Annotated in this window: 53 protein-coding genes, 3 tRNA genes and 3 rRNA genes (2 of these 59 cut by a window edge); 11 read left to right on the top strand and 48 right to left on the bottom strand. The window is 47.1% G+C overall.

Annotation, left to right across the window (positions count from 1 at the left end):
• The 3 genes in view from V4210_RS00900 to V4210_RS00890 are tightly spaced (at most 37 nt apart) and all read right to left on the bottom strand, a layout consistent with a single transcriptional unit that may run on beyond the window.
• Window positions 1-132: the start of a hypothetical protein gene (locus V4210_RS00900; RefSeq protein WP_338520972.1), read on the bottom strand. Its footprint begins 567 nt before the window's first position; the window shows 132 of its 699 coding nt (coding positions 1-132); the start codon lies at window positions 130-132; its stop codon lies beyond the left edge, outside the window.
• Window positions 133-169: 37 nt separating this feature from the next.
• On the bottom strand, window positions 170-832 hold the full coding sequence (locus V4210_RS00895; protein WP_338520971.1) for a uracil-DNA glycosylase: 663 nt from the start codon (window positions 830-832) through the stop codon (window positions 170-172).
• Between the two features lie 4 nt (window positions 833-836).
• On the bottom strand, window positions 837-1,964 hold the full coding sequence (locus V4210_RS00890; RefSeq protein ID WP_338520970.1) for a hypothetical protein: 1,128 nt from the start codon (window positions 1,962-1,964) through the stop codon (window positions 837-839).
• Between the two features lie 76 nt (window positions 1,965-2,040).
• Between V4210_RS00890 and prfA the strand changes: the two genes are divergently transcribed.
• Window positions 2,041-3,111 (top strand): peptide chain release factor 1, encoded by a 1,071-nt coding sequence (gene prfA / locus V4210_RS00885; protein WP_338520969.1) that lies wholly within the window; start codon window positions 2,041-2,043, stop codon window positions 3,109-3,111.
• A gap of 8 nt (window positions 3,112-3,119) precedes the next feature.
• Here the strand turns inward: prfA and V4210_RS00880 are convergent, their stop codons facing one another.
• Entirely contained in the window at window positions 3,120-4,211 is a 1,092-nt protein-coding gene (locus V4210_RS00880; RefSeq protein WP_338520968.1) for a hypothetical protein, read from the bottom strand.
• An 80-nt stretch (window positions 4,212-4,291) separates the two neighbouring features.
• Here V4210_RS00880 and prmC point away from each other — a divergent pair, with 80 nt between their 5' ends.
• Window positions 4,292-5,134, top strand: coding sequence for a peptide chain release factor N(5)-glutamine methyltransferase (gene prmC / locus V4210_RS00875; protein ID WP_338520967.1), 843 nt, complete (start codon window positions 4,292-4,294; stop codon window positions 5,132-5,134).
• Here the strand turns inward: prmC and V4210_RS00870 are convergent.
• Together V4210_RS00870 and V4210_RS00865 are read right to left on the bottom strand one after the other, a co-directional pair.
• A complete protein-coding gene (locus V4210_RS00870; protein ID WP_338520966.1) occupies window positions 5,108-6,274 on the bottom strand; it encodes a S1C family serine protease in 1,167 nt (388 codons plus the stop codon). The genes prmC and V4210_RS00870 overlap by 27 nt on opposite strands.
• Before the next feature lie 3 nt (window positions 6,275-6,277).
• Complete coding sequence (locus tag V4210_RS00865) at window positions 6,278-7,051, bottom strand: hypothetical protein (protein ID WP_338520965.1); 774 nt, start codon at window positions 7,049-7,051, stop codon at window positions 6,278-6,280.
• A gap of 42 nt (window positions 7,052-7,093) precedes the next feature.
• Here V4210_RS00865 and lepB point away from each other — a divergent pair, with 42 nt between their 5' ends.
• Entirely contained in the window at window positions 7,094-7,699 is a 606-nt protein-coding gene (gene lepB, locus V4210_RS00860) for a signal peptidase I (protein ID WP_338520964.1), read from the top strand.
• Here the strand turns inward: lepB and V4210_RS00855 are convergent, their stop codons facing one another.
• The 14 genes from V4210_RS00855 to ftsA all read right to left on the bottom strand — a co-directional run bounded on the left by V4210_RS00855 (window position 7,700) and on the right by ftsA (window position 21,712).
• The gene (locus tag V4210_RS00855) at window positions 7,700-8,575 is read right to left on the bottom strand and encodes a ParB/RepB/Spo0J family partition protein (protein ID WP_338520963.1); all 876 of its coding nucleotides are present in this window, start codon (window positions 8,573-8,575) and stop codon (window positions 7,700-7,702) included. It abuts the gene before it with no gap.
• The gene (locus V4210_RS00850) at window positions 8,575-9,339 is read right to left on the bottom strand and encodes a ParA family protein (RefSeq protein ID WP_338520962.1); all 765 of its coding nucleotides are present in this window, start codon (window positions 9,337-9,339) and stop codon (window positions 8,575-8,577) included. The genes V4210_RS00855 and V4210_RS00850 overlap by 1 nt, the downstream gene beginning before the upstream one ends.
• 95 nt (window positions 9,340-9,434) lie before the next feature.
• Entirely contained in the window at window positions 9,435-9,740 is a 306-nt protein-coding gene (gene rplU, locus V4210_RS00845; RefSeq protein ID WP_338520961.1) for a 50S ribosomal protein L21, read from the bottom strand.
• A 73-nt stretch (window positions 9,741-9,813) separates the two neighbouring features.
• Window positions 9,814-10,632 (bottom strand): sugar phosphate nucleotidyltransferase, encoded by an 819-nt coding sequence (locus V4210_RS00840; RefSeq protein ID WP_338520960.1) that lies wholly within the window; start codon window positions 10,630-10,632, stop codon window positions 9,814-9,816.
• A 9-nt stretch (window positions 10,633-10,641) separates the two neighbouring features.
• The gene (locus tag V4210_RS00835) at window positions 10,642-11,970 is read right to left on the bottom strand and encodes a TIM44-like domain-containing protein (RefSeq protein ID WP_338520959.1); all 1,329 of its coding nucleotides are present in this window, start codon (window positions 11,968-11,970) and stop codon (window positions 10,642-10,644) included.
• A gap of 38 nt (window positions 11,971-12,008) precedes the next feature.
• Window positions 12,009-12,212, bottom strand: coding sequence for a hypothetical protein (locus V4210_RS00830; RefSeq protein ID WP_138078549.1), 204 nt, complete (start codon window positions 12,210-12,212; stop codon window positions 12,009-12,011).
• 84 nt (window positions 12,213-12,296) lie between these two features.
• Window positions 12,297-16,208 carry a class I tRNA ligase family protein gene (locus tag V4210_RS00825; RefSeq protein WP_338520958.1) on the bottom strand — a complete coding sequence of 1,304 codons (3,912 nt, stop codon included), beginning with the start codon at window positions 16,206-16,208 and terminating at the stop codon, window positions 12,297-12,299.
• Window positions 16,205-16,858, bottom strand: coding sequence for a DUF4145 domain-containing protein (locus V4210_RS00820; protein WP_338520957.1), 654 nt, complete (start codon window positions 16,856-16,858; stop codon window positions 16,205-16,207). Before V4210_RS00820 ends, V4210_RS00825 begins: the two co-directional genes overlap by 4 nt.
• Before the next feature lie 294 nt (window positions 16,859-17,152).
• Window positions 17,153-17,836, bottom strand: coding sequence for a LiaI-LiaF-like domain-containing protein (locus V4210_RS00815; RefSeq protein WP_338520956.1), 684 nt, complete (start codon window positions 17,834-17,836; stop codon window positions 17,153-17,155).
• 80 nt (window positions 17,837-17,916) lie between these two features.
• A complete protein-coding gene (locus tag V4210_RS00810) occupies window positions 17,917-18,525 on the bottom strand; it encodes a vitamin K epoxide reductase family protein (RefSeq protein WP_338520955.1) in 609 nt (202 codons plus the stop codon).
• On the bottom strand, window positions 18,518-18,760 hold the full coding sequence (locus V4210_RS00805) for a hypothetical protein (RefSeq protein ID WP_338520954.1): 243 nt from the start codon (window positions 18,758-18,760) through the stop codon (window positions 18,518-18,520). The genes V4210_RS00810 and V4210_RS00805 overlap by 8 nt, the downstream gene beginning before the upstream one ends.
• 17 nt (window positions 18,761-18,777) lie before the next feature.
• Window positions 18,778-19,227, bottom strand: a complete 450-nt coding sequence (nrdR, locus tag V4210_RS00800; RefSeq protein WP_138078535.1) for a transcriptional regulator NrdR — start codon at window positions 19,225-19,227, stop codon at window positions 18,778-18,780.
• Window positions 19,228-19,230: 3 nt separating this feature from the next.
• Window positions 19,231-20,421, bottom strand: coding sequence for a cell division protein FtsZ (gene ftsZ, locus V4210_RS00795; protein WP_138078533.1), 1,191 nt, complete (start codon window positions 20,419-20,421; stop codon window positions 19,231-19,233).
• A 61-nt stretch (window positions 20,422-20,482) separates the two neighbouring features.
• A complete protein-coding gene (gene ftsA, locus V4210_RS00790; RefSeq protein WP_338520953.1) occupies window positions 20,483-21,712 on the bottom strand; it encodes a cell division protein FtsA in 1,230 nt (409 codons plus the stop codon).
• A 74-nt stretch (window positions 21,713-21,786) separates the two neighbouring features.
• Between ftsA and V4210_RS00785 the strand changes: the two genes are divergently transcribed.
• Window positions 21,787-22,407 (top strand): type II secretion system protein, encoded by a 621-nt coding sequence (locus V4210_RS00785; protein WP_338520952.1) that lies wholly within the window; start codon window positions 21,787-21,789, stop codon window positions 22,405-22,407.
• Window positions 22,408-22,414: 7 nt separating this feature from the next.
• Here the strand turns inward: V4210_RS00785 and map are convergent, their stop codons facing one another.
• The 8 genes from map to V4210_RS00745 all read right to left on the bottom strand — a co-directional run bounded on the left by map (window position 22,415) and on the right by V4210_RS00745 (window position 28,381).
• Complete coding sequence (map, locus tag V4210_RS00780; RefSeq protein WP_338520951.1) at window positions 22,415-23,182, bottom strand: type I methionyl aminopeptidase; 768 nt, start codon at window positions 23,180-23,182, stop codon at window positions 22,415-22,417.
• Complete coding sequence (locus V4210_RS00775; RefSeq protein ID WP_138078525.1) at window positions 23,179-23,736, bottom strand: adenylate kinase family protein; 558 nt, start codon at window positions 23,734-23,736, stop codon at window positions 23,179-23,181. The genes map and V4210_RS00775 overlap by 4 nt, the downstream gene beginning before the upstream one ends.
• An 8-nt stretch (window positions 23,737-23,744) precedes the next feature.
• Complete coding sequence (locus tag V4210_RS00770; RefSeq protein WP_338520950.1) at window positions 23,745-24,203, bottom strand: GatB/YqeY domain-containing protein; 459 nt, start codon at window positions 24,201-24,203, stop codon at window positions 23,745-23,747.
• Window positions 24,203-24,418 (bottom strand): 30S ribosomal protein S21, encoded by a 216-nt coding sequence (locus tag V4210_RS00765; protein WP_138078521.1) that lies wholly within the window; start codon window positions 24,416-24,418, stop codon window positions 24,203-24,205. The genes V4210_RS00770 and V4210_RS00765 overlap by 1 nt, the downstream gene beginning before the upstream one ends.
• Window positions 24,419-24,460: 42 nt before the next feature.
• Window positions 24,461-25,525, bottom strand: a complete 1,065-nt coding sequence (locus V4210_RS00760; RefSeq protein WP_338520949.1) for a hypothetical protein — start codon at window positions 25,523-25,525, stop codon at window positions 24,461-24,463.
• Between the two features lie 179 nt (window positions 25,526-25,704).
• Window positions 25,705-27,342 carry a single-stranded-DNA-specific exonuclease RecJ gene (gene recJ, locus V4210_RS00755; RefSeq protein ID WP_338520948.1) on the bottom strand — a complete coding sequence of 546 codons (1,638 nt, stop codon included), beginning with the start codon at window positions 27,340-27,342 and terminating at the stop codon, window positions 25,705-25,707.
• Window positions 27,342-27,644 (bottom strand): ArsR family transcriptional regulator, encoded by a 303-nt coding sequence (locus V4210_RS00750; RefSeq protein ID WP_138078515.1) that lies wholly within the window; start codon window positions 27,642-27,644, stop codon window positions 27,342-27,344. Before V4210_RS00750 ends, recJ begins: the two co-directional genes overlap by 1 nt.
• A 77-nt stretch (window positions 27,645-27,721) precedes the next feature.
• The gene (locus tag V4210_RS00745) at window positions 27,722-28,381 is read right to left on the bottom strand and encodes a phosphoribosyltransferase (RefSeq protein ID WP_338520947.1); all 660 of its coding nucleotides are present in this window, start codon (window positions 28,379-28,381) and stop codon (window positions 27,722-27,724) included.
• A 40-nt stretch (window positions 28,382-28,421) separates the two neighbouring features.
• Between V4210_RS00745 and priA the strand changes: the two genes are divergently transcribed.
• From priA to V4210_RS00730, 3 genes are read left to right on the top strand one after another with little or no spacing between them, the layout of a single operon-like run.
• Window positions 28,422-30,362, top strand: a complete 1,941-nt coding sequence (priA, locus tag V4210_RS00740; protein ID WP_338520946.1) for a replication restart helicase PriA — start codon at window positions 28,422-28,424, stop codon at window positions 30,360-30,362.
• 12 nt (window positions 30,363-30,374) lie between these two features.
• Window positions 30,375-30,950, top strand: coding sequence for a peptide deformylase (gene def, locus V4210_RS00735; RefSeq protein WP_138078509.1), 576 nt, complete (start codon window positions 30,375-30,377; stop codon window positions 30,948-30,950).
• Between the two features lie 2 nt (window positions 30,951-30,952).
• Window positions 30,953-31,831, top strand: coding sequence for a methionyl-tRNA formyltransferase (locus tag V4210_RS00730; protein ID WP_338520945.1), 879 nt, complete (start codon window positions 30,953-30,955; stop codon window positions 31,829-31,831).
• A gap of 9 nt (window positions 31,832-31,840) precedes the next feature.
• On the opposite strand, the gene V4210_RS00725 is transcribed toward V4210_RS00730, so the two are convergent.
• The 6 genes from V4210_RS00725 to V4210_RS00700 all read right to left on the bottom strand — a co-directional run bounded on the left by V4210_RS00725 (window position 31,841) and on the right by V4210_RS00700 (window position 38,124).
• The gene (locus V4210_RS00725) at window positions 31,841-32,287 is read right to left on the bottom strand and encodes a DUF5663 domain-containing protein (RefSeq protein ID WP_338520944.1); all 447 of its coding nucleotides are present in this window, start codon (window positions 32,285-32,287) and stop codon (window positions 31,841-31,843) included.
• Between the two features lie 84 nt (window positions 32,288-32,371).
• Window positions 32,372-32,686 carry a DUF5663 domain-containing protein gene (locus V4210_RS00720; RefSeq protein ID WP_138078503.1) on the bottom strand — a complete coding sequence of 105 codons (315 nt, stop codon included), beginning with the start codon at window positions 32,684-32,686 and terminating at the stop codon, window positions 32,372-32,374.
• A 48-nt stretch (window positions 32,687-32,734) separates the two neighbouring features.
• Entirely contained in the window at window positions 32,735-34,510 is a 1,776-nt protein-coding gene (locus V4210_RS00715; RefSeq protein WP_338520943.1) for a hypothetical protein, read from the bottom strand.
• A 110-nt stretch (window positions 34,511-34,620) separates the two neighbouring features.
• Window positions 34,621-36,393: a translation initiation factor IF-2 gene (infB, locus tag V4210_RS00710; RefSeq protein ID WP_338520942.1), complete on the bottom strand. Its 1,773-nt coding sequence runs from the start codon at window positions 36,391-36,393 to the stop codon at window positions 34,621-34,623.
• A 54-nt stretch (window positions 36,394-36,447) separates the two neighbouring features.
• Window positions 36,448-37,521 (bottom strand): 30S ribosomal protein S1, encoded by a 1,074-nt coding sequence (locus tag V4210_RS00705; protein WP_338520941.1) that lies wholly within the window; start codon window positions 37,519-37,521, stop codon window positions 36,448-36,450.
• 111 nt (window positions 37,522-37,632) lie between these two features.
• Window positions 37,633-38,124 (bottom strand): hypothetical protein, encoded by a 492-nt coding sequence (locus tag V4210_RS00700; protein ID WP_338520940.1) that lies wholly within the window; start codon window positions 38,122-38,124, stop codon window positions 37,633-37,635.
• A 92-nt stretch (window positions 38,125-38,216) separates the two neighbouring features.
• Between V4210_RS00700 and V4210_RS00695 the strand changes: the two genes are divergently transcribed.
• Complete coding sequence (locus tag V4210_RS00695) at window positions 38,217-38,675, top strand: hypothetical protein (protein ID WP_338520939.1); 459 nt, start codon at window positions 38,217-38,219, stop codon at window positions 38,673-38,675.
• Between the two features lie 49 nt (window positions 38,676-38,724).
• Here V4210_RS00695 and V4210_RS00690 read toward each other — a convergent pair whose 3' ends face one another.
• From V4210_RS00690 to V4210_RS00655, 8 genes are all read right to left on the bottom strand, one after another.
• The gene (locus V4210_RS00690; protein ID WP_338520938.1) at window positions 38,725-38,931 is read right to left on the bottom strand and encodes a general stress protein; all 207 of its coding nucleotides are present in this window, start codon (window positions 38,929-38,931) and stop codon (window positions 38,725-38,727) included.
• Between the two features lie 336 nt (window positions 38,932-39,267).
• Window positions 39,268-39,376 (bottom strand): 5S ribosomal RNA (gene rrf / locus V4210_RS00685).
• A gap of 179 nt (window positions 39,377-39,555) precedes the next feature.
• Window positions 39,556-42,675, bottom strand: a 23S ribosomal RNA gene (locus tag V4210_RS00680).
• Between the two features lie 266 nt (window positions 42,676-42,941).
• Window positions 42,942-44,081 (bottom strand): dihydroorotate dehydrogenase (quinone), encoded by a 1,140-nt coding sequence (gene pyrD / locus V4210_RS00675; protein ID WP_338520937.1) that lies wholly within the window; start codon window positions 44,079-44,081, stop codon window positions 42,942-42,944.
• Window positions 44,082-44,193: 112 nt separating this feature from the next.
• Entirely contained in the window at window positions 44,194-44,358 is a 165-nt protein-coding gene (locus tag V4210_RS00670; RefSeq protein WP_338520936.1) for a hypothetical protein, read from the bottom strand.
• Window positions 44,359-44,811: 453 nt separating this feature from the next.
• A tRNA-Val gene (locus tag V4210_RS00665) sits at window positions 44,812-44,888 on the bottom strand.
• Window positions 44,889-44,914: 26 nt separating this feature from the next.
• Window positions 44,915-44,991 (bottom strand) — tRNA-Ile (locus V4210_RS00660).
• Between the two features lie 14 nt (window positions 44,992-45,005).
• Window positions 45,006-45,082, bottom strand: a tRNA-Ala gene (locus V4210_RS00655).
• 64 nt (window positions 45,083-45,146) lie between these two features.
• On the opposite strand from V4210_RS00655, the gene V4210_RS00650 reads away from it, so the two are divergent.
• Complete coding sequence (locus V4210_RS00650; protein ID WP_338520935.1) at window positions 45,147-45,377, top strand: hypothetical protein; 231 nt, start codon at window positions 45,147-45,149, stop codon at window positions 45,375-45,377.
• 213 nt (window positions 45,378-45,590) lie between these two features.
• Here V4210_RS00650 and V4210_RS00645 read toward each other — a convergent pair.
• The 4 genes from V4210_RS00645 to gyrB all read right to left on the bottom strand — a co-directional run bounded on the left by V4210_RS00645 (window position 45,591) and on the right by gyrB (window position 52,213).
• Window positions 45,591-47,066 (bottom strand): 16S ribosomal RNA (locus tag V4210_RS00645).
• Between the two features lie 214 nt (window positions 47,067-47,280).
• Complete coding sequence (locus V4210_RS00640; RefSeq protein ID WP_338520934.1) at window positions 47,281-47,712, bottom strand: divergent PAP2 family protein; 432 nt, start codon at window positions 47,710-47,712, stop codon at window positions 47,281-47,283.
• Window positions 47,709-50,234, bottom strand: coding sequence for a DNA gyrase subunit A (gene gyrA / locus V4210_RS00635; RefSeq protein ID WP_338520933.1), 2,526 nt, complete (start codon window positions 50,232-50,234; stop codon window positions 47,709-47,711). The genes V4210_RS00640 and gyrA overlap by 4 nt, the downstream gene beginning before the upstream one ends.
• 2 nt (window positions 50,235-50,236) lie before the next feature.
• Window positions 50,237-52,213: a DNA topoisomerase (ATP-hydrolyzing) subunit B gene (gyrB, locus tag V4210_RS00630; RefSeq protein WP_338520932.1), complete on the bottom strand. Its 1,977-nt coding sequence runs from the start codon at window positions 52,211-52,213 to the stop codon at window positions 50,237-50,239.
• Between the two features lie 164 nt (window positions 52,214-52,377).
• On the opposite strand from gyrB, the gene V4210_RS00625 reads away from it, so the two are divergent.
• Window positions 52,378-53,982 (top strand): hypothetical protein, encoded by a 1,605-nt coding sequence (locus V4210_RS00625; RefSeq protein WP_338520931.1) that lies wholly within the window; start codon window positions 52,378-52,380, stop codon window positions 53,980-53,982.
• 22 nt (window positions 53,983-54,004) lie between these two features.
• A complete protein-coding gene (locus V4210_RS00620) occupies window positions 54,005-54,583 on the top strand; it encodes a hypothetical protein (RefSeq protein ID WP_338520930.1) in 579 nt (192 codons plus the stop codon).
• A 34-nt stretch (window positions 54,584-54,617) separates the two neighbouring features.
• On the opposite strand, the gene V4210_RS00615 is transcribed toward V4210_RS00620, so the two are convergent.
• On the bottom strand, window positions 54,618-57,440 hold the full coding sequence (locus V4210_RS00615) for a type IV secretory system conjugative DNA transfer family protein (protein WP_338520929.1): 2,823 nt from the start codon (window positions 57,438-57,440) through the stop codon (window positions 54,618-54,620).
• 96 nt (window positions 57,441-57,536) lie between these two features.
• Window positions 57,537-57,671 carry the final stretch of a hypothetical protein gene (locus V4210_RS00610; RefSeq protein WP_338520928.1) on the bottom strand. The gene runs 294 nt beyond the window's last position, so only the last 135 of its 429 coding nucleotides appear in the window; its start codon lies off the right edge, out of view — the gene reads right to left on this strand; it ends in the stop codon at window positions 57,537-57,539.

The raw sequence follows: 57,671 nt of genomic DNA, 5'->3' as shown, positions 1-57,671 counted from the left end.
TATAAACCCTTTCACTTTGACCGATTCATCTGGTCCGAGCGACATCCCCTCGGGCAATCTGTACGTTTTGGTAACAGATGGCAACGGCAACGTATCTGGTTTTTGTTTAATAGTATCAATTGAATGTTCCATAGTTCATATTATACCACATAAAGTTACTATTTGTCAATCAAGGTAACTGCCAGTCAATCGCCCCGCAGCCATTCCGTACCAGAAAATCATTGGCACGCGAAAATGGCTTACTACCAAAGAATCCCCGATTGGCAGAAAACGGTGACGGATGAGCACTACAAATCTTCAAATGGCGACTGTCTGTGATCGCCTGACCAACCTTTTGGGCGTGCGCTCCCCACAGTATAAATACCAGCGACCGGTCATAATCATTTAACATTGCCAGTAATCGCTGGGAGAACTCCATCCAGCCATAGTTTGCATGACTACCAGCCTGACCTCGCCTAACACTCCAGCTAGTATTCATCAGCAATACGCCTTGTTTACCCCATGGCTCCAAAAAACCACTAGTCGGCATATCCACCCCAAGATCGTCAACCAGTTCCTTAAAGATATTCTGCAAACTTGGCGGTAATTTAACTCCTGGTTTAACCGAAAAACTCATGCCATGTGCCTGACCTGGACCGTGATAGGGATCTTGCCCAATAATTACCACTTTAACCGCCTCCAGTGGACAAGCTGCAAAACAAGAAAACATATCTTGCCGTGCTGGGTATACCTCGTACTGATCGCGCTCAGCGTCCACCCGATTCATCAACACCCGAAAATACGGCTGCTGAGCCTCAGCTTCAACAAACTCGCGCCATGTTGAAAATGCCATATATCTATTTAATCACGTTTGAGTCACGTGACCTAGCGTACTGTAAACGCTGGCGAAAGGTCGTCTGATAGTCGTCTCGGTGATATGGTCGCGCAACTTGCACGCCTGGTGGCATCGTATCCTCTGTTCCAAGTAGAGAACTAATATCAAACGCCAACGAGTAGTCTGACGAATGTGACCCTGCAATATACGTACTAAAAAGCTCGGATGAACTATTTGCCGAGTAGTAGGAGCGAACTGGCACATACTGCCCCCCATTCATACGGAAGCCCACTTTCAACCTTTCTTCATTGGCAATCGCTAGTTGAACTTCTATATGGTCCCTCAAGTCCGGATGTCGCCTCAAGAAACACTGTTGCTGTTCCGCGATTTCTATACCACTACTTGTCCAGTCGTCCAGCATGATGATATCAACATTTTCTTTAGGCAAGTTCACCAATTCCCCCTCATCGATGAGCAGCCTATCAGCATATTGGGTCAACTCATCATCAGAAAACTCCCTCATGATCAACTCCATGAAATATTCGTCACTTTTTATTTTTCCTTCTGGGGCGGCATAGTCAGCACGTTCCATGTTACCAATTTCGCCCAGCATCACAAACAATGCTTTATCAAGATGCGTATCCAACCGATGCTTCCAATATGTCGCGATTCCGTGCGCCGCCTCCATGAGCTCCGGCTCACCAACATAGTTGAGATGATTCCGGATTTTAGACAATCGTGAGGTACGCGCCAAATCATCACTTCGCGCACACAACCCAGAAAACAATGCCGAAATTGTCTGTTGCTCCGTTTGCACTGAAAAATCTGCTCGGGTCAAGGCATCAACCTCACGCGAAAGCAAAGCCCGCCTACCGATCACACTATGCACATCGTTTTCCCTGCCATGCTCCCTATCGCTCATCAGCTCCGCCAACGTAGGTGCTCGCTTCACACAGTGATCTATTTCCATCCGATGCGATATATCTTCTGAAGACACCTCTTCAAACGGCTCGAGTGGATGAACGGCAACGGAACCCTTCTCATACAGATTGTACATCACCTGGTTTTGGTCATATACAGGCTCTCTGCCCGGACTGGCTTGCCCGACTCTGCGCAGTCGCGCGGGGATTATGTTTTTAAGCTTAACCATGTTGAGCATATTATACATACAAATGCCTAAAATGTCAATATACGGCGCCCGTCTTCTGTGCTATAATACAATTCATATGGCACAAATTGCACTACACTTAGACGACTTGATTGCCGAGAGACAAATCTTGGCAGATTTTTTAGCACAACCAACTGCATATAGCGACCCAGAGTTTACCACGAAGAATAAACGTTTTTCAGAACTGGAAACCTTGATAGCAAAAGCCAAGGAACGCCAGCAACTGACAAAAAACTTGGAAGAAGCACGACAGCTGGCGACTGGCGGTGACGAAATTGCGGAACTAGCAAAAGCTGAAATCACTGAAACTGAAGCGCGTCTGGCAGAGCTGGAGGAAGAATTATTCATCCTACTGACGCCAAAAGATCCAAACGACGAGAAAAACATCATCATAGAGATCCGTGCTGGTGCTGGCGGCGACGAAGCATCGCTATTTGCAGCGGAACTGTACCGCATGTATTTACGTTGGTGTGAAGCAAATGGCTACAGAACTGAGCTCGTCAGTGAATCTGCCAACGACTCAGGCGGCTACAAAGAGGTCATATTCATGGTCAAAGGCGACGCACCATACGCCAAATTGAAATTTGAAGGCGGCGTCCACCGCGTCCAGCGCGTCCCAGTCACCGAAAGCCAAGGTCGCGTCCACACCTCCACCGTCACCGTAGCGGTGTTGCCAGAGGCCGAAGAAACTGACGTCGAGCTAGATGCAAATGACCTCCGCGTTGACGTATTCCGCTCGGGCGGACATGGTGGCCAAAGCGTCAACACCACCGACTCAGCAGTGCGTATCACTCACCTACCAACTGGCATCGTCGTCACTAACCAAGACGAAAAATCACAGATCAAGAACCGCGAAAAAGCCATGAGTGTGCTGCGTTCGCGCTTACTACAGATGAAAATTGACGAGGAAAACGCCAAGTTAAGCGCCGAACGACGCTCACTCGTTGGTACTGGTGACCGCTCCGAAAAAATCCGCACCTACAACTTCCCGCAAGACCGCATCACCGACCACCGCATACACTACAGCCGCAGCAATATCCCCGCTGCGATGAACGGGGACATTGACGATTTGATTGAGCAACTGCAGCGGTATGAGCGAGAGCTAAAAGCAAAGAATGCTGAAGCTTAACAAAAACTCTATTCCGTGATATCGCGCTTGATGTCATCGTATCGTTTGCTATATTCTCCCATGTTGACACGATGTGTAGAATCAGGCAGTACAGCAACCATTGCACCGCCACCTTTAGTAGCTACCTCTGCACGATCCATGAAATCATCAGCTATTTCGCTAATCTTAAACTCTCTAAGTCCTCTTTTACTGATTATCCCTTGTTCGGCTAATCGTTTATACTCAACATACTCTCGCTCAGCCTCTTTAATGGCAAGCAGTTTAACCTCCTCTGGATCTGTCGTTGCATAATACGACAGACCAAGTTGGCCAGCGGCTTGCTCCCTGGCGCGCACTTCATCATCATTTTTTGCTATATATACCGAGGTCCAAGGATGAGACGCAAATGATGACGCCAATTCGTCAACAGGCATAGTATCAATACGCCTCGTGAACACATGTGGTAACCATTTACCATGTTCCGCAGCCTTACGAGCGCGCTTTTCTCCTGGATCATGATAATACCCTTTCAGGTGTGCTCCCAATAATGCCGCAGCCACGGTATTATTTGCAACCAACGCAGAGAGCACACTATTTTTCATCTCTTCAGAGTTAAAATACATACCGCACGCATAAGCAAGAGCGCCCAAAGCATGAATTATAATGGCCTGCTTACGTAATCGTTCTTTAGATATTGAACTTCCCAGTGTGTATAACAAATTTTTCTTCTGGAAGTCAATTTCCCCATCTATCGCATCCTTGACGTGGCACAGCTCATGCCGTAGCGTAGCCTCAGAGTCAGAGTCGTAATCAATCCCGATAACAGCATCAAGTCCTCCCTCGCCATCATCACTTACATACCCTAATTCATCACTCCCCAGATACGAAGAATTTTCTGCACCAGTGATGATTAGTGACAAATCGCCCCAACGCTGCTCCGGTATTTCAGCATACTCAAGATATTTTTTTAGTCGTTCTTCAGAAAGGTCAACAACTTCACCAGGCACTAGCTCAGCACCTAGCTTACGATCAAGCTGAATCTTTGGAAAATCATGATCAACGGTCACAATACCCTCACAAGAAGGAAAATCTACTTTCAATTTGTTCACGCGCTTATTCATACATGCCAACTCTTCCCGTGCCGTCTAGTAGCCACGTTGATTATGAAATTTCTCTTCAATGGTGTATAATTTAGCATATAATGCAAGAAAAGTCAACCATAACATCCTGGTTAGCAACCGCCACCAATACATTAAAGCAAGCCGATATCGCATCAGCCCGATTAGACGCGGAGCTCATTTTAGCTAATACTTTGCGCAAAAACCGAACATACCTTCACGCGCACCCGGACGAAGAGATTGATCCGCGGCGTATTGATATCGTCGAAGCACGACTTAGCCTGCGTCTCGACCGAGTACCGCTGGCGTATATTTTGGGCGAAAAAGAGTTTTATGGACGGAATTTTAGTGTATCGCCCAGCGTACTAGTACCGCGTCCCGAATCAGAAGAAATGATCAATCTACTACTAAAGCTAGCGCCACAAGACGACCAACCAAGGACGCTCATCGACATAGGAACTGGCTCTGGATGCTTGGGGATCACTGCGGCGCTCGAGTTGCCAGACAACTGGCATGTTGTTTTGTCAGATATTAGCCCTAAAGCACTCCTAGTGGCAGAAAAGAATGCCAAGAAATTGGGTGCTAAAATCTTTACGCAAAAACAATCCTTACTACTCGGCCAATTTGAAAAGCTCGACTGCATCTTAGCGAATTTACCATATGTCGACAAGGATTGGAAGAACACCTCCCCAGAGCTCCGTCACGAGCCGTCAGAAGCCCTGTATGCCAGCGAAGGAGGACTTAAGCTAATCCGAGAGCTCATTCAGCAAGCACCCAAGCATATGACCGACCAAGGACTGCTATTCATCGAGGCAGACGAGGAACAACACCAGACGATCGTAGCCTTTGGTAATCAAAATGGCTTTTTACACTTGGAGACCAGCGGGCTAATCGTGGCTCTACGATTTGTAGGCACCGAGCGTTAGTCTCAGCTTCTGCTCTCTGTTATCTCTGATAACCGTCAGCTCGATAGTTTCGCCTGGCAGATATTCGCCAATCAAGCTTGTCAAACCACCATGTTCGCCAATGGTTTTATCATTAACCTTGGTGATGATGTCGCCAGATTTGATGCCCGCTTTGTCTGCTGGACCGCCCTGCTGCACCAATTGCCCAGAAACACCACCGACAAAAGCACCATGTTTGACTGATAGTTTATTTGCAGCCCGCGTTTCTGGCGTCACTTCCAAATAACGTATACCGATGTATGATTTATTGATCTCACCTTTTTCTAGAACACTCCGGATCAGTCCTTTGGCTGCACCTATCGGGATAGCAAAGCCAATATTCTGGGCATCCTCGACGATGGCGGTATTAATGCCGATAACTTGACCAGCCATATTTAACAGCGGACCACCCGAGTTGCCTGGATTGATAGCAGCATCGGTCTGCAAAAGGTCTGTCAATGACTCAGGCTTCTGGTCTTGATCGTCGTCGCTATCTGACGAAGCCTGCAATGGACGGCCCTTACCTGAGATAATACCGCTCGTGACAGTGTTCTGGAATTTACCAAGCGAATTACCGATGGCAATGACTTTCTGACCAACACGGACAGTGCTTGAGTCACCAATAGTCGCTGGCGACAGATTATCAACACGGTTAATCTTCAAAAACGCAATGTCATTTAGTGGATCAACTCCCACTAGTTTGACATTGGTGTGGCGGTCGCCCGAGCCAGTGATGATTTGGAAGGATCGCCCACCATTTACTACGTGCTTATTCGTCAAAATATAGCCGTCTTTACTGATGATTACGCCAGTTCCAGCGTTCTCTTGTGATCTGAAGCCATTACTTTTTACAGTGATAATCGATACGACGCTAGGGGATACCTGATTGACGATTTTTGAGACATTCGATTCTTCGGCGGTAACAGTCAGATTACCGTCAACCGTTGGGCCATGCGTACTGGCGAGCTTTGGACGCAACACCATCATGAGTAGCACGCTACCGATCATAATTATCAACAAAAATAGCGCTGCTATGGCAACCCAGATAGCCATCATCCGTCGCCGCGACAGTGTGATTACCCGCGCACTGTTATTTGGTTGATCTAGTCCCACCTCCGTCATCTATCAAATCCTCGTTACTGTGTTGAAAAATAGTAATATAACGCCTATCACTGCTACAGAAAACAAGACTGGCGGCATGATCTCGCTCCGTACGACCGCACCGTTTTTCTTCCATGATCGATAGACCCGCTCACCCAAGAAAGATATCAACAGCAAAATAATAGTCACCTGCGGAAGTTTGATCATGGTGAGTCCTGGTATAGCATAGGCAAAGGTCCAATAGTACGCCAGCCAGCCAATCTCCGCAAACATAATTCCCCAGATAGAGCTCAGCAGAACTATTTGATCTTCTTTATAGCTAACCAAAAAATGCCGAGCGGCACTGTAGCCAATGACCATTGAGCCAGCAACAACTGCAATATCTGGCAACAAATAACCAATGGAGAATAACGCTACCGTACCAAATAAGATAGCGATGGCCGACTGCAACATCATTTGCCAGCGCTTTGACATTGGTTTGATGATCACCAGCCAAATGATATAAAAGGCAGTGAAAGCAATTTGCACGGCGATATTCCCCACAGACAGGTACAGCAATGCCACCACGCTCAATCCAACGATCAAGTCCACCAAGTTAGACTGAATATTCGTCCACCAAAAACGTGGCCTCACCGCCAAGACACGCCACTTACTCAAAATAACCAATACTACCGCAGCTACTGGCGATTGGACCATGAGCGTAATACCAAATAATACCAAAGCTAAGCTGATGTTCAACAGATGATACACCACCTCACTAAAAAATGATTTGCGTTTAACGGTTCGCAGTAGCTCCATATCTCTTGATTATATCACACTATACAGGCTATACTAAATAGGATGGATGCAACTTTTCTTGATAGACACCCAAAGATTCGTGACAGTTTGGGGCTCATCGTTTTTGTTGTTGGCGTGGTGGTCGGCACTCTGCTGATTAACACCTTTATTTTTCGTAATTTTACTGTTCAAGGCGCCAGTATGGAACCGACCATGCACACAGGTGATCGTTTGATTGTTAATCGACTACCAGTGACAGCGGCACAAATCAAAAACAAGCGATACGTCCCTGAGCGGGGTCAAACCATTGTCTTTAAAAACCCAAATTTTAACTCTTCAACAAATAAAGATGAGTACATCGTGAAGCGAGTTATCGCCTTTGCTGGTGAGCGTGTTACGGTTAAGGATGGCGTCGTTACGGTGTATAATAGCGCTCATATTCATGGGTTTAATCCTGATACCACAGTGAATAAAAATGAGCCTGGGCAGCCAACCTCTGGCGATGTTGACACTACCGTACCAGAGGGGACTATTTTTGTCATGGGCGACCACCGACAAGAAAACTATTCGTGTGATTCCCGAAACTGCATGGGGCCAATACCACTATACGACATCGTCGGACCAGTCTCCATGAGGATTTGGCCAATCACTAAAATCCGTGGATTTTAACTACTTTTTCAGCAGTTGATGAATACGCTCAAAATCAACAGCATTTTTGAATGGTATGATGATTTGCCCAGCGCCGCGCGTATTGGTGCGAATTTTAATCTTTGAATTCAGTTTTTTGGTCAAATTTTGAACGACTTCTTCATGAGGAATCTCGACCGGACGTCGCTTTTCAAATGGATTGTTTTTAGACTCTTTCCAAAGGACTATCGCCTGCTCAATGCGGCGAGCAGACCACCCTTCAGTAATGATTTTCTCCAGCAGCTCTTCTGCCACTTCTTTGGGCACATTGATCAATGGTCGAGCCTGACCTTCAGTGATTTTATAGCTAAAAACAGCTTCCTGGACCGCCTTTGGCAGTTTCAGAAGACGCATAGTGTTAGAGATGGCGCTAACCGATTTGCCGCCAACTCGCTGCCCTATTTCATCCAGTGTCAGGTTGAACTGATCGCGCAATTTCGCGTATGCTGTAGCAGTTTCCAAAGGATTGAGATCGCGGCGCTGCAGGTTTTCAATCAGAGACAGTTCCAAACGATGCTGACCAGTCAGCGTTCGCACCAGTGCCGGTACCTCGGTCAGCCCAGCTCTCTGAGCAGCACGCCAACGACGTTCACCTGCAACGATCACATAAGCACCTGCTTTGCCTGTCACTACCAGCGGCTGTAAAATACCATGAATCTTTATCGACTCAGACAGCTCATCAAGCGCCTCTTCGTCAAACATCCGACGTGGCTGATCTGGATCGGCCATGACTTGCTCAATCGGTAATTGTTTGAGCTGGCTAAGTCTGCCGTCTTGCTTGGCAGTCGGATCAAATGACTCATCGATCAGATTTGTTGGAATAAGTGAATCAAAGCTACGACCCAATCCTTTTTTCATCAGCCAATCCTCCCTATGATCTCCTTGGTCAGCGCCTTGTATGCTCGTGCACCCTTGGAGAAGCGGTCATACGCGCCAACTGGCAGTCCATGGCTTGGCGCTTCAGCTAAGCGAATATTTCGTGGAATAGTCGTTTGGAAAACCCGATCTGGAAAATGCTTTTTGATTTCATCGTGAACCTGTGTCGACAGTGTCGTGCGGCTGTCCATCATGGTTGGCAACACACCCAGCAAGTCCAGTTGTGGATTGAGTCCCTTGCGTATCAATTTCATGGTTTCCAGTAATTGACCCAGCCCCTCCAGTGCGTAAAACTCTGCCTGCACTGGCAATAAGATATAGTTTGCCGCAATCAAACCATTAACCGTCAGCAGGCTCAAACTTGGCGGACTATCGATGATGATGTAGTCATAATACCCCTGTAGATTGTTGATTGCGCGCCGTAGCCTGATGAACCGACCCTCAGCCTGCGCCAACTCGACCTCAGTATTTGCCAAATGCGGCGTAGATGGAGCCAACGCTAAATTTTTATATTCTGTTTGAATGATGGCGCTTTGTAGTGTCGCCTGACCGGTGATCACCTCGGTCATCGTGCGCGATAGATTGGACTTATCAATCCCCAGACCACTGGTCGCGTTGCCCTGAGGGTCAAAATCTATCAGCAATGTTTTCTTACCACTTTTTGCCAAATAATACGCAACATTAACACTTGTCGTTGTCTTGCCAACGCCGCCTTTTTGATTTGTCACCGCAATGATTTTTGTCATTCGTTCCCCTTCTTACCTGCCTTAATTATAGCATGAGCAAAACAGAAATAACAGACATCAAAAAACCGCTTCTCTGATGGAAGCGGCTCTTTCAATTATTTGATTGACGTAATCTGAATCTTGGTGTATTTCTGGCGATGACCAGTTTCTTTGTGAACGCGTTTTTTGCTTTTGTAGCGGATGACGCGGATTTTATCGCCCTTGACTTCTGCTTCAGCAACTTTTGCCTTCACTACCACACCTTTTACGGTTGGTGTGCCAACTTTTGTTTTATCACCATCAATCACTAAAAGTGCGTCGAGAGTGAGTTCTTTTGTGCCTTCAGGGAGGAGATCCACCAAGAGGGACTCTTTTTCGCTGACAATGTATTGCTTGCCAGAGATTTTTACGACTGCTTTCATTTCGTTCCTTGCAATATATTTACTATCAGTGACCAATTATAACAGAGACGGGCGATACATGCAACTAGTTTTTCTATAGCTCGGCCATAGCATTATTTGCCCGCAGCCAGCCACTTGGCGAGCCGCACTCCATGTAGTCGCCCTTGGCCTCGCCAACCGCGATAATACCGCCGCCCGCGATGTACGCGTTGATAGCGTCGGTCAGCTCAAATTCACCGCGTTGCGGATTGGCGGGTAATGTCCGTGCTAACTCGAAAATTTCTTTGTTGAGAATGTAAAAGCTTGAATTATTGAGGTTGCTCGGCGCTTCTTCTAGCTTCGGTTTTTCAATGATGCGGACAAAATTACCCTGCTGGTCGGTTTCGATGATACCGGTGTGTGGGATAAACGACTCCTCAACAGAATTACCTAATAAACCAGCCGACAAGCCACGCGCCTCCACCAACTCTGCCAAATCAGCGGCATTTGAACCGCCATCGCTACGCCAGAAAAATTGATCGCCCATCACCACAAAGGCCGATTCGCCCGGTTCGATAAATTCGCTCGCCAAGCCCACTGGGATACTCGTGCCATAACCACCAGTGCTTGGCTGAGTTAAAAAATGTATTCGCACGTCGCGTAGCGGCGCTACTAGAGGTAATTTATCTTCTTTACCGGCACGTCGCAGATAATCGTTCAGCTGAATATTTGACCGATAATAGCTTTGCACCTGAGTACTCTGCTCGCCCACCACGAAATAAATATCCTCCACACCAGCCCGAACAATATCCTGCACGATATAATCAACCACTGGCCGCGTCCCCACCGGCAGCATACACTTTTCGATTGATTTGGTAATCGGTAACATCCGCGTACCCCAACCAGCAACTGGAATGATAGCTTTAGTGATCATGATTTCTCCTTACATCTTTAGTTCTTTGTGGCTTCGCTTCAAAATTTCCAACATTGCCTCGTAGCGCTGCTCATTGGCGCTTAGTTTTGCGTAGAGATACACAACATCGTCAACCACTTCAATGTTCACTTTGATATCTTGGTCGTATAACCACGCCATAAAAGATGGATTGAGCAGCTCAAAACTTGTCACTTGATTTTCGTCAGTCGCATACACTTGATAGCGTTTATTGAAATCGCCCCATTCCAAAGACACTTTGTTATATCCACGTGGAGCTTTCAGACGCGACAGGAGTTTACCGCGCCTCTCCACTAAAATTCCACCATATGATTTTGGCAGATTGATTTGCCCGACCACGTATTGGTCGCCTGACTCGTCTTCTTTGGTGCGATAGGTATATAACTGGACCAACAAATCACCTGTCCAGAAGCCAATGATATGGTTGTTAATGTCTGCATTCTTAAACCCAGCCTTAAACAACTGACCTCTGGTTGGCAGCAGTAGATTACCCCAGTCTGGGCTAAAGTACATCCTGTTATCAACAGCAAATTGCCTCAAAGACCGCACTAGCATGCTTTCCTCTTCCGTCGCTTGATCGATGCTGTCTAGTAGCCAAGTGTTTTCATGGCGCACAAAGTTCCATTGTTCGCCAAACTCCTCTGTCGTCGCAGTCAAAACATCACCACTTGCTGTATCGATCAATTGATCATTTGCCTGAGCCAAAATACCAAAACTAACACGGTCTTGCTGGTCATTGGCATCGTCATGAGCAGACGTGATGATAACTTCCTTGATGCGAATGTTACTCATGCGATTTGTGCGGCCCATTTGCTGCAAGGCGTACAACATCAGACTGATGTGATTTGCGTATCGCTGTGTGGTGTAAGTCCGAATTGACGCTACGTCCATCTGCTGCCAGTCGTGCTGGAACTTGCCAAAAATTGATACTGCGTATTCCGTTAACCGCTCTGGGCTCCACACCGCGTCCGAAGCCGCCGCTTGCTGCACGGACCGTTGCGCTGCCGCACTGCCTTTCCGGAAACGACCTAGTTTATCAGCCCACGCCCCACCAAAGGCACCGATGACAGTAGATATCATCGCCACGATGAAAGCGAATGTACCGCCCCAAAGATACAACAAACTAACCACGGTTCCAGCCGCCATACCCACTGCCACGCCAGCAGCCTTGGAACCTGTTTTTGAGCGAATAAAACCAGCTACGCCAGCAGCTACAACTGCAGGTAGCGCAAAAATTCCGCCACCACCAGAGCCGCCGCCAGAACTACTTCCGCCACCACCTGCTCGTGCCAATAGCGACATCACTTCGATTGCAAACATGTACCAATTATAGCACTAACGGTTACTACTGACGTGAGTTATTCAGAAAATTCTACTGAGTTGCCTCTGTGGAGGTCTTCTTCAACATCAGTCCAAAAGCGTTGGATATCAGTAATATCTGATTGATCCAAGCGAATAGCCTGAGGTTCTTGCTGTTCACGCGCAATTTCCTCCCCCAAGCCATCAGCCAATGGATCAATCGGTTCAAACTGAATGCGTGGATGAAAAAATGTAACTTTCATATGTTTGTTTTATCAATCTACCTAAAATATGATAGCACATTATTATCAATACGTCAATACCAGCCACATTATTTAGCAGATGAATTACTGGCGCTGAAGCGTAATCTGCAGCTCTGCACCTTCTATCACAACCGTGGTTGAATACGCGTCGCTTTGCCCAAAGGTTGCCAATGTCTCAGCAGCAATCACCTCCGCATGCTCATCAATCGCTTGACGGAGCTGCTCGTCATCCGTCATCAGCTGCAGCATAATCCGATCATCCACCTGTAGCCCCGCTTTTTTACGCGCACTCTGGACGTGGCGAATGACTTCACGCATCAGACCCTCGCGTTTGAGTTCGGGCGTTAAGTGCTTACTAATTTCTACCCAGCTCTCTGGCTTGATCACGCCCTCAGTCACATCATAGTCCGCCAGATGCTCGTCTAGACTCTCAATCCAGCGAATTTCCTTAACATTTAGCTCCTCGGCCATGATCTGTTCGTAGTACTCAGCCAGCTTTGCACCCGCATATGCCGCACATTGCAGCGGCTGGCGAACCTTGATCGACACCTGATGCTCATCCTGCTTCATACGCAAACTAAGGCCGTTGTTGATCAATTCGCGTGTCCGGTACATATCGGCCAACACCTGATCATTGACTTCACCCGCCGGCAACCAATCCTTCAAGTGAATCGATTCATTATCGCCCGTCAAATTGCGATACAACTCCTCAGCCAAAAACGGCGTAAATGGCGCCAAGATGTAGCTCAGACGCACCAGCACATAATGTAGCGTGCGGTACGCATCGTTCTTATCGCCATCATCCTCAGATTTCCAGAAGCGGCGACGGCTACGGCGAACATACCAGTTAGACGCGTCGTCCAGGAACGGCAATATCGGGCTCAGCGCGTCAGGGATATTGTAGGTATCCATGTGACGCTCAACTTCTGCTACCAGCTGATGCAGACGACTAACAATCCAGACATCCAGCGGATTCGTCAACTCGCCAAGCGGATCTTTCAGCTCACCACTAAATTCCCAGCCATCGACTTCCGCATACATGGTAAAGAAATCATACATATTCCAAATCATACTGAGCTTACGCGCCACGTCACCAACGTCCTTATCGTGCAAGGCAAAGTCCTCGCCGTTCAGCAGCGGACTGCTCAGCAGCAAGAAGCGTAAACTATCGGCACTAAACTTATCCATCAGCTCGTTCGGGTCGGTAAAGTTACCTAAGGACTTACTCATCTTGCGGCCGTCATTGCCCGCCACCACACCAGTGGTAATGACGTTGCTGTAGGCGTTTTTGTGCTGGGCGCCGGCCTGACCAAAGGCACCAATTTCCGCCAAGGCGGCGTTGACGGCATGCACGTAGTAGAACCATGCCCTCACCTGGCCGATGTACTCAACGATGAAGTCCGCTGGGTAATTCTGCTCAAACTTGGCCTGGTTTTCAAACGGATAGTGCAGCTGCGCAAACGGCATAGAACCTGACTCAAACCAACAGTCCAGTACCTTGTCAATGCGCGTAAATTTCTCGCCGTCAATTTCAAAGGTGATATCATCCACCCACGGGCGGTGGTAATCATCCAGCTCCACGCCGCTCAGCTCCTTGAGCTCCGCATACGAGCCGACCACCTTAACGGTGCCGCGGTCACCCTTCCACACCGGCATGGCCGTCGCCCAGAAGCGGTCGCGGCTCAGGTTCCAGTCCGGCGCTTGCTCGATGTTCTTGGCAAAGCGGCCGTGCTTCAGATGGCCTGGAAACCAATTGATATGCTCGTTCTGCTCCAGCATCAGCGGCTTTTGCCCCTGAATGTCAAAGAACCAACTGGGGATAGCCCGGTACATGATGCGCTGCTTGCTACGCGGGTTAAACGGATATTCGTGGCGAATATACTCAATCTTCCACACCGCGCCCTTTTCCTTCAGATCTTTGGCGATGAATTTGTTGTTGTCCCACACCTCCAGGCCCTTATAATTACCATCGGTGTAGTAGCCATTATCATCGATGACATGGAAAGCACTGACACCATAGCGTTTGGCGAGCTCAAAATCGTCCTCACCATAAGCCGGCGCAATGTGCACGATGCCCGTACCCGACTCGTGCGAGACGAAATCCGCCGCGTAAATGGTGTGGATCTTGTCATTTTCTGGCCAAGTCGAGCCCGTATCGAGCGGCTGGTATTTCTTGCCGACCAATTCACTGCCGGGGAATGTGCGCAATACTTTGTAATCTAGTGGATGGTGCTTTTCGTCCTGCAGGGTGCGTCCCAACGCTTCCTCAGCGATGATTAGCTTCTCACCCCCCACCAGCACTTCGCAGTACGTCATCTCCGGATTAACCGCCAGCATCAGGTTGGCTGGGAGCGTCCACGGGGTAGTGGTCCAGGCCAGGACAGATACAGAATCTTGAGCTTCAACAAACGCTTCAATCGCCTGCTGAGTCACGGCTGTCACAGGGCGGCTCAGCAGCTCTTCTGGCGTACCCATAGCAAATCCTGCACCCTCATGTAATTCTAGCTTCTCAGCATCAACACCAGTCACAATATAGATGGAACATGCAACATTTGTTCCATTTTCGTGCTTGACAGTTTGCAGCAAAAGATTATTCGAGCTTACTTCAAGCTCAAGCTCCTCCTGAAGCTCACGGCGTAGCGTCTCAATTGGCGACTCGCCCTCGTGGCTCGTCCCACCAAAGAGGCTCACCATGCCTGGGTTTGTGATTTCTGACTTATCGTCTCGTTGTTGTGCAATGAGTTTGCCATTTGTATCCACCAACAAAGCGCCAACATAACTCCTCTCGCATTCGTCAAAGCCTGCTGGCTTTTGTGCATCATCAACTATTTCACCGTTCAAAAGTTGCTTTACTCGCTGCTCAATTTCATCACGCGCTATCCGATTTTTTTCTACACTCTCGTTACGTGGATCAGCCACATCCCACCAAATAATATTATCACCCCTGAGCCAGTCCGGTGTCTGGGATTTCTCCGCTAGATTAACGATCAAATCATAATCACCCAGCTTATCGGCGGTAAGCAGCTGCCGCTTATGTCCAGTGATGTCAATACCCACTTCTTGCATCGTCTCACTACTTCTGGCTGGCTTGCGGCTCATAGTTTCAAAATCACTCAATGTTGGAGCTTCGCCCCATTTTTTCTCTGGGTTCAACCCAGCAGAATCGGCATTTTGAGAGCCAGAATAGTGGTTATAAAATCCCTGCGCCATCTGCGAGCGAGCAGCATTTGCATTACATACAAACAAGACTTTTGAGTGTTCACTTAATACTATTTTGTGGCTCGTCTTACCATCTTTTAACTTAAACTTCACATACACACTCGGGTCGGTCACCGTCTGGTAGGCGTCGTTGTCCATGGTTACTTCGGCCTTGCTGACAGGGGTGGCGAACTTGGTGTCATACATCAGCACCTTTTCGCCTTCGTAGATTTTGCCAGCCTCATACAGCTGTTTAAAGGCCCACCAAACGCTCTCCATAAAGTCCTTATCCATGGTGCGGTAAGCGCCCGTAAAGTCCACCCAGCGGCCAATCCGGTCGATCACACCCTGCCACGTCTCGCTATTCGCCACCATGCTTTCGCGCGCCTTGGTGATGTATTTTTCCAGGCTGATGGTCGGCAGTGGCTGACCGTCTTTATCCAGCGGTGCCGGCTGGCCCGGGCACATCACAATCTGCCGCCGGTCGGTAATATTCAGCTGCTTTTCGACGAAATTCTCCGCCGGTAGACCATGGCAATCCCAGCCCCAACGGCGCTCCACGCGCTTACCCTTCATTGTCCAATAGCGTGGCACGGCGTCCTTCACAATACTGCTGAGCAGCGTTCCGTGATGTGGCACACCGGTGATAAACGGCGGCCCATCATAAAAGACATACGCATTATCCGCCGGCCGCTGCGCCACCGACTTTTGGAACGTCCGGTCGTCCTTCCAGCGCTGCACCCAATCCTTTTCATATTCTGCTGCTCGGCGGCGTACGCCGTGTTTGAATTTCATCATGATCTCTCCTTGTCCTTATTTTTACTATCTCGTGATTCAATCTGATCTTTAATTCCCTCTGATAAACCTTCGAATAACTCATTTATCTGATTCTTCTGGGTGATAAGCCTATCGGTAACATAGTTCATTAGCCTATACATTTTGTGCACCAGGCCAGGATCTTCATCAAGCTTAATCTCCCCAGGGTGAGCTCCACTATTACCAAATACCCTTAGAATATCTAGAGCCCTTTGTGTTTCAGGTTCAACACCCAACGCAACTATTTTCTTTATATCATTATTTATATTTTTACCATCACCCCCCACAGCACCGAGAAGTATCTGCAATCCTAGCCTCAATAGTGCTGCAGCCGCACGGGGTGAAATAGACAAAATTTGAGCAGACTCTCTATATAGTTTTTTAACCTCATCTGGCATGTCATCATTCGGATCTTCCACTGTAATTTGCACCGGATAAACTAAAGACTCCTCAATCCAGATAGACCATCTACCGCAGTGTTCACATTTCGATATAGCGAGTAACTCTAATAGTGACGAGAATGAATTGAATATATAATTATAATTCCACTTTTGATGTGCAAACACCTTACAATATGCACAGTTAAACTCATCTTTCCTGTATTCCGGTGGATAATACGTTATTTTTGTCATTATTCTCCTCAAACAAAAATCACCTCTTCTGTCTTCGAGAATCCGCTGGAGGTGTTTCAAACGGACGGTACCATCTCGATTCCAAAAGAAGTGATTCTTTTAGCTCTTTCTTATGCTATTTACGCAAGCTCACGGCGGGGTCTAATCTCAGCTGATAAAAACTGATTTCTTCCCGCAGGCTTCGCGGTTGATAGCCGCTCATTTTGCGCTGACATCATCAGAGAAAACCTCATTAGACACACGCAAAAACGCCCTACTCTCATTGTAGCGCGTTTTTACCAAAATCCCAAGAGATTATTTAATTTCCAGGCCGCCCAGGACACATTCGCCCTTCAGATAGATTGTCTTTTTAGCAGAAGGCTTCGGTACAGTCTTATCATCGCTACCGCCCAAAACACCGCGAACCTCGTTTTCGACAATCACATCATCAGGCAAACTAATATTAATGCCGCCACAAAAGGTAAAGACATCAATCACCGTACCATCCTTGATCTTTGCCTGGCGCAAATCCAAATCGACGCCGCCAAATACCGCCGTCAGTGAGCCACCAGTGTAATCACCTCTCACTCGTGATTCTTCACCATAAAAAATCGCCACTTTTTCATTATCATTAGTACCCGATTCTTCGGCTCGCTTGCGATTTGCGGACCCAATACTAAACACCATCATCAACCCAACAGCGATCAATACCACTGGCCAAAACAGTTTCCAAATACTAACATCAATGACGCCATACGCATTCAAACCAATCGACACGCCAGCGGCCATCAATAGCAGGCCCCACGCCCGCGTCAGCAGTTTCCGGGAGCTAACTATTGTCACCAGCCCCGCCAGCACTAGGCCGGCTGCCCAAACCGTTCCCCAGAACACATTCCAGCTATCAAACTTGATAATTTCGAGATTCCTGAGTAACAGAACCCCGCCGAGCGCTACAATGGTAACACCAAAGAACGCTCTGACAAGAAAGTTTTTCTTCATATCTTTATTATGACATATGATCACGCGTTACCAAAGTAAAAAAATTTGCAATAATGCTTTCGTAAAATAGGGCGATACGTCTAGAACAACTGCTCACCAAACTTGGCGATTATCGCCATCATGGCAAGAACTACTAAAACTGCTGCAAATAACATATCATATCCGCGATCAACAAATTTACCCAAGGTCTTACCAGGTATATTCTTAACCAAAACATTGTACCGTGTCATACCAAAGAAAATCAAAATCATACCAAGGTCAAGAGTCAAGCACCACGGGCACAGTGCGCCAATCACCAAATAGCTCATACCAAACATCCAAAAGGCAAAGAGAAGCCCCGCAATTACGCCAATTTGCGCGCATTGCATAAACCATTTCGGAAACTTTGTCCCTGCCAACAGGGCAACGGCGATGGTAATCATCACCGGCAAGGTCGCCAGGCCAATAAAGCTGTTTGGAAAACCCAAAATCGCTGCAGACCAATGATTGGCAACCGCCGAACAACTCAGCGCTGAGTTTAAGTCACAACTAAGAACCGCCTCTGAGTTTTTGGCTAATACTAAAGATTCAATTGACAAAGCCAGTGACGCCAATAGCCCCAATGCGCTTCCGACCAGCAACGCCAGTGCCGACAGATGTCGCCGCTTCAAGTCCTCATGAAATAACCAATCTCGCACTTTCTTAAACATAAAAACTTACCTCGCTAATTGTCGGTAGCGGAGTTCCCCGCCACATATTTTGTAATTGGCCACCATCACTTAACGCAATGATCGTCGGATATTCCACAATGTCATATGTCCTACAGAAATCACTGCCAGCCGCCGAGTCCGGATTGACTTCCTCCAGATCATGCCCTGTCTGATTTTTGAAATCCCTGAGATAATCAAACACTGTGCGAGCGTGGTCGCTCTCTGTTTTGTACACAACAACAACGCGCATTGTTAATCCCTTTTCTCTCGTTGCTGAGCTAAAATTTTCTCAAATTCGTCCAGTGTCTTGAAATCATAATACACGCTGGCAAATCGAACATACGCCACTTCATTACGATCAGCCAAAGCGTCCAAAACCGCATCACCAATCTGCTTTGACGGCACTTCAGATTCTCCCAACGCATACAAAGCGTCTTCAACGGCGCTGACAATTTGCTCAACCTCTTCTTCTGACTTGAAAAACTTACCAACTGACTGGTGTACCGCTGAAGATAGCTTAAACCGGTCAAACAGTTCACGGCGTCCGCTCTTTTTGAGCACTGCTAAGTTTGGTTTTTCAATCCGCTCGTACGTCGTAAATCTCCTACCATCAGCCGTTTCTCTGCGGCGGCGAATTGCCATACCGCCAGCAACTTCACGCGACTCAAGCACCCGACTGTCACCAATATTTACTGCTCCCATAGACTACTCCCTATTCTTCTTGCGACGGCGTAAGAATGCTGGGGTGTCGTCTTCGTCGTCATCCTCATCTTCTGGTGGATTATCCCAAATATTCGTGTCATCCTCAGCAGCAAAATGCTCAGCAGCTTCTTTGTGCTCTAGCTCCATGTCGATATTTTGCACCATTTCTTCATCCAAATTGTTAGAGTTGGTCTCAACTGGGTTCACATCAAGCGTTACGTCCCTGTCGTGGAAGGTCTCGCTATCAAATCCTGTAGCAATGACCGTGATCACCAAATCATCTTCCATTTCTGGCTTCAACGTCGCACCAAAGATGATGTTTGCATTTGGTGATACCGCACTGGTGATGATTTCAGCTGCCTCCTGAATCTCTGCCATGCTCATGTCGTAGCCACCAGTAACGTTGAACAACACACCCTTAGCGCCATCAATTGACACTTCAATCAACGGCGACTCAATTGCCTGCTGGGCCGCCTGAGCTGCTCGATTCTCACCGCTCGCCCGACCAATGCCCATCAAGGCCGATCCAGCATTGCTCATGATAGCCTTCACGTCAGCAAAGTCCAGGTTAATCAGCCCATGTTCAGTGATCAATTCAGAAATACCCTGCACACCCTGACGCAATACATCGTCAGCGATTTTGAAGGTTTCCAATAGCGGAGTGCGCCGATCAATTGTCTGCAGCAAGCGATCATTTGGAATGGTAATCAACGTATCAACTTGTCGACCCAAGTGAGTGATCGCCCAGTCAGCATTCACTCGGCGCTTTTCACCCTCAAAGCTAAACGGTCGTGTTGCAACACCAACCACCAAAATACCCAACTCACGAGCAATCTCAGCAACCACATACCCAGCACCAGAGCCTGTTCCTCCACCAGCACCAATCGTCACAAACACCATGTCGGCGCCTTCAAGAGCGGCACGAATTTCTTCACGTGATTCATTAGCGGCTGCTTCACCAACAGCTGGGTCAGCACCAGCACCAAGACCGTTTGTCGTGGAATGTCCCAAATGAATTTTGACGTCAGCTTTTGAGTTATGCAACGCTTGTGCGTCGGTATTCATAGCGATGAACTGCACACCGTTGAGGCCAGCGTCTTTCATGCGGTTGACTGCTGAACCACCAGCGCCACCAACACCAACAACTTTGATGCTAGCAAATGTCTGAACTTCGCTTGGTTGTATTTGTGGCATTATTGTATCTCCCCTCTAATCTCTATCCAGTATATCATCTTTGACCCTGGAGTGGTCATATTTATTTGAATTTTGCGAATAACCCACCTAAGAATCCGCCAGCCTTTTGGGCAACTTTACTAGCTTTTTTACCATGAGTTCCTTCAGAGCGGGACGGATTGGTGGACATTGCCAACATTAGTCCTATAGCCGCTGCATACTCTGGATCTTTGATATCATCAGTCATGCCAGCATAGTCCTGCGGTTTGCCGATTTTCACTGCCAGCCCAATCTGTTCTTTGGCAAATTCAGCCAAGCCCTTAACTTTAGCGCCACCGCCAACTAACACGGCTCCGCTCGGCATTTTGCTAATGCCACCTGCCTTTTTCAGTTCCTTAGCGACCAGCTCAAAAATTTCTTCATAGCGCGCTTCAACGATTTCTGCAACTTCTGCCCGGTGAAAAACCTGCGTTTCCTTCTCGTGCTTAATGTCAATCACGCCCGTAGTCTCGCCGCCCAATTCACCATGCTGCAACTTAACTTTTTCAGCAATTTCCAAATCAACCTTAAGACCAATCGCCAAATCATTGGTGACGTTCTGTGAGCCCATCGGAACAACTGAAAGATGCTGCAAGTCACCCTCTTCGAACACCGCCACTCCTGTCGTGGAAGCCCCGATGTCGATCACAGCCACACCATTTTCCATCTGAGATTCATTCAATACCGCTTGAGCGCTCGCCAATACTGTTGGGACTATTCTGACAGCATCAATATTGGACATCTCCGCCAACTTGTGTAAATTCCCCAAGTGCGGCACCAACCCAGAGACAACATTTGCTCGTAGCTCCAACCTCGTCCCAGTCATACCAATCGGGTTTTTGATATTATCTTGCCCATCCAATCGATATTCGTACGGAACTACTTCCAAAATCTCACGATTTGCAGGAACTTTTCCAACTGTCGCTACATTCTCCAGACGCGCTACGTCGTCTTCCGTCACTTCACTACTGCTTGCATTAACAGCAACCATACCGTCTACTCTAGTACTGATGATGTGCACGCCATTAGTACCTAAAGCAGCTTGATTCACTCGATGTCCGCTCATTCGCTCTGCAGCGTCAAGCGCCGTATCAATCGCCGCTGCCGGCCCATTCAAGTGCGTGATCACACCTTTACGCATCCCGCTGTTGGGAGCCTGTCCCACTCCAATAATTCTCGGCACGCCCGTTGTTTCGTCAATATGTCCAATAACACATCGCACTTTTTTCGTGCCGATATCAATTCCTACCGCATAATGAGATTGTTCTTGCATATGCTTACAGTATATAGGAATATGGGGTCATTTTGCAAGCTGTCAAAAAAGTATAAGCATGATACACTAGACACATGAAACGTAGTACTTTTTCTCATAAGCCTGGGTTTACTTTAGTGGAGATGATCATCATCATTTCTGTTATTGCTATCCTCTCAACAATTAGCATCATCGCCTATCAATATATCAGGCAAGATGCTTATGACGCAAAAGCCAAAACTGCACTACAGCAAATCGAGACAGCGTTTAAGTCTTATATAACCGCAGGTAATAAGGTACCGATGCGTTATTACAGTCCGTATGGTTTTTATACTGATCCAGGAGGCGGATCAACCGAACAAGGCATTCCAATCAATAATGGGGGCGGCATAGGCAAAGCCCTAGTCAATGCTGGGTTCTTATCGAGCAATTTGCTGGACAGCCTCAAAAATGGCCCCCAGAAGAATACCGCTTTAAAGAACAGTATCGCTTTTGCACAATGTGGTAAAAATAAGGCATTCTTCTATATCGAAGTATACCGAAAAGGTATGACACAAGCGGAGCTTTGGAATAAGGTTCACTCATTGGAGTGTGAGAGGAAGACTAAGGACGATTGGTATGCAGAGCATGGATTAAGTCCTTCGCTCAGTATGGCTGCAACTGGCACAGTCAACGGTCCAGCGCGCTATATACTAGCAGAGATTGATTTCACCTAATATTCTGTTACAGTTTCGTCAAGATTTCTGTACCCGTTTCAGTAATTAGTACTGTGTGTTCAAAATGCGCACCCAGACTGCCATCTCTCATGCTAATCGTCCAGCCGTCATCCTCAGTAACAATTTTCTCACCACCGAGGCTGGCCATCGGCTCGATAGCGATAGTGTCACCAGCGTGCAACACCGGACCAGTACCGCGCTGACCATGATTCGGAATCTCTGGACTCATGTGCATTTCCAGCCCCACACCGTGACCAACCAACTCGCGGATGATGCCCAGTTTCGCTTTTTTCAGCACCGCTTCAATGGCTGCTGAGATATCACCAACTCGTGTCCCGTCACCAGAGATCGCATCAATTCCCGCATACAAACTCTGTTCCGTCGCGTGTAATAAATGCTTTTTGGCGCCACGCGGCTCCTCATCGACCACCATCGTGAAGGCACTGTCAGTTTTCATGCCGCGGTAGCCAATCACCAGGTCAAAACTCACTACATCACCCTTCTCAAACACATAGTCTGTCGGGAACGAGTGCACCAATTGCTCATTGGTCGACACGCAGATCACCCCTGGAAATTTTACCTCATCTGTCAAATACGTCGCTTCCGCGCCAAAATCCTTGATGCGCCCAGCCACAAACTCATTGACGTCCAGCTCACTCATGCCAGCCGTTACTCGCTGCCGCAATTCGTCGTAAATCGTCGCTAGCATCCGCCCACATTCGCGCATATCTTTCATCTGTTGTGGCGTTTTTTCACCAGTGATCAATTGACTCATTTGGCGCCCTCAACGATTCCGCGGCTAACCAGCTCTTTTTCAATCTCATCATGAACTTGCCCCACTGTGCCCACGCCGCTCATATGGATAATTGGGATATTATTGTCATTCAGATAGTCCAAAATTGGGTAAATTTCACCCCGGTAAATACTAAGCCGCTTATCAATTGCCTCTGGCGTGTCGTCAACGCGACCACGCACTCGCAAGCGTTCTAAAATCTCATCTCGTGGCACTTCCAGCACAATCACCAGCTTCACATCCTGACCATGATGCGGTCGCGACTCAATCAACCACTTAGCCTGCTCCAACTGACGAGGATAACCGTCCAAAATCACACCGTTAATGTCCTTAGCTTTATTCAACGCCTCGCCCATCAACCCATTGATAATCTCCACCGACACCAGTTCGCCAGATTGCATACGATGAATCAATTCACCATCGTGCGTGTCGCGCAGCAGCTGCCCTGCACTCAGCCAACGCCAACCATGTCGTGCTGCCAAAATCTGCCCCTGCACACTCTTACCAGCACCAGCCGGCCCAAAAAAGATAATCATGTTCCCTCCTATTTTGTCAGTTTTTCTTTAACAATTCTTGCAATCAACGCACCGTCAGCAGCATTGCCAACCTTCTGTTTCACTGCGCCGATAACCTGTCCCATCTTTTGTATGGAAACGTCATCCATGCTCGCTACAACATCTTCAACGATCGCCATAACTTCCGCTTCACTCAACTGTTCGGGCAAAAATTCTCGCAAAATTTCCGCCTCTTGTTCCTCAGGCTCTGCCAATTCCGCGCGACCATTACTGCGGTAAAGCTCCGCACTCTCGACACGTTTTTTCACTTCACGAGCCAGAACTTTTTCAACTTCGGCGTCATTCAGGCCCTCGTCACGCTTGCCTAGTGACACCTCCTCGTTCAAAATTGCTGCCTTAACATTACGCAACACATCCCCACGAAAACGATTGCCGCCCAAAAGAGCGGCTTTCATTTCATCAGTGATGCGCGCTTTTAGCGCTGACATTAACGCACTCCCAGGCGCATTTTTGCCGTTTTTTCAGCCCGGCGTTCACGACGAACGATTGCCTTTTTACGGCGCTCGGCCTTTGAAATTGGTTTCTCAAAGCGCATAACGTTTTTAGCTCGAGCCAAAACACCGCTCTGCAAAACCTTACGGTTGAAACGACGAATGATATTTTCGTTCGCTTCCTTCTGATCTTTACGTGTTACTTGTACCATACTTCCTGGATTATAACAGATGAGGAAATATTTGACAAATTACTATTCCAGAACAACCGAGTATATCGCTGCCAAACTTGCTGGCTGGTTCATATTGGCGTGTGTGTGACGAAGGATATTCCACTGATCGATTTCTGGAATACCAGGTATATTGCGTGCGCGCTCAACTATCATTTGAATATCTTCCCATTTGTTCAGGTGGCTCAGTTCTGGCACCAAAATATGGATAGAATCTCGCACATTTGGAGCTGCCATTCTAAAGTCCTTCTCAAATGCATTCCGCGTTAACCCAGACGGATCAACCAAGAACTGCTGAATCCAACCATTCTCGGGTGCTTCAAACGGACGGCCCAGCTCCTCTAGACTAAGTCCAACACCTCCTATGCATTCAATACGGTGAGGGGCTTCCACTGGGAGTGATATCAAGCCAGCTTCTTTAGCTGTTGGAGAAGCTGACTCCTTAACATATTTACCATTCTCTGCTCCTTCTTTTCCAAAAAAGCTGACAGCAATATCAACGAGATTCATCTCTCGCGTACCTGTTGGATCATGCAACCGCAGCTCTGATACTGCCCCTGGTGTCATATTTGCGACTACTCCCGTAGCTACCCTTGCTCCCAGCGAGTGCCCAGCTACATTGACCTCATCATAATCCCGAGCCACATGTTCCAATACCTTTGCATAATATTCACCTGCTGACGCATAACTACCAGTCTGCCTGATTTCTTTTTGGACCGACTTTGGCAGCATGCCAGAATTACCGATTCCTGGACCATTCATTACCATATAGGCAATATCTGGATTTGCATAAACCATATCGAGCGCTTCACGCAGAGCGTTCCGATGACGAAAGGCACCGCCCCAGCCATAATACACAGCCTGAAGCTTTTTTGCATTAAGCTTGCCGAACATCGCAACCTCAATTCCGATACCACCCAAGCCACGAATATAGCGTGGGTCTCTCACCTGCTCAATAACTTTTTCTTTCTGGTCCTTGTTGATATCAAGCCACGGATTGACCTCCAGCTCTTCAATCCTTTCTGGCGATATCTGAATTATTTTACCATCATTAAACAACTTGTTCTCAGTGCCCTCTGCTGTAGGCACTATATGACTGACTCGTTTTAAACGAAGGCCGTCGTCAAAGCCATGATCTATTGTTGTATTACATTTTTCATTCATATGCGTAGTGCTCCAGTATGGATTATTCCTTGAACTGGTTTCTATTATATCATATAAATTAATATAAATCAACCTTGTGGTCACTGTGACGGCCCTAATGATGACTATTCCGCCTCGCCCACGTGTAGCAACCGCCCCTCAACCGTTCGCACCCCCTGCCATTCGTTGATGGTTGGCTGAAACCACGCCGCTACCTCGTCGCCCGGATCGCGGAAGAACTCCTCTGGTGCGTTGAACGCCAGCATCTGCAACACTGTACCATTTTTATCACGCAGCGCTAATTTAACGTGTTGCCCATCCGCGCCCATTCGCCGTACACTCAACACATTTGCCGTGGCAATTTTCAGGACTGGCTCTGGATTGCCATTGCCAAACGGCTCCATTTTTGCCAAATTCTCCACCAACTCCTCGTCAATTTCCGAAAAATCATCAATTTCTACATCAGCTCGCGGCAACAAATATCGCTCTTGACTTTGTAGCTGCAGCGAATCATAAAACTCATTAACGCGCCGGCGAAAATCACTAATTTTCTCGGTCGCCAGCGTCACGCCCGCCGCCGCTCCGTGCCCGCCACCTTTGATGATGATGTCATCCGCCGCCCGCACTGCATCGGCCGCTGAAAAATCACCAAAGCTACGCGCCGAACCGGTCGCCTCCTCACCACGCTCACCAATGATAAACACCGGCTTTTTATATTTTTCTACCAGTTTTGACGCCACAATGCCGATAACACCATGATTCCAACCATCACTGCTCACCACCAGCACACGATCATTCGCCAGCTCCTCGGCTTGCATACACGCTTCCTCAAAAATCGTATCCTGAATGCTGCGTCGCTTAACGTTCAGCTCCTCCAATTTCTCACTCGCCTCCAGTGCCGCCAACCCATCGCGCGCCACCAGCATATCTAGCGCGTACTGCGCCGTCTCCAACCGACCCGCTGCATTCATGCGCGGACCCAAGCCGAATCCCAAATGCCTAGCATTGACCTGCTCTGGCTCAATACCCGCCACCGTCATCAACGCTTTCAGCCCTGGGCGTTGTTGTTTTTTCAACACCTCCAAACCCCAATAGACGTTTGCCCGATTTTCATCAGCCAACGTCACGATGTCGCACACTGTCCCCAGTGCCACCAAATCGAGCAGCCATTTTTCATAGCCATCAGGCAAGCCATCCAGCTCAGTCTGTAGTGCCTGCACCAGCTTGAACGCCACACCTGCGCCACACAAATCACGAAATGGATAGCTGTGCCCTGAAAATTTTGGATTCACCGCTGCCACGCTCGGTGGTGGCATCTCGGCCACGTTATGATGATCCGTCACCACCGTATCAATCCCCAGGCTGGTGGCATAGGCAATCTCTGCATGACACAAACTACCGGTATCCACCGTCACAATCAAATCCGCGCCCATATCGCGCACCTTGTCCACCGCACCCATGGTCATACCATAACCTTCAACAAACCGGTTCGGGATGAAAGCATCAACACCCTCAAAACCAAACTTGCCAAACGCATCCAGCAGCAGCGCCGTGGCGCTCAACCCATCAATATCATAATCACCATAAATGACGATTTTTTCGCCCCGCTCCCACGCCTGTTTTAACCGCACCACCGCCTTTTCCATGTCCGGCAGCAAAAACGGATCATGCTTCACCGCTGCATAATCCGGCTGCAAAAAAGCCTGACGTGCTGCTCGCGTCGTCAGACCACGAGCCGTCAAAATCCGCTCGAACAAGGTCATCAATCTCTATCAACCGAGCTACGCTTCGGCCGTGCCGCATGTTGCTGCGACTTAATCACCATTCCCTGCAACTCCTTGAAAATTGGAAACTGCTTATTTGTGAAATACGTTCGCGAATTACCCTGTTTCTCGCTTTTGAGAAAACCGACTTTTTCCAATCTCTTTAACTCGCGCTGAATATTTCCTGGATCTTCTTTGATCAACTTCGCCAACCCACGTACATGAGTGTGAAAATCAGGATATTTAGCATAAACAACCACAATCTTACGCCTCACCCGCGATGTAATAAAAACGTCTAACATAGTCCTGTGCTCTTTACTGCATCCCCTTCTTTATTTAACTCCAGTGTAGCACAATTTTACAACACCCGACAAGTCCTTTAGCGCCAATTCATAATTACTTGGTTGATTTTTGCAACAGTCTCCTCACGTGAAGGTAGTTCATTATCCTCATAATAATGGTTAATTCCCATGAAGTTTTCCTTGACGTCCAATATGTGCAGATCGTCCACCGTGATGTGCAATCGATCAACAGCAGCAATGCTACACACAGGCAACGCCACCACCAGTTTTTCAATACGAATTGATTTTAAAAATCCCAAAGCCACATCCAGGCTTGAAAGATTATCACCAAAACCATCACTCACCAAAATAACTGTCCGATCTTTCAACAATGCCGCGTCAACGATACCGCCGTCACCCAGCAGCCGATTGATTCGTTGGTATGCCTGCTGTTTTTGCTGCTCCAAATAGCCATGAAATTCATTGGTATATTCTCGAATCTCGCCAGACGAAAAGTCACTGTTGTAGGTGAATTTCCCACTTTGAGAAACGGCGCCAAAGCTCAACCCCTCTCCAGGAACATCGATACTCTCTGACAATAGCATCATCAAAACACAGTGAAGCCTGACCGCGATCTGCTCACCGACCAACACACCGCCTTCACCCAATGCCAGCACTGCACAGTTTTCATAACGATATTTTTCGAACAACTGCTGCCCCAACTCCACGCCCGCCTGCATGCGACTCTGAAAATACATATGCTTATTGTAGCATTGATGAAGCGTTATAATAATAGCTATGCAATACTACGAGGTGTCTCCAACTACGATTGTCCGCGCTGACGCTGACAGCTTTTCCTATGCCTCACATGAAGAACTAGCACCAGGAACTATTGTGACCATTCCCGTCGGCAAGAAGGTTGTTGTTGGTGTTGTTTTGCAAAAAATATCGCAACCACCATACGACACACGGGAAATAATTTCGGTCGTCGATCAGCCGCCACTACCCAGCCAGTTGCTGTCATTGCACACTTGGATGAGCCAATTTTACGCAACACATCCTGCCACCGTCTGGCAAACCATTCTACCACGCGGCATCACCAAAAAGCGACGAAAATCCGTAGATTTCACCTCTGTCAATGTGCAAAATCGAACAAAAAATGTATTCACCAAAGATCAGCTCCAAGCCCTGAAAATCATTGATTCCATGGCCAGTGGAACGGCTTTGCTACACGGCGTCACCGGCTCCGGCAAAACCCTGGTCTATATTGAAGCCTCCCGACGCGCTGCAGCTGAGGGAAAGTCTTCCATTATACTAATTCCAGAAATAGCCCTGACGACCCAATTGGTATCAGCCTTCACAGAACATCTCGACAATGTAATTGTCACTCATTCTCGCCAGACTGAGGCTGAACGCCATGCAGCATGGCTACACGTTTTGAACGCCAACAAGCCCGTCGTGGTCATCGGCCCAAGGTCAGCCCTATTCATGCCCATACATAACCTCGGATTTATCGCCATTGATGAATGCCACGAACCTAGCTTCAAACAAGAACAATCCCCCCGCTATTCCGCACTGCGCACTGCTGCCGTGCTGGCGCAGAGCCATAGCGCCAAGTTAGTTCTGGGTAGCGCTACTCCCGGCATCGCTGACTATTATTTGTCTGAGCAACGCAACCGACCCATCATCACCATGGCCAAACCCGCTCGCCAAGATGCCGTCAAGCCCACTGTCAAAGTCGTTGACATGACCAAGCGCAATAATTTTACTCAGCACTTCTTCCTATCAGACGCCCTGCTTTCTCAACTCCAACAAACCTTCAACGATGGTCAGCAAGCACTCATTTTTCACAATCGTCGTGGCACCACCACAATCACCCTGTGTCAAAATTGCGGCTGGCAAGCTGGCTGCCCTAACTGCTTTGTGCCGCTGACACTACACCAAGACAAACATCAACTTGTTTGCCACATATGCGGATATAACGCGACCGTCCCAACGGTCTGCCCCGAATGCCAACATGCCGACATCATCCATAAAGGCATTGGCACCAAGCGCATCGAGACAGAATTGAGCAAATTATTTCCTCAGCAAACCATAGCCCGCTTTGACGCAGACACTCCTAGCGATCAAACCGTAGAAAAGTTATACCAAGACGTTAAAGAGGGCACTATCGACCTCATCATCGGTACGCAAATGATCGCCAAGGGATTAGACTTACCACATCTACGAACTGTTGGCGTAGTGCAAGCAGACACAGGACTAACACTTCCTGATTTTGCAGCCGCCGAACGTACATTCCAACTACTTGCTCAGGTAGTCGGACGTGTTGGTAGGTCGCATCACGCAACGACCGTCGTTGTCCAAACCTACCAACCACAACACCCAGCCATCCAAGACGGCCTCACGCAAAATTACGCTGATTTTTATCAACGCACAATAGCTCAACGACAAGCAACCATATTTCCGCCATTTACCCATCTTTTGAAACTCACCTGTGTATACAAAACCGAAGCCGCTGCCATTCGCAATGCTCAAAAACTTGCATCTACCCTCAAATCAGTTGCACCGAAAACAGTACAAATTTTAGGACCAACACCTGCGTTTTATGAACGAGTGCGTGACACTTACCGTTGGCAACTGCTGCTCAAAAGTCCCCAACGTGATGACTTAGTCGCCATATTAGCTCACATGCCACCACAACATTGGCAATTCGAACTCGACCCGATTTCCCTCCTCTGATATACTTGATGTATGACTAGAGACGACATTATTGCCCTACCAAACCCCCATCTGCGTCAAAAATCTCATCGCATCCATGTCATTACTGATGATATACAAAAACTGTCTGACGACATGACCAGTGCTGCGTTAGATTGGGAGGATTCACGACCACATGAAATCAGTGCCGCTCTCGCAGCAGTGCAAGTAGATCGCTTGGAGCGAGTCGTCATTGTCCGAGCTGACTTTGATAACAAAAAAACTCGCGACTTCATGACCTTGATCAACCCAGAAATTGTCAAATACGAAGGCGACTTGGTAGCTGATTTTGAAGGCTGCTTGAGCGTAAAACACATCTACGGCAAAGTACCACGCTACACCAAGGTTCGCGTTAAAGCCTTAGACCTGGAAGGTAACGAGATCCGCTTTAAAGCTGAGGGTTTCTTAGCGCGTGTATTGCAACATGAAATTGACCACACTAACGGCATCGTCTTCATTGACCACATCCGTGATACACACGATGCATTTTACACCCTTGATGATTCTGGTGAATTACAGCCCCTCAATTACGACACAAGCATCAAAGATAATACCGACCTCTGGGGATAATCATGCCTGAGATAGTATTTTTTGGCACCGAAGAGCACAGTCTCATCACCCTCAAGGCGCTTCATGAGGCAAAATTTCACCTTGCTGCTGTCATCACCAAACCTGACGCACCCAAAGGTCGGGGCGGTAAACTGTCAGAGCCTGCTGTCAAAACATACGCTCACCAGCACAATATTCCCGTCTGGCAGCCAAACAATCTGAAAGACATCTCACCAGCCATTCAAACACTCAAATCGCCCGTAGGCGTTTTGGTCAGCTATGGCAAAATAATACCCCAGTCAATCATCGATTTATTCAACCCCGGCATCATCAATCTTCACCCATCACTCCTGCCACAATACCGTGGTCCATCGCCCATTGAAGCTGCCATGACCAACCTAGACTCCCACACCGGGATATCCTTGATAAAATTAGATGCCCAGATGGACGCAGGACCAATTTACCACCAAGAATCTATTTTACTCTCTGGTGATGAATCTCGTGATGAACTATACTGCAAATTATTCAATCTGGGTTCACAACGCCTGGTAGAGTTATTACCTCGCATCGTATCCGGTGACATACACCTCAAACCGCAGCAGGAATCCATCGCTACCTACTGTAAGTTACTGTCAAAGCAAGACTCGCCCCTCGACCCACAATCGCTCAGCGCCAAACAAGCAGCCGCGCGAGTCAGAGCCTATCTCGGTTTCCCCCGCTCTACTATGACGTTTGACGGTCTCCGCCTCATCATCACCAAAGCTCACCCTGATATCGCTCCAAAAACCGCCCTAGATCAGTGCTACCATGATGGACAATTCCTCATTATTGACGAACTCATTGCACCAAGCGGCAAAAAAATGACCGCAGAAGCGTTTCTCCGCGGTCATAAACATCAATAACCCGCATAGCTAAGCTGCTGCTTGCGAAGCAGCAGAATCAGCCGCCAAAATCACGTCACGATTCGCTACAATCTCTCGCTTCAGCTCCTCCAAAACAGCAGCAACGACATCTCGATAATCTGGTCGGTTCACTTCCAGCCACTTTGTTGCCGCAAATTCGTCTCGTAAGCGCGGATCATCCATCGGCACTCCAGAAACCTGCACCAAACGCTGGAACATTGGATCTTGCATCAAATTAGGGACATGACGCGCCAAAAAATCATCTACCGCTCCCGGACGCTTATCAATGATGCCAGAAAATTCTTCCAGTTGCGCATCGCTCATACCCTGGCTCAACCGCTCACCAACGCGAAGCTCCAGCTCACTGTAGATGTGCTGCAAAAACGGCTTGCGCTGCTCCTCCGGCAATTGATCCAGCCCGAGCTCTTTGAGAAATTCGTCATTCAGTTGGAACATAGTCCTCCTTTTCTTTCGTCTATACTCTCCATTAAATTATAACAGCAATCCCGAAAGATTGCCATTATAACCTACTCATTACTATTATTCACGCACCATATTAAGCGCATCATTGTGCAGCGTCTGCAGCTCAACCATCGTCTGATTCATTGAGTTCTGCACGATTTCCGTTAAGTTAATGCCATTACCCTGGCACCAGTTGAGCAGCATTGGTACATCTTCACTGTCCAGCAATGCCTCAAATTCTTCCAATTTTTGCTCACCGACAGCCGCTAACAGCTGATCAGTAATCTTTGCTTGCACGCTATTGGTCACATTCTGCCGCATCTGTTCTTTTGCTTCTGGTGGCAACATCCCAAAACCAGCCTGTGCCAAGAATTCATCAGTAATTTCAAACATTTATATCTCCTTTTTGTGTTATTGTATCTTACTGTTTATGTAACTATTCTACATAAATTGTTTCAGTACTGCCAAAACCTCATCAGTTTGAGAAATTCCGTCCACTGCGAGTGACTCCGTACCATTCAAGTTGGCAGTCCACTCAATTGAATGACCGTTTGCTTGAGCCATTTCTGCCAACTCATGTAACTTACTTGTTGCATTCTCAGGACCAAACTGCTCGACTGCCCAGTCCCATGGATATTCGTAGCTACCAACTGGAGAAGGAGCCTCTGGCTGTGTGGCAGAACCAGCGTCGGTAGATTCTGCACTAGGGGCGTCAGGTGTATGTTCTGTACCAGTAGTACTCTCACTGCCTGAAGTATGATTTATATTATCATGCTGCGCACCAGAAGCATGGCTCTCAGCACCAAATACTGTTGACTTCAGTATTCCTGTAGTAATGCTACCTGCGGCGTAACCAATAGCTACCTTACTCATTGCCGAGCGAACTTTCCGACGAAGTCGCTCCTGACGCTCTTCACTTGATTTCTGACTACTATCGACATAGGTGTCGACCATAGATTCCATCATTTCATCAGTATCTTCGGTATCTTTAGCACCCTGCTTAAACACGTCCTGCCAGGCATCCCGTGAGTTATCAGTTACGCGCTCTTCACCGCGATGTGACTCTAGTACCGATTGTTTGACCACTCCAGCTGTTACTAGGCCTGCGCCCAAACCAACCGCCGTAGTGATTGGCCAGGTTGCAACGGCAGCGGTTACTGCACCGGCCGCTGCACCACCAGCACCAAGCTTCAACAGTTGAGATGAGCTACTACCACTCGTGGCCTTATCACCAGCCTTCGTGATACCCTTTTTGAACCACGCTGCAAACTTATTCACTTTGCCAGCAACTTTCTTGAACTTAGACTCTTCGCCCTCATTAAGCATAAAGCGCTGATCAAGCATTTCATCATATACTTCTGTCGTCTTCTGAGCAGTTTCTTGCATGCCTTGGAAGGCACGAGCCGCCATCATCTGCGCCAACAGTTCCTGCTGTTTTGCCAATTCTTCACCTGAAAGCTGGTTCAACTGGTCAATCTGCTCTGCCAATTCTTCCTTGGCGACAGCCAACTCACAAGCCTTTAGCTTGTCTGCTGCTTCCTGAAGAGCTTCCTTACGCTTCTTTCCGCCAAACCACTCTTTAAAGAAGTGAGATTCTACATCAACACGCGCCTTAGCAAACGCCAGCCTTGCCGCTTCTAGTTCCTGCTGCGCCTTGCTCTTTTCGGCTAACTGAGCAGTTTCGCCCTCGTCGTACTGATCACCCAAGTACTTATCACGTTGTGCTTGCTCGTACAGGCTCAAGCCTTCAGGGTTCTCGTCCTTCACTGAGGGCTTCGTCAGAGAAGCTTCACCCTCGTCATACTGATCACCCAAGTACTTATCACGTTGTGCTTGCTCGTACAGGCTCAAGCCTTCAGGATTTTCGTCTACTGAGGCAGTCTTCTCTCCAGCTTTTTGCAAATATTTATCTACATTATCATAATAGTTGAATAATTCCCGTGCAGAAGCCGTATCCGTGCCGTTCGTTTGCCAAGCCTCATTTTGGTCCACGACTTCTTTGTAGTATTTACCAAGCTCAGTGTCGGTCGAAGTAGCTTCTGGACTAGGTTCAGCGGAACTATCATCAGTAGAAGTTTCAGGAGCAGCTGCAGTATTTCGATCTATTAACTCTTGCCTCCAGCGGTAATATTCCTTCGTAGAAGAGTCAAGCTGACCTTGATTAGCTGCTAAATAGTCTTCAGTAGTCGAACGTGATGCAAGCGTTTCTTTATTCATTCGTGGTGGTTCCTTTCACTTGGATGCGCCAAGATTAGTTGGAGTTTTTCTCTAAAGAAATACTAGCACAAATTGTCAAAAAAGTCAATAACCTTGCTTAAGTATTCTACCTAGAGCGTCTTCTTCACCAGCTCACGCGTAAAGAACTCGAGTTCATCGCCTTCTTCTACCACAATTTTCTTGGCGGTTTTCAGGCTCAAGCCACACATTTCACCTTCAAATACCTCTTTAGCCTCTTGCTGCTGGCGCTGTACGCTTGAAACCTCAACTTCGGCTATCTGTTCACCTTTACGTTTCAAACGAGCCAAAAGACCCTTTGAGACCTTTCCACGCATCATTTCACCGCCAGCGATCACCTCTTCACGCATCGTACGGAACACACCTTTCACCTTAAGCGCACCGACCTCCGTCTCTACCACTTCTGGAGCCAGAAGGTTTTCCATAGACAATTTTGCGTCATCCAGTAGCTCATAAATCACTCGGTACAGGCGTACTTCTACTTTCTCGCGAGAAGCCAACCGCTTAACAGCAGGAGGCAGATCAACGTTGAAACCGTAAATGACAGTATTTTCACCAGTTGCCAGATGAATATCATTTTCGGAGATATTACCCACACCATGACCAATTACCCGCAACTCGACTTCACCATTTGTCTCGATCAATTTCAAACTATCAATAACCGAGGTGAGGGAGCCCTGCACATCAGCCTTGATGATGACGTTAAATTCTTGTGCATCATGCTTCTGATTCATCATCTTCAGGATGTCAGCGCCTGTCACATTGGTAGTTGCTGCACGACGTTCCTGTTCTAATTTGGCTTTAGCGGCCATTTGTCGTGCTTCCTTTTCATTTTTCGCGATGACAAAACTATCCCCAAACTGTGGTAATTCCTTAAATCCTGTCACATTCACTGGTGTTGAAGGACCCGCTAGCTTCATGGCCTTGCCACGAAAGTCCAACATAGTACGCACGCGACCATAAGCCGTCCCTGCAACCAAATAGTGCGATGGCTTCAGCTGTCCATGCTCCACCAACAAACCAACCACGGCACCACGACCAGTCTCCATGTGCGCTTCAATCACCAGCCCTTCCGCTGGTGTATCAACGTCCGCACGCAGATCTTCCATATCAGCCACCAACAAGACCATGTCCAACAATTTATCAAGGTTTTGACCTGTCTTGGCGCTCACCTCAACCATGACCGTGTCACCGCCCCATTCTTCAGGGTTAAGTCCATGCTCAGAGGCCAATTGCGTCTTTACCAATTGTGGGTTAGCGGTATCCTTATCGATCTTGTTAATCGCCACCACAATCTTTGCATTCGCAGAACGCGCAAACCGGATAGCTTCCACCGTCTGAGGTTTAACACCATCATCGGCCGCCACCACGATGATCACCACATCAGTCAAAACCGCTCCGTGCTGCCTTAGTGCAGCAAACGCTTCGTGACCAGGTGTATCAAGTAGTGTGATTGTTCTGCCGTTACGCTCCGCTTGATAAGCGCTAATATGCTGCGTGATACCACCAGCTTCACCCTCAGCAGTCTTTTTATCCAAGATGGCGTCAAGCAAGCTCGTTTTACCGTGGTCAACGTGTCCCATAACCGCTACGATAGGTGGGCGCGCTACAGCTTTGTCTGTCAACTGATGCACATGACGCAATGGTGTATCTGTAGCAGCCGCCTGCTTGCGCTCCAGCTGCACATCCAAGCCAAGTTCTTCCACTACGATCTGAGCGGTATCAAAATCAAGGCGTTGGTTGATTGTTGCGGCGATACCGTTTTTGAACAACTCACCAATCAGCGTGGTCACGGATAAACCAAGGGTCTCTGCAAGCTCACCGACAGTTACTGAATCTGCAATTTTGACGATTTTTTCTGCCATAATAAGCTCCTCTCACCTCTGGTACGTCACCACGCCTCAGGGATTTTGTTCTAATTATTTTTTCTTTGCTTCACCAAGTGTCAAAGAGATCTTACGACTCTCTTTATCAATATCGAGCACCGTAAAACTCTTGCGCTCATTCAAAGTGAACACCTTCTCTGGATCAGTGCCGTCACCACCTAGTTCGGACACGTGAACCAATGCCTCAACTGCTGGACTTAGCTGTACGAAAGCACCAAACGGAGTGATGCGAGTAACCGTTCCTTCGACTTGATCACCTGACTTGAATTGTTCAACTTCCTTCAACCAAGGGTCTGGAGTTAGCTGCTTCATGCTGAGGCTCAAACGATCCTTGTCGATAGCGATAATCTTTGCTTCGATCGTCTCGCCAACTTTCACGTAGTCGCTTGGGCTACTGACGCGCTCCCAGCTGATTTCTGAGATGTGTACCAAACCTTCGATACCTTCAACATTCACGAACACACCAAAGTCAACAACACCAGTAACGACACCGCGAACTGTGTCGCCGATTGACAATTGCTTAAATCGCTCTGCCAATCCTTCTTTGATAGCTTCTTTTTCCGAGAAGATCAACTTGTTAGCCTTTCGGTCAGCGTCCAATACGCGAACTTTCATTTCAACATTAACCAATGCGTTCAAGCGTTGCAAAATCTCATCCTTATCACTCGAACCAACTCGTGGGTAGTGCTCAGCTGACAATTGAGATACTGGCAAGAAGCCACGAACCCCTTCGTATTCAACCAACAAACCGCCGCGGTTTGCGTCATACGGGGTAATCGTGATGATTTCACCACTTTCTAGCTTCTCAGCAACTTCATCCCAACCTCGATCCTTCGCTGCTTTGCGTAAGCTCAGTAAGCTATAGCCATTATCAAGCTCTGTGTCGATGACACTTGCGGTAACTTCGTCACCAACAGCGCAAGTCTTCGAAAAACCAACTTCACGCCTTGGAACCAAACCAACGCCCAACGGCCCCAGGTCAATCAACACTTCGTGCTTCTTTACTGACAAAACTGTACCGTGAACCACTTCACCAGCTGTCAATTGTTTAACATTATCTCCTGCTTGTGCCAGCAGGTCATCCATTGTAATTGTGGCGTTTGCCATAAGTCTTTTCAGACTCCTTCCTTAAAATTAATATTTTTGAGTCACACTAAAAAAGTAGACATCAAGCTATCTTTATAGTACCACAATCTGTTAGCAAAAGTCAAAGAGAGGCTATACAACCTTCCGAGAACGGGCGTATGCGACTGCCATACCCGGAATAACGCCAACGATCAATAACTCCCCGATGTGATCAGCTGGACCGGTTGTCGGTAGATTCGCAGTGCTACTGCCATTAGTAGCGGCTGCAGGAGCAGCTGGAGTGGCAGGGCCAGTCGGAGTAGTAGGGGCGGGCTGCTGTGTCACTGATGGCTTCTGAGCATTGCCCGTAGACTGGTTCTTAGGCTGTTCTTGTTTTTGTGAGTTATTTGACTGGGTGTTGGTCGTGGTGTTTGGCTTAGATGTTTCAGATTTGTTTTGTTCGGATTTTTCATCTTTTTGGACAAGTTCTTGTTTTTGTGAATTGTTATCTGTCGCTACAGGCACTACAGCATTGTTATCTTGCTGGCGAGCAGTATAGAGTAACCCAAGCGCCAAAATAGCCAATACTACTCCTACTACCGTAAAAGTCATCACTGAGCCTCTTTGTCGATTGATTTGCTTCATACTAGTCTCCACATTTGCACATTTGTCTATTACGAGTCATTATAGCACATCTGTTCCACCTCTGTAAAGTAACATGCTATACTAGTTTTACTATGTCGATCGATGAATTACTCCTGTTAGTTAGGCGTGACTTTCCGAATTACACCATCACTACTGGTGATGATTTTAGTTGGACACCAGCCGCTAAAACGATTACAGTTGATACTAAGCATCATTCGCCTGCTCAGCTACTTCACGAGATTGCTCACGCCGAGCTTGGTCACCAGACCTTCTCTCGAGACATTCAGCTCATAGAGATGGAGCGAGAGGCCTGGGAATACTGCACTAAGGTTCTAGCGCCACGCTATGGTGTATCGCTAACTATGGACGACAATGTTGTCCAGGACTCGCTTGATTCCTATCGATCATGGCTCACCTCCCGCAGTAGTTGTCCTCATTGCGGAGCTATCGGGCTACAGAAGGCAAAAGATACCTATTCTTGCATGCATTGTCACGTCCAGTGGCAGGTCAATGAGGCAAGAACCTGCCGCCTAATTCGCACAATAAAATAACACACCTGGCATTCCAAGGTGTGTTACCGATCACCAAAATAAGATTTAACTAGTCAGCTGAGACAGCTGTTGTCTTGCGGCGACGTGAAATCCTGCCGCCTTTAGCACCAGCGATACGAGCCAATGCTGGGTTAGCAGCAAAGCCGCCAGTACGACTGTTACGTCCACCTTTAGCACCAATTTTTGCGTAAAAGTTTGGGTCTTTTGCCAAATTTTTAGCTGCCGCTTTCTTACCACCTGCTTTTGTTCCTGCCATGAAAGTTTTCCTCCACTATTAAAAAGATTTCCACATGCATTATTGTGGAAACCCTCACCTTTATATATCACACATGATATGTGTTATGAGTACATAATAGCATACTGCTAATACTTTGTCAATATTTACATTATCTACATATTAGGTTACACTCAAAGAGTAGTGATGTTCACCACACAGTTCTCGTCTTCTGCGAGATTCGAGAATATATAAAAGCGCCCCGTTCAAGGGCGCTATTTTGTTTGTTAGTTGTTTGAATAGTTACTTAAATACATAAAGATAATGATAAACAGGTTTATATAATAAAAACCACCCTATTCGGGTGGTTTTTATATAATTCGGCACCGTGCTAGTTTCCCACTTTCGCAGTATGATCGCCGCTGGGGAGCTTAACTTCTGTGTTCGGAATGGGAACAGGTGTTTCCTCCTCGCCATGGGCACCGAAGTAAGGCTTGCTCCTCATAGGTTCCATTCAGGCAACCCGGGGAAGCCTTGCTTCGATGTCCAACAACTTTCTGCACGGATGAATTTTTAATCAACTATAGTGTGATGATACACACCAATTACTAGTCAAATCTACCTTATCCGTAATGTTTATGCAAACATAAACTCCACGGACAAGGACATAAAAAGGCAATGGGACTATTAGTACGCTTTAGCTCCATGCATTACTGCACTTCCACCTTGCGCCTATCAAACAGATAGTCTTTCTGTGTCCTCATAGGGAAACCTTATCTTGAGGTTAGTTTCGCGCTTAATATGCTTTCAGCGCTTATCTAATCCGCACATAGCTACTCGACAATGCAGCAGGTGGCCACAATCGATACACCAGAGGTGCGTCCGCCCCGGTCCTCTCGTACTAGGGGTAGATCCTCTCAAGTTTCCTATCGTCCATACCGGATATAAACCGAACTGTCTCACGACGTTCTGAACCCAGCTCGCGTACCACTTTAATCGGCGAACAGCCGAACCCTTGGAAGGTGCTCCCCCTCCAGGATGTGATGAGCCGACATCGAGGTGCCAAACAGCGCCGTCTATGTGAACTATTGGGCGCTATAAGCCTGTTATCCCCAGGGTAACTTTTATCCGTTTGCGCTGTCGATCCCACATTCATGTACAAATGTACGTACAGCGGATCACTTGCTCCGACTTTCGTCTCTGATTGGAATGTACTCCTCACAGTCAAGCTGGCTTATGCGCATACACTATCACTTCGATTTCCATCCGAAGTTAGCCAACCTTTGAACGCCTCCGCTACTCTTTAGGAGGCAACCGCCCCAGTTAAACTACCCACCATACACGGTCCGCTAACCGGATAACGGTCAGCGTGAGAACACAATCACAACAAGGGTGGTATTTCACTTGGTGACTCCACAAATACTGGCGTATCTGCTTCAAAGTCTCCCACCTATGCTACACATGTTGAAACCGTATTCAATGTAAAGCTGTAGTAAAGCTCCATGGGGTCTTTTCGTCCTGGTACGGACAGACGGCATCTTTACCGCCAATGCACTTTCACCGAGTCCTTCGCTGAGACAGTGCCCACATGATTACTCCATTCGTGCGGGTCAGAACTTACCTGACAAGGAATTTCGCTACCTTAGGACGGTTATAGTTACCGCCGCCATTGACTAGGGCTTCAGTTCGCACCGTGAAGCGCTCCCCTTAACCTTCCAGCATTGGGCAGGAGTCAGCCCCTATACATCCACTTTCGTGTTAGCAGAGACCTGTGTTTTTGATAAACAGTTCCGTGGGCTCTTTTGCTGCGGCCCCCACATCGTTAGATGTCAGAGATTCGCGTTCAAAAGAACAATTTTGTTTGCTCTATCTCAGAAAATTCGTTTTGTGATTAAAAATGTACTCTTTAACCTATTATTCACTGAGTGAACGCGGCTGATATCCACCGAAGTGGGGGCAGACCTTATCCCGAAGTTACGGTCGCTGTATTGCCGAGTTCCTTAGCGAAGGTTCGCTCGTAAGCCTGAGTCTACTCGACTCGAGCACCTGTGTTGGTTTGCGGTACGGGCGGCTAAGTCCACGCGTACACCTGCTTTTCTAGCCAGGGCTTTCACCAAAATCGCGACTCCGAAGAATCACTTTCACTCCCTTTGCGTTCCCGCTTGGTTGGACGGATAAACCATGAATCCGCTTCGATTACTTCCCCGTGAACAGTGTACAAAACTTAACCGGTTCAGGAATATTAACCTGATGTCCATCGCCTACGCTCTGCGCCTCGGCTTAGGCCCGACTAACCCTGAGATGATTACCATGGCTCAGGAAACCTTGCTCTTACGGCCGAGAGGATTCTCACCTCTCTTATGGTTACTCATTCCAGCATTCTCACTTCCTACCGCTCCACCGAACCTTCCGATTCGACTTCACCGCTGATAGGAACGCTCCTCTACCACGCCAGATAAATCTGACATCCATATCTTCGGTATAACGTTTTAGCCCCGTTACATTTTCCACGCAAGATCTCTTGACTAGTGAGCTGTTACGCACTCTTTAAATGAATGGCTGCTTCTAAGCCAACATCCTAGCTGTTTAAGAAATCTCACCTTGTTTCCCACTGAACGTTAATTTAGGGACCTTAGATGATGGTCTGGGCTGTTTCCCTTTCGAGCACCGATCTTAGCACCGATGTTCTAACTGCCGTGGTTACACACATGGTATTCGTAGTTTGTTAAGGGTGGGTACAGTTGCCCGCCCCAGTCCTTTACAGAGCTCTACCCCCATGTGCTACTAACACGACGCTAGCCCTAAAGCTATTTCGAGGAGAACCAGCTATCTCCGAGTTCGATTGGCATTTCACCGCTAACCACAAGTCATCCAAACACTTTGCTGCGTATCCTGGTTCGGTCCTCCACCACCTGTTACAGTGGCTTCAACCTGCTCATGGTTAGGTCACCCGGTTTCGGGTCTAATCCTTACAACTAAACGCCCTATTCAGGCTCGCTTTCACTGTGGCTCCGTCAATTGACTTAACCTCGCTGTAAAAATTAACTCGCTGGATCGTTCTACAAAAAGCACGCCGTCACCGGACAAGCCGGCTCCGACTCCTTGTAGGCACTAAATTTCAGGATCTATTTCACTCCCCTCCCGGGGTTCTTTTCACCTTTCCATCGCTGTACTAGTTCACTATCGATCGTATATTATATTTAGCCTTGGCTGGTGGTCCAGCCAGATTCAAACAGGGTTTCTCGTGCCCCGTCCTACTCGATAAAACATACATAAGGTCAGCGTCGTTTTCGCGTACACGGCTTTCACGCTCTTTGGCTAGTCATTCAAACTATTCTGCTAACCACGCCATTTTCTTACCTTACTACCAGTTGATAGCCTGGTATCGCAAATCAGATTATTTGAACGAATTCAAATGCTCTGACTTGGTCATATGTAATATCACAACCCCTTATTAAGTATTCATCTATCAACTTATTTGCCTAAATAAATAGGCAAAAACTTAAAAGGTTTGGGCTGTTGCGATTTCGCTCGCCACTACTTTCGCAATCGTTATTTACTTTCTCTTCCTCATCCTACTAAGATGTTTCAGTTCAGATGGTTCCCGCTCGCTTGCCTATGTGTTCAGCAAGTGGCAACATGACATGACTCATGCTGGGTTTCCCCATTCGGAAATCCCCGGATCAAAGCTTGTTGACAGCTTCCCGAGGCTTATCGCAGTCTTCCACGTCCTTCATCGGTAATATACGTCTAGGCATCCATTTAGTGCCCTTGAGTACCTTTTTATGCATTGACTTAACTAGTAATTGGAATTTACCAAAACTAATACCGTCAATTAAAAACTCAATTTCTTCTCTTCAAATTGTTAATGATCAGTGCCTCACACTTTGAGTGCACAACCGATAGGTCAAGATCTTGACACATCTATCTACACTCGATTGATTTTTCACTGCCCTCGCACGTTTTGCAGTGTATCGCCAGAGGTTCACCTGAACATTCGCGTAACTAGTAATTAACTATACAGCAGCTGCAGTTGTTTTGCAATAGTTTTTTTAACTTTTTTTCGACTTTTTTGACTTTTTCTTCAAATCTGCACCAACCGCCTCGGAAATATGAGAAAAACCATCATTTTTGAGCAATGTCACCAGCTCGCGGTTTATGCGTCCGACCAATTGCGGACCTTCAAAGAACAGCCCCGTGATCAAACCCACCAAACTAGCACCAGCCCTGATCTTAGCGTACGCATCTTCAGCTGTAAAAATTCCACCCACGCCAATAATCGTCAATCTATCACCGTACTTCTGATACGCATGACGAATTAATTCTAAACTATGTTCACGCGTCGGCTCACCACTCAACCCACCACGGATTTCATCGGTTAGTGGATCTTTGATAGTCACCATCGTACGATCCTTCACCAAGTTAGCTACTGTCACACCTTGGATATTATGCTTCACAATAGTCTGCAACAGTGAGTCAAACTGCTGCATATCATACAAATGTGGCATTTTTACCCAAAACGGCACATTTCTCTCTATATCGTCCATCTCTCGTAGTAGCATGTCCAACGTCTCCGGATAGATAAACGGTTCTTTACCTGCATTTGGACAAGAGATGTTGATCTCTACAACGCTCGCCAATTGATGCTTCACGATATATTCTACAGCCTTTTTTACATCCTTAATGATCAGGTCCTCTGAAACGCGCGGACCAAATGCGTCTTTCGTAGATTTATTGGCGATAACAGCCACCGAAACAACTGTCGGCACACCCTGAACACGTGACCTATTCTTAATAATGTGGCGACTGATTTTCTTCAGCCCATAATTTGGCATACCAGCATATACCACCACCGATTTTGTCTTTGGCAAACGGTGAAACCAAGGACGTCGATTGCCCTTTCTTGGCTCCAACGTCACCGATCCACCCGAAGCAAAACCAAATCCAACATCTCCCATTAGTGACGACAACTGAATATTCTTATCAAATCCTGCTGACAAACCAACTGGATTGCGATAAGTAACGCCATCAATCTCCTGCTGCAGTGCTCTGTCTTGAAAACTCCACATTTTACGGACCATCCAACGGATGAGTGGTATTGCTTGCGCCATACGACCACAGAAAATAATTAGCCTATGCGTAAAATCAGGCGTTAATAAAAATAATAGTGGCTTAACAAGATATTTATACATACTCTAGCAGTATAATAACCATCTCTCCATTAAGCAAGTAATCCTAGTTCCAATCTTGGACAATCATTAATTCTGAATATCGTCACGTTACTTCTCCTGAACAGAATATGCATCAATCGCCCCGTTCACGAGCTTCCCGTTTTGCTAAAATCTGCTTCCCCGTGCGCTCCTTCGCGCCACCTTCCTTAAGCTCAATCACCAATCCCGGTTCCACCGTACTATCGGCAGTCTGGTCTAACCCCAAACCTCCTTTAGCACTGCGCATTCCAGGCGGCATACGACGCCACGAATCAGGCTTGAGGCGTTCCTCACTCCACTTGTCACCTTCCTTCTCACATAGAAAGTTTGCAATCCTTGTAGAAATCGGTTCTTTTGGAACTCCTTTTATGGAAGTTCCTCCTAGCGCCCTGGCAACAAGTTCTCTAGGACTATGTTCGTACCATTTTCTTTTATCAACAGGGAGTGTACTATCTGACAGTTGCTCACTCATGCTATCTCTAAATTAACAAATTATAACACCAGAAACAAGATGATAATCGTGAACAGTTACTCTGTCGGGCAGCAACTAAATAGCCTCATTTGTCGCAATAATTAGGCTAAGGTGTTATACCTAAGCAGACCGTAATCACAATGAAATATCCGCCCACGGTATAGACGGATATTTCATTGATACGATGCAGACATTGATTAAAATTTGTTGTTTAATAGATAAATTCGCTAACAAAATTCATGGTGGGCGCTGAGGGACTCGAACCCCCGACCCTCTCGGTGTAAACGAGATGCTCTAGCCAACTGAGCTAAGCGCCCATATGATCAAACAGATGGATCATAAATGGTGGGCGATGAGGGACTTGAACCTCCGACCTCGTCATTATCAGTGACGCGCTCTAACCAGCTGAGCTAATCGCCCTCATACAGTCCTGATGGTGGAGGCACAGGGACTCGAACCCTGGACCCCCTGCTTGCAAAGCAGGTGCTCTAGCCAACTGAGCTATGCCCCCAATCGCCAAGACTTATTACATTGTACCGTATCTTTTTTATTATGACAAGTGTATAATTGTACATATGTATGAATTTAGTTTTACCGCATTCGGAGTAGGCCTCTTGATCTTAGGGGCTGGAGCAGTGTTTACTGTTTACCACCAAAAAATAGCAGACAATCTGGCTGGCGGAGTCAGTAGCTATGATCGCTTTAAGATGTGGGGGCTCATTACTTGTGGCATCGGCTTTGCTGTCATGCTAAGCCTACACAGCATAATCCTGAACCTCCTCATTGGCGTATTCTTTAGAGGATAGCTTTTGTCACATAAAATAAACCCTCTCATAGACGAGAGGGTTTTATATTAACAACTTGATTGTGCAATTCATCAATCGGTTTATCGTAGAGAAGGTTTTGAACTTTGTCTCGTCCTCGAGAGGACTATTGTAAATATGTAAGCTCAGCATATTTACGAGACCGACCTAGCTCAACTTGTGATTGCTCGACAAGTTGGCATCTATTCTCCCTAGAAAGGAGGTAATCCATCCGCACCTTCCGGTACGGATACCTTGTTACGACTTAACCCCAATCATGCCCCCCACCTTAGGCCGACGAATCGGACTTCGGGTGTTGGTCACTTTCATGGTTTGACGGGCGGTGTGTACAAGACCCGGGAACGTATTCACCGCAACTTGCTGATTTGCGATTACTAGCGATTCCGACTTCATGCAGGCGAGTTTCAGCCTGCAATCCGAACTGGGACTAGCTTTGATGCGATTTGCTTCACCTCGCGGCTTCGCTGCGCATTGTACTAGCCATTGTATTACGTTTCTAGCCCAGGACGTAAGGGAAATACTGACCTGACATCATCCCCTCCTTCCTCCCCGTTACCGGGGCAGTCTGAATAGAAAAATACAACTATTCACAAGGGTTGCGCTCGTTGAAGGACTTAACCTAACATCTCACGACACGAGCTGACGACGGCCATGCATCACCTGTCACAGGGTTCCAAAAGGCACAGTCTGCTTTCGCAGACCTTCCCTGGATGTCAAGCCCTGGTAAGGTTCTTCGCGTTTCATCGAATTAAAGAACATAATCCACCGCTTGTGCGGGTCCCCGTCAATTCCTTTATGTTTTAGCCTTGCGGCCGTACTCCACAGGCGGGATACTTAACGCGTTAGCTTCGCTACTGAAGGGGTCGATACCTCCAACAGCTAGTATCCATCGTTTACGGCGTGGACTACCCGGGTATCTAATCCGGTTCGCTCCCCACGCTTTCGTGCCTTAGCGTCAGAAATGGCCCAGTAACCTGCCTACGCCATCGGTGTTCCTTCTTATATCTACGGATTTCACTCCTACACAAGAAATTCCAGTTACCTCTACCATTCTCGAGTTTAACAGTTTGAATAATAGTCTGTATGGTTGAGCCACCAGGTTTCACTATTCACTTATTAAACCGCCTACGCAACTCTTTACGCCCAGTCACTCCGGATAATGCTTGCACCCTACGTATGACCGCGGCTGCTGGCACGTAGTTAGCCGGTGCTTATTCATGAGTTACCGTCATATTCTTCACTCATAAAAGAAGTTTACAACCCGAAGGCCTTCATCCTTCACGCGGCGTTGCTCCATCAGGCTTTCGCCCATTGTGGAAGATTCCTCACTGCTGCCTCCCGTAGGAGTCTGGACCGTGTCTCAGTTCCAGTCTGGCTGATCATCCTCTCAGACCAGCTATGGATCGTCGGCTTGGTAGGCCATTACCCTACCAACAACCTAATCCAACGCAGGCTTCTCCCAAAGCGGATAAATCCTTTAATCCGAAGACCATATGCGGCATTAGCTACCCTTTCGGGCAGTTATTCCTCACTTTGGGGCAAATTCCTACGCGTTACTCAGCCGTTCGCCGCTCGCCGACGGGGTGCAAGCACCCCTCGCTGCCGCTCGACTTGCATGTGTTAGGCACGCCGCCAGCATTCATCCTGAGCCAGGATCAAACTCTCCGTTAAAAATCTACTTTGTATCAAAGTATTAAGGCTCTACAAAAATATAAACTGACGATGATATTGCACAATCAAATTGTTAAAGTTCGATAGACTGGCCAAAAATCCTCACGTAACTTGATCATTACAGATTGTAATTGTCGTTTCGCTCGCATCCCCACGACCAGACTGATACTTATCATACATCATCAACCAACCTTTGGTCAATACTATTTTGTAATTATTTTGTTGCGAAAAAGACAACAAGTGAAACAAGCATTCCTATCGTGGCGCCAACAGCAACCTCAACAGGGGTATGACCATGCGCTACACGGATGCGAGGCAAAGAACTTTTCTGCTCATCTAAGAGCTGATTTAGCGTGTCTCCCTGTTGCCCAGAAGAGAATCTCACCATCATGGCATCATACAAAATGATCATAGTCACCCAGAGAACGATAGCAAATTGTACCGTATCAATACCGTCATATAACGCAACCACAGCAGTCAATGAAACCACCGTTGCAGCATGAGCACTTGGCATACCACCAGACAACAAGAGGGGCGACTTTGGATTTTTGCTAAATACTCGACGATTTCTACCCATCAAGCGAAAGATATGCTTTAAACCCTGAGCTAATGCCCATGCCAACAAAGGCACTAGCAAATATCTCATTTAGTGTCCTCTTCAGAAGACCGCTCTTCCATTAAGCCTATAGAAGATACCGCATCATTGTCACCCAGCCGCATGATCGTAACACCTTGAGTCGTACGACCTAGTAGCTTGATGTCTTTGAGACTAATGCGAATCGTCTGTCCATTTTGTGACACCAAGATAGCATCCGTCATAGTCGGGTCAATCGTCTGAACTGATATGATCGGTCCTGTCTTTGCCGTCACGATCGCCGCTTTAATACCGACCCCGCCACGCTTATGGCTCGGGAAATTGGTCACCTTAGTGCGCTTACCAAAGCCTTGTTCGCTAATAACTAACAATGTCTGGTCATCGCTGGTAACAATATCCATACCGACTACTCGGTCATTTGGTCGCAGACGAACACCGCGCACTCCGCGAGCAGCCCTGCCCATTGGTCGCGCATCCTTTTCGTTAAACCTAATTGCCTGACCAGCTGATGTTGAAATAATTACATCACTTTCTCCATCAGTTTTCTTGATCCATTTCAGCTCATCACCATCGTCTAGTTTTATGGCAATTAAACCATTCGTACGGATATTAGCATAGTCACCCAGCGGAGTCTTCTTAACAGTACCGTTCTTCGTCGCCATAAACAGATAACCAGCGTCGCTCGCGTTCTTCTCATGTTTAATGATAGCTGTGATCTTCTCTTCTGGCTGAAGTTGGAGCAGGTTCACTGCAGCAACACCTTTAGCGCTGAGACTGGCAGCCGGGACTTCATATGCCTTGAGGCGGAATACACGACCCCTGTTGGTAAAGAACAGCAGGTAGTCATGCGTACTTACTGGAATTATCTGTGCGATGATGTCTTCTTCCTTTGTAGTCATCCCGCGCTTACCCTTACCACCGCGGTTCTGCTTGCGGTAGTCACTTGCCAAAGTTCGCTTGATATAATTCTCAGTTGTCAAAAGGACAACAGCATCTTCCTCTGGGATTAACTCCTCATCAGAGAACTTACCCAGCTCATGGTTGATAATTTTACTACGCCTCTCATCACCATATTTCTCTTTCATTTCCAAGAGCTCAGTCTTGATGATGTTCAGAATCTCTTGCTCATCAGCTAAGATGGCTTCTAGTCGTGCAATCAGCTTCAAGAGCTCGCGCAGTTCATTCTCAACCGCTTCACGCTCAAGCCCAGTCAGACGTCGCAGTTGCATCGCCAAGATAGCCTTGGCTTGAATTTCGCTCAGTCCGAACTTAGCGCGCAGGTTCTTCTCTGCCTCATCCTGAGTTTTTGAAGCACGAATCGTCTTAATCACCTCGTCAATGTGATCTAGCGCAATCTTATAGCCTTCCAAGATATGCGCCCGGGCCTTTGCCTTTTTTAGCTCAAACTCAGTACGACGGCGCACCACAGACTGGCGGTGTTTGACAAATTCGCTCAAAATATCGTGCAAACCTAAAATTCGTGGCTGCATGGTATTAACCAACGCCAGCATGTTGTAATTAAAACTCGTCTGTAGAGCTGTTAATTTATATAGCTGATTCAATACCTTCTTTGGATATGCATCCTTTTTCAGCTCAATGACGATGCGAACCTTACCTCGAGAGCTTTCATCGCGTAAGTCAGCCAACTGTACCCGCTTTTCTTTGTGAAGCTCACCAATTTTTTCAATTAATGTTGCTTTATTTACACCATATGGTATCTCGGTAACAACAATCTGATGTCGGCCTCGTTTTGTCTCCTGAATCTCCGCTACTGCTCGCATCATCACACTACCGCGACCAGTCGCATACGCCTGACGCATCGGCGCACCACCATAGACAATTGCCCCTGTTGGAAAATCTGGACCCTTCACATGCTGCAGCAAGTCGTCAACCGTTGCTTCAGGGTTATCGATCAGCTCAATTGTCGCATCTACCAACTCACCCAGGTTGTGTGTCGGGATACTCGTTGCCATACCAACAGCGATACCAATCTGACCGTTCAATAGCAAGTTTGGTAATTTTGCCGGCAACACGATTGGCTCACGTTCTGAACCATCAAAGTTATCCTTAAAATCAACCGTTTCCTTCTCGATGTCAGTTAGTAATTCTTCAGCTGGCTTATCAAGTCGCGCCTCAGTATAACGGTGAGCGGCTGGTGGATCTCCGTCCATTGAACCAAAGTTTCCCTGACCTTGCACCAAGGTATAGCGCATCGCCCAATCTTGCGCCAAACGAACCATTGAGTCATAAATCGCTGAGTCACCATGCGGGTGATATTTACCCATCACGTCACCGATGATACGTGCTGATTTGACGAATTTCGCAGTACTACGGTTGCCGTTCTGATTCATTGAATACAAAATACGGCGATGCACCGGCTTCAGACCATCACGCACATCTGGCAATGCCCGGTCAACGATGACACTCATCGAATAACGGAAGAAATTGTCTTGCATCACATTTTCAAGTCGGCGTCGCTCTAATCCTGCTGATGCTTCAGTCACCGTATCTGGTGTTGCCTCAATTGACTCATGTTCACTGGTTGGTTGCATCTGTTTGTCCTGATCACTCATGATTAAATATCCAAATCCTCTAAGTTAGCATTTTTTGCCCAGCTCTGAATAAAGCTTTTACGCAAGCTCACATCATCACCCATCAGTCGCGTAAAGATTGCGTCCGCTTCCTCGGCGTCTTCCACTCTGACCTGAATCAACACGCGATTTTCTGGATTCATCGTCGTCTCCCATAACTGGTCAGCGTCCATTTCACCAAGACCCTTAAACCGTGAAATCGTCACGCCAGCCTGCTTTGTGACATCCTGTTCATCATCAATCGCTGTACCGCGACCCTTCTTATCAGCAATCAGGTCTGCCAAGACTTTGTCTTTCTCCGCCTCATCATATGCGTAGATCTTCTTCTGGCCGCGGTTGATTGAGTATAGCGGCGGCTTAGCAAGGTACACATAACCGCCTTCAACCACCTCTTTCATATAACGAAATAGGAAGGTCAACAGCAAAGTCGCGATGTGGCTGCCGTCAACATCGGCATCAGTCATGATGATAATTTTGTGATAACGCAGACCATTAATATCAAACTGATCGCCAATCCCAACGCCAAACGCCTGGATCATTGCCACAATCTCTTTGTTAGCAAACATTTTGTCAAGTCGAGCCCGCTCAGTGTTCAACACCTTACCGCGAAGTGGTAAAATCGCCTGAGTTTTACTGTCGCGGCCCTCTTTAGCTGAACCCGCTGCCGAATTACCCTCAACGATGTAAATTTCACTATCACTTGGGCTCTTACTTGAACAGTCCCACAATTTGCCCGGTAATCCCATACCATCAAGTGCGCCCTTACGGATCACATTGTCGCGTGCTGCTCGTGCCGCTTTGCGAGCTCGTGCCGCCAAGGTCGCCTTACCAACAATCTTCTTAGCAACACCAGGATTTTCCTCCAGATAGTACGAAAAGTACTCATTCATCACCTGCTCAACATAGCGACGCATCTCTGGATTACCAAGTTTATTCTTGGTCTGACCTTCAAACTGTGGATCGGGCAATTTAACCAAAATAATCGCTGTCAAGCCCTCACGAATGTCGTCGCCAGTCAGGTTGTCTTCTTTCTCTTTCAGTAGGCTGTTCTTACGCGCATAGTCGTTAATAACCCTGGTTAATGCTGAACGAAAACCAACCAAATGTGTACCACCGTCTGGTGTCAGCACATTATTAGCAAACGGCTTCACTGTCTCAATATAGGTGTCGTTATATTGCACAGCAATTTCCACCATGCAGTCTTCAACTTGTTTTTCAACGTAAAATGGCGCATCGGCTAGCACGTCCTTGCCAAGGTTCAGATGTTTCACATAGCTCTGAATTCCGCCTTCAAAGTAGAAAGCCTGACGATCACCCGTACGCTCGTCTACAACAGAGGTGTACACGCCTTTGGTTAAGTATGCCTGGTGGCGTAAATAGTTAACCACCCATTTATAATCAAAATCAACCGTTTCTTTAAATATTGTTGGGTCGGGATAGAAAGTTATCCGCGTACCAGTTGGCCGATCTGTCTTACCGACCTTCTTGAGCGGCTCCACAATACCGCCAGTTGCGAACACCACCTGGTAGAGCTGACCATCACGCACCACTTCAGCGATCATCTTAGTAGAGAGGGCATTGACAACGCTCGATCCAACACCATGAAGTCCAGACGACACCTTGTAACCACCACCACCAAACTTACCACCGGCGTGCAACACTGTTAACACGGTTTCCAGTGTACTCATGCCGGTCTTCGGATGTTTATCCACTGGTATGCCACGACCATCGTCAGTGATCTGAACACCGCCGTCCTCCAGCAATACTACTTCAACTTTTGTGGCATACCCAGCGATAGCCTCGTCGATCGAGTTGTCGGCAATCTCCTTAATCAAATGGTGTACACCGTCATAGCCGGTACTACCAATATACATACCTGGGCGTTTACGAACCGGCTCAAGTCCTTCGAGAACTTGAATTTGTGATCCATCATAGGATTGATTATCTGTTTGTTTAGCCATGTCTCCCTCACTATTTCCTGACTTGTCAGCTATTTACAACTCTCTCATTATACCGCAAAAAAATTGTTCACTCAAGTGCTTTACCTGAACATATTTCTTATGCTAAAATGGAGTAGATACTATCATAATAATAGATTACATAAACATACAAGAACGGGGCAACCATGTTTAGAAAAATAGTTTCTCACTTGCCATTTAGTCCATCACTTATCAATGAATTGGGCTTTTATGCAAAAAGGTTAAGTAAAGAGGAGGCTACTCGAAAATTAGGCTTAATTTTCACTGTTCTTGCGTTAATCGTCCAATCCTTAGTGGTATTCTCTCCTCCGGAATCAGCAAATGCTGCAGACCCAAGCGACATGGTTCGAGGTGGCGTATGGAGTGGAAGCCAAATGATGAATCACTATGATGCTAACACCAACGATATCCGCTCATTGTTCAATACAATTGGTATCACCCGCGCAGAGCTATCAAATGCAACCCGCAACCTGCAAACTCTACACAGCCGTGACGGCAACTATTCATGGGGGATGACTCCACATTTTGGATCAGCCCAAGGAGAGGGCTCCTACTCTGTTAAATCAGCTGGCAGTGGAATGCGTAGTTTTTACTACAGGCCACATCAGCTTTGGGGTAATTTTACCTATACCGCGTACGTAGGCCACTCAGCTAAGTTCGGCTGGTTCGCAATTATGCGTAACTGTGGCAATCTCATTACCAAAAGCATCCCTCCAGCACCAACCTGCCCTCCAGGACAAATCGGTACCTATCCAAACTGTTCTACACCTCCAGCTCCCGTAGTCACCTGTAATACCTTAGAGGTGAAGCAAAGCGATAATAATAAATATCAGTTTACTGCTAACACAAGTGCCGCTAATGGCGCCAAAATACAAAAATATGTGTTTCAAGTTTATAGGGGTAATTCTCTTGTAAAAACTCTAGAGAGCACCACCCCAAATGTAACATATCAAGAAAAAACCCCTGGATCATACAAAGTAACTGTAACACTCAAAACTTCTCTAGGTGACCGCACCTCTGCCGGCTGTCAAAAGACGTTCAATATCGCTGCGCCAGAAAGGTGCCCGCAAAATCCAACACTACTTAAAAATGACCCACGCTGTCAGCCATGTGCAGGCAACCCAACTCTTTGGATAGAAGATAAGCAGTGTTCTGCTTCCTTTATCCAACAAAAGAGCGCTATAAACCTCACTCAGAGTAATATGGACGCTACTAAGACCACCGCGAAAGCACATGATCGTATTACCTATCACCTAAAGGTCACCAACAAGGGTTTTGCACCAGAAAAATATACATTCACAGAGAACTTGGGTGATGTTCTGCAATATTCAACTATCTTTGAATCGGGCGGCGGAACCCTCAAAGAAGATGCCAATAGCAATGGAGGCAAGACCATTCTCCAATGGCCAGAGATAACTATCAAACCTGGCGAGACCCAAGAACGCACCTTTACGATACAAATGGCCAGTAAAATATCCTCTATGAGCACTGGTACCAGTAATCCTGGATCCTTTGACTGTAGGATGGACAACACTTTCGGTAACACCGTAAGCGTTAAAGTTGATTGTCCAAATGAAAAGAAAGTCGTCGAGACAGTGGCTACGCAGCTGCCCCGCACTGGAGCTAGCGAGAATATGCTATTCGCAGGCCTAATCCTTTCAGTCGTCACATTCTTCTACTTACGGTCCAGGCAGCTCAAGAAAGAAGTGCGCATCATACGGCACACATACAACTCAGTAGGTACAATTTAAATAAAAGTTAGGTGTAGTCACAATGAAAGAATCACTTAAGTTCAACAACGAGGCCAAAATATCACACGAAGGCCTGAATGATCTGCGAACAGAAACACACAATCGTGCAGCCGAAGTTATCAAAAATCGAGTCGAAAAAGAAAGCTCACCAGCAGAAAAATCAGAGGCTGAAGCACGTGAGCAACTCGAAAGAGTTATTGAAAAATCCGAAGCTGAAGAGGTAAAACAAGAAAAGAAGAAGCAACCCGCAAAAGCCGAACGCCTTATAACCAAGGAAGATCGCAAAGACAGCTTCAAAAAGACCATGGAGACAGTTCAAAGCCAGCTCCCTAAGTCCAGCCGAACTTTCAGCAAGGTTATTCATAACCCCACCATCGAGAAAGTTAGCGAAGTCACAGGTAGAACAGTTGCTCGACCAAACGCCATACTGTCTGGCTCTGTGGCGGCTTTTGTCTTAACTCTCGCTATATATACCCTAGCAAAAATAAACGGGTACCCTCTGTCGGGATTTGAGACGATTGCAGCATTCACCATTGGATGGCTTGCCGGTATGTTGTTTGACTACATCCGCATAGGCGTAAAAGGCGGGAGTAGCAGCTAAGCTACTACCGAATCTTAGACCTCTTATTCTAAATTTATCGCAATTTTATTGATATTTCCCTGTCCGAGTCCTGATTACCATCCCTGAGGTCAAGCCTGTTGTTAGACGGCTTTGGTTGCGCCGAGTCTAGCTCTTGTTGCATTCTTTCTTGGATAGATAAATTCTCTTTATTAGCAGTATCTGAAGACGGCATAGCATTGGCAATCGGAGGTGTTGTCGGTATATCTACAGGAGTACCAGGATTATCCTGAGGCGACCGTGACAAGCCGCCCATCTGACCACTACTCAAACTCTGCATGTTAGGACCTGAACTAGCAGTAGACATTGGTGTCGGTATCGTCACTGGCGTTGCAGGAGATAACGCGCCAGAGGCTTTTTGTGTTGGTACTGGCTGCGCACCGCCTATCTGCTTACGCTTCGACAACCACTCGTCTAGGAAAGATTTATTTTCTCGTAGTGCAGTAGGTTTAGGTGAAGTAGCTTGTGTCTTTGTATTTGCCCTGCCTAGCCGCTCAAATATTTCCTTCTCCACAACAGCACGCGGCCTGCCATATTTCGCAGAAGATAGCCTCACTAGCGCATCCCGCAGCTGAGAGTTCTCCTGCCCCATCGGTGGTATCCAGTTCATACTAAACGGCGCCGATGGAACATTGTTGATCATCACTGAGGTAATTGATTGGAAGTTTGGCAACTTAGACAAATCATCCACATCAAAGACCGGCTGAAATTTCTTGACCATCAACTCAGCGTCCGTCACGCCAATACGCCCAGAAATCACCGTACCGACGTTACCAATGATTGCTTCACGTATCTTATCCGTCAACTGGGTCATGAACTGGTTACCCATGATAAGGCTTAGCTTATATTTACGAGCCTCAGACAAGATAGACTCAAAGCTATCTGTAGCAAAGTTCTGAAACTCGTCAACATACAATGAAAAATCAACTCGCTGGTCCTCCGGGGTATCGGCTCGAGCCATCGCTGCAGCCTGAAACTTCATCACAAAGATAATACCGAGCAGCTTGGAGTTCAGCTCTCCCATCTTACCCTTGGAAAGATTAACCAATAGGATCTTATTGTTATCCATTATCTCCCGCAAGTTAAATCCAGACTTCGTTTGCCCAATGATGTTGCGCATTGCATCGTTAGAGATAAATGGACCAAACTTTGCGACAACCCAAGACACAACTTCACCAGCTTCATTAGATCGCTGTGACGCTGGAAACTCCTTTGTCCAGAAATCAATCACTTGCGGGTCGGTAACATATTTCAGTTTACTCTTCACAAATTCTGGGTCTATGAGACATTTTGGTATATCGATAAACGTTCCGCCCGCGGGATCAGACATCAATAACAACGCACAGTTACGGAAAATGTGCTCCAAACGAGGACCAACGATTCCCGTATGTCCCGGGTCATACAACCCATACAGCATATTAATTGCTTCCTGTACTAAAAAGTCTTTCTGGTCTGGTGTATCAAACTCAAACATATTCAAACCAATAGGGTTTGTCATGTCGGCTGGATTAAAATATATAATATCTTCAACACGCTCTTTTGGCACCTTACCAAGAAGAGACTCTACCAAGTCTCCGTGCGGGTCAATAAACGCAAAGCCTCGACCATCCATCATGTCTTGATATGCCATATTCTCCTGCAAGACAGACTTACCGACACCAGTTTGACCAATGATATAAACGTGACGACGACGGTCTTTTGTTCCGATGCGAATAGGTTTTTTAACTCCACGAAATTCGTTATAACCAATCAACAGGCCTTCGTCCAAAACATCTGTAGGACCATCAACCTGCTTGGACATCTGACGTTTAACCTGAGATGTTGGTATCGACGAGGAGCCAGGTAAATGAAACAACGTTGCCATTTCTACACTATTCAAGATGTTATATTTTATCTGTTGTGGAAAAAACCTCATTATGTATGCTGTTGTAATTTCCTCTATATTGCGCGTAACTGAGAACTTAAATCCATTATTTCGTGGTGAATCAAACAACGCAAAAGCGGCAATAATATTCTTCAGTAGAGATTGAGACCTTGCTGCAGTATTAGAAGAGACCACAACACGAATCAAAACTTCATAGGCCGGATACCTAGTCTTTTCACTGACGGCATCAACTTCTGCCTGCTCAAGCGAACTCAACGGCTTATTTTCTTCTTCTTTTTGCTTTTCATCATTTTCTTGTGGTGGTTTCCACAACGCTTCCAAAATATCCTTCGGGGCTATAAGTGCACCAATACCCGTCTTTTTCTTTTTATGTTTTCGCAAATTGTCAATGTGAAGCTCAGAGGCTTTAGCCCAGCCGTCATATGCTGGCCTGATGAGAAATTGTATACCAATTCCATCGTCTTTCGATGCAGACGAAAGTGCATTAAGCAATGCCCGCGATGCATCACGCTTTGATTCTTGATACGTCGCTATTGGATAAATGAAAGACTTGCGCAAGGTGAATTCACCGCCTATCATGCCAGAAGTGCGACCAATCTCACTAAAAATATTCACTTCGCTCATCTCCTCCAATCGTGCTGATGGATAAGCTGCTATGATAGCTTGGCGAATAACGTCGATCAGCACCACAGGCACCACTGCATAATAGTGGACTAAACCACCAGTAGCGACAATCTCAAGAGATATATGACGCTGACCATAAAACTTACTCTTAAAGCCTTTGGTAGCGGTGCTGGATATAATATTATACATAACCTGTGCCTGAGAGATGACCTCCTCATTGAGGTCACGCTGGTCACGGCTACCATTATCTATATCCTCACTGGTCGGAGGCAAATGTATCAACAAAGGCACCATTTTTAGGCCGCGCTCATAATTCTTTGCTTCACGCATAGCATTACGGTACAGTATAAAAATTACTGATGTTCCAACAGCTATAATCCCTAATACCAGTAATCCTAAGATGAGAACTCCACCCATTAATCCATCCTACTCATTAGACTGACCAAGAGTCTTATTATATCGTTTCTTCAAATAATCTGCTTGCAGCTGAGCAATAACCCGCGCTCGTTCATGAGGATTCCCCTCTGTTAGAGCAATTAAGCTCTTTAGCTTATCAACCCA

Origin of the sequence: Candidatus Nanosynbacter featherlites (genome assembly GCF_037013405.1) — a bacterium.
In the GTDB taxonomy this organism is placed as follows: Bacteria; Patescibacteriota; Saccharimonadia; order Saccharimonadales; family Saccharimonadaceae; genus Nanosynbacter; species Nanosynbacter featherlites_B.
This window is presented reverse-complemented; position numbering and strand designations above follow the sequence as displayed.

Coding starts and splice junctions, on each gene's coding strand:
- V4210_RS00895 (WP_338520971.1), bottom strand. CDS start 832: ATGGCATTTTCAACATGGCGCGAGTTTGTTGAAGCTGAGGCTCAGCAG.
- V4210_RS00890 (WP_338520970.1), bottom strand. CDS start 1,964: ATGGTTAAGCTTAAAAACATAATCCCCGCGCGACTGCGCAGAGTCGGG.
- prfA (WP_338520969.1), top strand. CDS start 2,041: ATGGCACAAATTGCACTACACTTAGACGACTTGATTGCCGAGAGACAA.
- V4210_RS00880 (WP_338520968.1), bottom strand. CDS start 4,211: ATGAATAAGCGCGTGAACAAATTGAAAGTAGATTTTCCTTCTTGTGAG.
- prmC (WP_338520967.1), top strand. CDS start 4,292: ATGCAAGAAAAGTCAACCATAACATCCTGGTTAGCAACCGCCACCAAT.
- V4210_RS00870 (WP_338520966.1), bottom strand. CDS start 6,274: ATGACGGAGGTGGGACTAGATCAACCAAATAACAGTGCGCGGGTAATC.
- V4210_RS00865 (WP_338520965.1), bottom strand. CDS start 7,051: ATGGAGCTACTGCGAACCGTTAAACGCAAATCATTTTTTAGTGAGGTG.
- lepB (WP_338520964.1), top strand. CDS start 7,094: ATGGATGCAACTTTTCTTGATAGACACCCAAAGATTCGTGACAGTTTG.
- V4210_RS00855 (WP_338520963.1), bottom strand. CDS start 8,575: ATGAAAAAAGGATTGGGTCGTAGCTTTGATTCACTTATTCCAACAAAT.
- V4210_RS00850 (WP_338520962.1), bottom strand. CDS start 9,339: ATGACAAAAATCATTGCGGTGACAAATCAAAAAGGCGGCGTTGGCAAG.
- rplU (WP_338520961.1), bottom strand. CDS start 9,740: ATGAAAGCAGTCGTAAAAATCTCTGGCAAGCAATACATTGTCAGCGAA.
- V4210_RS00840 (WP_338520960.1), bottom strand. CDS start 10,632: ATGATCACTAAAGCTATCATTCCAGTTGCTGGTTGGGGTACGCGGATG.
- V4210_RS00835 (WP_338520959.1), bottom strand. CDS start 11,970: ATGTTTGCAATCGAAGTGATGTCGCTATTGGCACGAGCAGGTGGTGGC.
- V4210_RS00830 (WP_138078549.1), bottom strand. CDS start 12,212: ATGAAAGTTACATTTTTTCATCCACGCATTCAGTTTGAACCGATTGAT.
- V4210_RS00825 (WP_338520958.1), bottom strand. CDS start 16,208: ATGATGAAATTCAAACACGGCGTACGCCGCCGAGCAGCAGAATATGAA.
- V4210_RS00820 (WP_338520957.1), bottom strand. CDS start 16,858: ATGACAAAAATAACGTATTATCCACCGGAATACAGGAAAGATGAGTTT.
- V4210_RS00815 (WP_338520956.1), bottom strand. CDS start 17,836: ATGAAGAAAAACTTTCTTGTCAGAGCGTTCTTTGGTGTTACCATTGTA.
- V4210_RS00810 (WP_338520955.1), bottom strand. CDS start 18,525: ATGTTTAAGAAAGTGCGAGATTGGTTATTTCATGAGGACTTGAAGCGG.
- nrdR (WP_138078535.1), bottom strand. CDS start 19,227: ATGGGAGCAGTAAATATTGGTGACAGTCGGGTGCTTGAGTCGCGTGAA.
- ftsZ (WP_138078533.1), bottom strand. CDS start 20,421: ATGCCACAAATACAACCAAGCGAAGTTCAGACATTTGCTAGCATCAAA.
- ftsA (WP_338520953.1), bottom strand. CDS start 21,712: ATGCAAGAACAATCTCATTATGCGGTAGGAATTGATATCGGCACGAAA.
- V4210_RS00785 (WP_338520952.1), top strand. CDS start 21,787: ATGAAACGTAGTACTTTTTCTCATAAGCCTGGGTTTACTTTAGTGGAG.
- map (WP_338520951.1), bottom strand. CDS start 23,182: ATGAGTCAATTGATCACTGGTGAAAAAACGCCACAACAGATGAAAGAT.
- V4210_RS00775 (WP_138078525.1), bottom strand. CDS start 23,736: ATGATTATCTTTTTTGGGCCGGCTGGTGCTGGTAAGAGTGTGCAGGGG.
- V4210_RS00770 (WP_338520950.1), bottom strand. CDS start 24,203: ATGTCAGCGCTAAAAGCGCGCATCACTGATGAAATGAAAGCCGCTCTT.
- V4210_RS00765 (WP_138078521.1), bottom strand. CDS start 24,418: ATGGTACAAGTAACACGTAAAGATCAGAAGGAAGCGAACGAAAATATC.
- recJ (WP_338520948.1), bottom strand. CDS start 27,342: ATGACCTTGTTCGAGCGGATTTTGACGGCTCGTGGTCTGACGACGCGA.
- V4210_RS00750 (WP_138078515.1), bottom strand. CDS start 27,644: ATGTTAGACGTTTTTATTACATCGCGGGTGAGGCGTAAGATTGTGGTT.
- V4210_RS00745 (WP_338520947.1), bottom strand. CDS start 28,381: ATGTATTTTCAGAGTCGCATGCAGGCGGGCGTGGAGTTGGGGCAGCAG.
- priA (WP_338520946.1), top strand. CDS start 28,422: ATGCAATACTACGAGGTGTCTCCAACTACGATTGTCCGCGCTGACGCT.
- def (WP_138078509.1), top strand. CDS start 30,375: ATGACTAGAGACGACATTATTGCCCTACCAAACCCCCATCTGCGTCAA.
- V4210_RS00730 (WP_338520945.1), top strand. CDS start 30,953: ATGCCTGAGATAGTATTTTTTGGCACCGAAGAGCACAGTCTCATCACC.
- V4210_RS00725 (WP_338520944.1), bottom strand. CDS start 32,287: ATGTTCCAACTGAATGACGAATTTCTCAAAGAGCTCGGGCTGGATCAA.
- V4210_RS00720 (WP_138078503.1), bottom strand. CDS start 32,686: ATGTTTGAAATTACTGATGAATTCTTGGCACAGGCTGGTTTTGGGATG.
- V4210_RS00715 (WP_338520943.1), bottom strand. CDS start 34,510: ATGAATAAAGAAACGCTTGCATCACGTTCGACTACTGAAGACTATTTA.
- infB (WP_338520942.1), bottom strand. CDS start 36,393: ATGGCAGAAAAAATCGTCAAAATTGCAGATTCAGTAACTGTCGGTGAG.
- V4210_RS00705 (WP_338520941.1), bottom strand. CDS start 37,521: ATGGCAAACGCCACAATTACAATGGATGACCTGCTGGCACAAGCAGGA.
- V4210_RS00700 (WP_338520940.1), bottom strand. CDS start 38,124: ATGAAGCAAATCAATCGACAAAGAGGCTCAGTGATGACTTTTACGGTA.
- V4210_RS00695 (WP_338520939.1), top strand. CDS start 38,217: ATGTCGATCGATGAATTACTCCTGTTAGTTAGGCGTGACTTTCCGAAT.
- V4210_RS00690 (WP_338520938.1), bottom strand. CDS start 38,931: ATGGCAGGAACAAAAGCAGGTGGTAAGAAAGCGGCAGCTAAAAATTTG.
- pyrD (WP_338520937.1), bottom strand. CDS start 44,081: ATGTATAAATATCTTGTTAAGCCACTATTATTTTTATTAACGCCTGAT.
- V4210_RS00670 (WP_338520936.1), bottom strand. CDS start 44,358: ATGCCGCCTGGAATGCGCAGTGCTAAAGGAGGTTTGGGGTTAGACCAG.
- V4210_RS00650 (WP_338520935.1), top strand. CDS start 45,147: ATGTATGAATTTAGTTTTACCGCATTCGGAGTAGGCCTCTTGATCTTA.
- V4210_RS00640 (WP_338520934.1), bottom strand. CDS start 47,712: ATGAGATATTTGCTAGTGCCTTTGTTGGCATGGGCATTAGCTCAGGGT.
- gyrA (WP_338520933.1), bottom strand. CDS start 50,234: ATGAGTGATCAGGACAAACAGATGCAACCAACCAGTGAACATGAGTCA.
- gyrB (WP_338520932.1), bottom strand. CDS start 52,213: ATGGCTAAACAAACAGATAATCAATCCTATGATGGATCACAAATTCAA.
- V4210_RS00625 (WP_338520931.1), top strand. CDS start 52,378: ATGTTTAGAAAAATAGTTTCTCACTTGCCATTTAGTCCATCACTTATC.
- V4210_RS00620 (WP_338520930.1), top strand. CDS start 54,005: ATGAAAGAATCACTTAAGTTCAACAACGAGGCCAAAATATCACACGAA.
- V4210_RS00615 (WP_338520929.1), bottom strand. CDS start 57,440: ATGCGTGAAGCAAAGAATTATGAGCGCGGCCTAAAAATGGTGCCTTTG.